General features: G+C 61.7%; 42 protein-coding genes and 1 pseudogene. 29 read left to right on the top strand and 14 right to left on the bottom strand.

All coding sequences use genetic code 11. The features are described from left to right. The 3 genes and pseudogenes from ACFOEV_RS09300 to hutI form a co-directional block, all read right to left on the bottom strand. A pseudogene (locus ACFOEV_RS09300) lies at positions 1-461 on the bottom strand (urocanate hydratase); the annotation flags it as partial. Positions 462-509: 48 nt separating this feature from the next. Beyond that, positions 510-1469 carry a formimidoylglutamase gene (hutG, locus tag ACFOEV_RS09295; RefSeq protein WP_386773160.1) on the bottom strand — a complete coding sequence of 320 codons (960 nt, stop codon included), beginning with the start codon at positions 1467-1469 and terminating at the stop codon, positions 510-512. Then, on the bottom strand, positions 1459-2685 hold the full coding sequence (hutI, locus tag ACFOEV_RS09290) for an imidazolonepropionase (RefSeq protein ID WP_386773158.1): 1227 nt from the start codon (positions 2683-2685) through the stop codon (positions 1459-1461). The genes hutG and hutI overlap by 11 nt, the downstream gene beginning before the upstream one ends. A 324-nt stretch (positions 2686-3009) precedes the next feature. On the opposite strand from hutI, the gene ACFOEV_RS09285 reads away from it, so the two are divergent. Then, positions 3010-4341 carry a YjiH family protein gene (locus ACFOEV_RS09285; RefSeq protein ID WP_386773156.1) on the top strand — a complete coding sequence of 444 codons (1332 nt, stop codon included), beginning with the start codon at positions 3010-3012 and terminating at the stop codon, positions 4339-4341. 73 nt (positions 4342-4414) lie between these two features. Here the strand turns inward: ACFOEV_RS09285 and hutC are convergent, their stop codons facing one another. The 4 genes from hutC to leuS all read right to left on the bottom strand — a co-directional run bounded on the left by hutC (position 4415) and on the right by leuS (position 9428). Further along, the gene (gene hutC / locus ACFOEV_RS09280; protein WP_386773154.1) at positions 4415-5131 is read right to left on the bottom strand and encodes a histidine utilization repressor; all 717 of its coding nucleotides are present in this window, start codon (positions 5129-5131) and stop codon (positions 4415-4417) included. A 132-nt stretch (positions 5132-5263) separates the two neighbouring features. Continuing rightward, positions 5264-6322: a DNA polymerase III subunit delta gene (gene holA, locus ACFOEV_RS09275; RefSeq protein WP_386773152.1), complete on the bottom strand. Its 1059-nt coding sequence runs from the start codon at positions 6320-6322 to the stop codon at positions 5264-5266. Between the two features lie 7 nt (positions 6323-6329). Next, positions 6330-6833: an LPS-assembly lipoprotein LptE gene (locus ACFOEV_RS09270; protein ID WP_386773150.1), complete on the bottom strand. Its 504-nt coding sequence runs from the start codon at positions 6831-6833 to the stop codon at positions 6330-6332. Between the two features lie 12 nt (positions 6834-6845). Next, complete coding sequence (gene leuS, locus ACFOEV_RS09265; RefSeq protein ID WP_386773148.1) at positions 6846-9428, bottom strand: leucine--tRNA ligase; 2583 nt, start codon at positions 9426-9428, stop codon at positions 6846-6848. 222 nt (positions 9429-9650) lie between these two features. On the opposite strand from leuS, the gene ACFOEV_RS09260 reads away from it, so the two are divergent. Further along, a complete protein-coding gene (locus ACFOEV_RS09260; protein ID WP_386773146.1) occupies positions 9651-10166 on the top strand; it encodes a zinc ribbon-containing protein in 516 nt (171 codons plus the stop codon). Between the two features lie 5 nt (positions 10167-10171). Here the strand turns inward: ACFOEV_RS09260 and ACFOEV_RS09255 are convergent, their stop codons facing one another. Both ACFOEV_RS09255 and ACFOEV_RS09250 read right to left on the bottom strand, forming a co-directional pair. Continuing rightward, positions 10172-11518, bottom strand: coding sequence for a hypothetical protein (locus ACFOEV_RS09255; protein WP_386773144.1), 1347 nt, complete (start codon positions 11516-11518; stop codon positions 10172-10174). Positions 11519-11593: 75 nt separating this feature from the next. Further along, positions 11594-12487 carry a LysR family transcriptional regulator gene (locus tag ACFOEV_RS09250; RefSeq protein ID WP_386773142.1) on the bottom strand — a complete coding sequence of 298 codons (894 nt, stop codon included), beginning with the start codon at positions 12485-12487 and terminating at the stop codon, positions 11594-11596. A 152-nt stretch (positions 12488-12639) separates the two neighbouring features. Between ACFOEV_RS09250 and leuC the strand changes: the two genes are divergently transcribed. The 18 genes from leuC to ACFOEV_RS09160 all read left to right on the top strand — a co-directional run bounded on the left by leuC (position 12640) and on the right by ACFOEV_RS09160 (position 31884). Next, positions 12640-14088 carry a 3-isopropylmalate dehydratase large subunit gene (gene leuC / locus ACFOEV_RS09245; RefSeq protein WP_386773140.1) on the top strand — a complete coding sequence of 483 codons (1449 nt, stop codon included), beginning with the start codon at positions 12640-12642 and terminating at the stop codon, positions 14086-14088. A gap of 3 nt (positions 14089-14091) precedes the next feature. Continuing rightward, on the top strand, positions 14092-14739 hold the full coding sequence (gene leuD, locus ACFOEV_RS09240) for a 3-isopropylmalate dehydratase small subunit (RefSeq protein ID WP_386773138.1): 648 nt from the start codon (positions 14092-14094) through the stop codon (positions 14737-14739). 141 nt (positions 14740-14880) lie between these two features. After that, a complete protein-coding gene (leuB, locus tag ACFOEV_RS09235; RefSeq protein WP_386773136.1) occupies positions 14881-15960 on the top strand; it encodes a 3-isopropylmalate dehydrogenase in 1080 nt (359 codons plus the stop codon). 33 nt (positions 15961-15993) lie between these two features. After that, complete coding sequence (gene asd, locus ACFOEV_RS09230; RefSeq protein ID WP_386773134.1) at positions 15994-17106, top strand: aspartate-semialdehyde dehydrogenase; 1113 nt, start codon at positions 15994-15996, stop codon at positions 17104-17106. A 228-nt stretch (positions 17107-17334) separates the two neighbouring features. Then, positions 17335-19617 carry a FimV/HubP family polar landmark protein gene (locus ACFOEV_RS09225; RefSeq protein ID WP_386773132.1) on the top strand — a complete coding sequence of 761 codons (2283 nt, stop codon included), beginning with the start codon at positions 17335-17337 and terminating at the stop codon, positions 19615-19617. 4 nt (positions 19618-19621) lie between these two features. After that, the gene (gene truA / locus ACFOEV_RS09220) at positions 19622-20596 is read left to right on the top strand and encodes a tRNA pseudouridine(38-40) synthase TruA (RefSeq protein WP_386773130.1); all 975 of its coding nucleotides are present in this window, start codon (positions 19622-19624) and stop codon (positions 20594-20596) included. Between the two features lie 5 nt (positions 20597-20601). After that, on the top strand, positions 20602-21237 hold the full coding sequence (locus ACFOEV_RS09215) for a phosphoribosylanthranilate isomerase (protein ID WP_386773128.1): 636 nt from the start codon (positions 20602-20604) through the stop codon (positions 21235-21237). Between the two features lie 28 nt (positions 21238-21265). After that, positions 21266-22480, top strand: a complete 1215-nt coding sequence (gene trpB, locus ACFOEV_RS09210) for a tryptophan synthase subunit beta (RefSeq protein WP_386773126.1) — start codon at positions 21266-21268, stop codon at positions 22478-22480. 23 nt (positions 22481-22503) lie between these two features. Continuing rightward, the gene (trpA, locus tag ACFOEV_RS09205) at positions 22504-23307 is read left to right on the top strand and encodes a tryptophan synthase subunit alpha (RefSeq protein WP_386773124.1); all 804 of its coding nucleotides are present in this window, start codon (positions 22504-22506) and stop codon (positions 23305-23307) included. 81 nt (positions 23308-23388) lie between these two features. Beyond that, the gene (gene accD, locus ACFOEV_RS09200; RefSeq protein WP_386773122.1) at positions 23389-24339 is read left to right on the top strand and encodes an acetyl-CoA carboxylase, carboxyltransferase subunit beta; all 951 of its coding nucleotides are present in this window, start codon (positions 23389-23391) and stop codon (positions 24337-24339) included. Then, on the top strand, positions 24317-25666 hold the full coding sequence (gene folC, locus ACFOEV_RS09195; protein ID WP_386773120.1) for a bifunctional tetrahydrofolate synthase/dihydrofolate synthase: 1350 nt from the start codon (positions 24317-24319) through the stop codon (positions 25664-25666). Before accD ends, folC begins: the two co-directional genes overlap by 23 nt. Continuing rightward, the gene (locus ACFOEV_RS09190) at positions 25647-26327 is read left to right on the top strand and encodes an SPOR domain-containing protein (RefSeq protein WP_386773118.1); all 681 of its coding nucleotides are present in this window, start codon (positions 25647-25649) and stop codon (positions 26325-26327) included. The genes folC and ACFOEV_RS09190 overlap by 20 nt, the downstream gene beginning before the upstream one ends. Next, complete coding sequence (locus tag ACFOEV_RS09185) at positions 26324-26878, top strand: CvpA family protein (RefSeq protein ID WP_386773116.1); 555 nt, start codon at positions 26324-26326, stop codon at positions 26876-26878. Before ACFOEV_RS09190 ends, ACFOEV_RS09185 begins: the two co-directional genes overlap by 4 nt. Before the next feature lie 60 nt (positions 26879-26938). Continuing rightward, positions 26939-28456, top strand: a complete 1518-nt coding sequence (gene purF, locus ACFOEV_RS09180; RefSeq protein WP_386773114.1) for an amidophosphoribosyltransferase — start codon at positions 26939-26941, stop codon at positions 28454-28456. Between the two features lie 12 nt (positions 28457-28468). After that, positions 28469-29689: an O-succinylhomoserine sulfhydrylase gene (locus tag ACFOEV_RS09175; protein WP_386773112.1), complete on the top strand. Its 1221-nt coding sequence runs from the start codon at positions 28469-28471 to the stop codon at positions 29687-29689. A gap of 144 nt (positions 29690-29833) precedes the next feature. Continuing rightward, complete coding sequence (locus ACFOEV_RS09170) at positions 29834-30526, top strand: type 1 glutamine amidotransferase domain-containing protein (RefSeq protein ID WP_386773110.1); 693 nt, start codon at positions 29834-29836, stop codon at positions 30524-30526. A gap of 159 nt (positions 30527-30685) precedes the next feature. Next, a complete protein-coding gene (locus ACFOEV_RS09165; protein ID WP_386773108.1) occupies positions 30686-31240 on the top strand; it encodes a cytochrome b in 555 nt (184 codons plus the stop codon). A gap of 62 nt (positions 31241-31302) precedes the next feature. After that, positions 31303-31884, top strand: coding sequence for a YceI family protein (locus tag ACFOEV_RS09160; RefSeq protein WP_386773106.1), 582 nt, complete (start codon positions 31303-31305; stop codon positions 31882-31884). Positions 31885-32007: 123 nt separating this feature from the next. Here ACFOEV_RS09160 and ACFOEV_RS09155 read toward each other — a convergent pair whose 3' ends face one another. Continuing rightward, the gene (locus ACFOEV_RS09155; RefSeq protein ID WP_386773104.1) at positions 32008-32802 is read right to left on the bottom strand and encodes a 2OG-Fe dioxygenase family protein; all 795 of its coding nucleotides are present in this window, start codon (positions 32800-32802) and stop codon (positions 32008-32010) included. A 393-nt stretch (positions 32803-33195) separates the two neighbouring features. Between ACFOEV_RS09155 and ACFOEV_RS09150 the strand changes: the two genes are divergently transcribed. Beyond that, complete coding sequence (locus tag ACFOEV_RS09150) at positions 33196-35130, top strand: putative bifunctional diguanylate cyclase/phosphodiesterase (RefSeq protein ID WP_386773102.1); 1935 nt, start codon at positions 33196-33198, stop codon at positions 35128-35130. Between the two features lie 241 nt (positions 35131-35371). Continuing rightward, complete coding sequence (locus ACFOEV_RS09145; protein WP_386773100.1) at positions 35372-36631, top strand: D-amino acid dehydrogenase; 1260 nt, start codon at positions 35372-35374, stop codon at positions 36629-36631. Between the two features lie 28 nt (positions 36632-36659). Here the strand turns inward: ACFOEV_RS09145 and ACFOEV_RS09140 are convergent, their stop codons facing one another. The 4 genes from ACFOEV_RS09140 to ACFOEV_RS09125 form a co-directional block, all read right to left on the bottom strand. Continuing rightward, the gene (locus ACFOEV_RS09140; protein ID WP_386773098.1) at positions 36660-38666 is read right to left on the bottom strand and encodes a YjbH domain-containing protein; all 2007 of its coding nucleotides are present in this window, start codon (positions 38664-38666) and stop codon (positions 36660-36662) included. Between the two features lie 112 nt (positions 38667-38778). Next, a complete protein-coding gene (locus ACFOEV_RS09135) occupies positions 38779-39570 on the bottom strand; it encodes a capsule biosynthesis GfcC family protein (RefSeq protein WP_386773166.1) in 792 nt (263 codons plus the stop codon). 34 nt (positions 39571-39604) lie between these two features. Next, complete coding sequence (locus ACFOEV_RS09130; protein WP_386773096.1) at positions 39605-40159, bottom strand: YjbF family lipoprotein; 555 nt, start codon at positions 40157-40159, stop codon at positions 39605-39607. A gap of 104 nt (positions 40160-40263) precedes the next feature. Further along, a complete protein-coding gene (locus tag ACFOEV_RS09125) occupies positions 40264-40503 on the bottom strand; it encodes a hypothetical protein (protein WP_386773094.1) in 240 nt (79 codons plus the stop codon). Positions 40504-41936: 1433 nt separating this feature from the next. On the opposite strand from ACFOEV_RS09125, the gene ACFOEV_RS09120 reads away from it, so the two are divergent. The 7 genes from ACFOEV_RS09120 to ACFOEV_RS09090 all read left to right on the top strand — a co-directional run. Further along, positions 41937-43061: a polysaccharide export protein gene (locus ACFOEV_RS09120; protein WP_386773092.1), complete on the top strand. Its 1125-nt coding sequence runs from the start codon at positions 41937-41939 to the stop codon at positions 43059-43061. A gap of 5 nt (positions 43062-43066) precedes the next feature. Further along, on the top strand, positions 43067-43513 hold the full coding sequence (locus ACFOEV_RS09115; RefSeq protein WP_386773090.1) for a low molecular weight protein-tyrosine-phosphatase: 447 nt from the start codon (positions 43067-43069) through the stop codon (positions 43511-43513). Positions 43514-43662: 149 nt separating this feature from the next. Next, positions 43663-45849 carry a polysaccharide biosynthesis tyrosine autokinase gene (locus ACFOEV_RS09110; protein ID WP_386773088.1) on the top strand — a complete coding sequence of 729 codons (2187 nt, stop codon included), beginning with the start codon at positions 43663-43665 and terminating at the stop codon, positions 45847-45849. A gap of 244 nt (positions 45850-46093) precedes the next feature. Next, a complete protein-coding gene (locus ACFOEV_RS09105) occupies positions 46094-47857 on the top strand; it encodes an SLC13 family permease (RefSeq protein ID WP_386773086.1) in 1764 nt (587 codons plus the stop codon). 79 nt (positions 47858-47936) lie between these two features. Next, positions 47937-49271, top strand: coding sequence for a lipopolysaccharide biosynthesis protein (locus tag ACFOEV_RS09100; protein WP_386773084.1), 1335 nt, complete (start codon positions 47937-47939; stop codon positions 49269-49271). Continuing rightward, a complete protein-coding gene (cysQ, locus tag ACFOEV_RS09095; protein WP_386773164.1) occupies positions 49271-50110 on the top strand; it encodes a 3'(2'),5'-bisphosphate nucleotidase CysQ in 840 nt (279 codons plus the stop codon). The genes ACFOEV_RS09100 and cysQ overlap by 1 nt, the downstream gene beginning before the upstream one ends. A 91-nt stretch (positions 50111-50201) precedes the next feature. Continuing rightward, positions 50202-50377: phosphoadenosine phosphosulfate reductase domain-containing protein (locus ACFOEV_RS09090; RefSeq protein WP_386773162.1), on the top strand; the 176-nt coding region annotated here is incomplete at its 3' end.

The following is a 50377-nucleotide window of genomic DNA, read 5'->3' as shown; positions in this document are numbered from 1 at the left end:
GTCTCGTAGGTGCCCTGGACGATGCCCTGGGAGCCGATATAGATCCACGAGCCGGCGGTCATCTGGCCGTACATCATCAGGCCCTTGCGGTCGAGCTCGTTGAAATGCTCCCAGTTGGCCCAGGCCGGTACCAGGTTGGAGTTGGCGATCAGGACTCGTGGGGCATCCTTGTGGGTCTCGAACACGCCCACCGGCTTGCCGGACTGGATCAGCAGCGACTGGGTGTCCTCGAGGCGCCGCAGGGTCTCGACGATCTTGTCGAAGCACTCCCAGTCGCGGGCGGCGCGGCCGATGCCGCCGTAGACCACCAGGTCCTCGGGACGCTCGGCGACGTCCGGGTGCAGGTTGTTCATCAGCATGCGCAGCGGCGCCTCGGTCAGCCAGCTCTTGCAGCTGCGCTCGCTGCCGGTGGGGGCGCCGATCCTGCGGCTGGGGTCGTGACGGGGGTCGCGTTGGGACATCTCGGGTTTCCTCATGGATGGTTGGGGTTGGTGGCCGATGGCGCCGAATCAGCCGTTCAGGGTCAGGTGATGGATAAGACGCGCCGCGATCCTGGCGGTGCGGTTGTCGATATCGAAGTCGGGGTTGAGCTCGGCGAGGTCGGCAAGCCTGAGCTTCCCGCTATCGCGCACGATGCCTATCAAGGGCTCGAGCAAAGCCAGTGGGACGCCCCGCGCGGCCGGTGCGCTGACGCCCGGCGCCTCGGCGGCGGGCAGCACGTCCAGGTCGAGGGTCAGGTAGACGGCATCGCAGTCGGTGATGAAGGCCTCGAGTTCGTGGCCGATGGTATCGAGAGTGCCGGCATGGATCTCGTGATCCTCGCGGACCAGCACGTCCAGCGCCTCGGCGCGGGCGAACAATGCCCGGGTATTGGCGGCACGGCTGATCCCCAGGCAGGCGTAGCGGAATGGCCAGCCACGCGCCTGGCACTGCTCGGCGATCTGCGCGAAGGGGGTGCCCGAAGAGGGGACATGGCTCGGGTCGCGCAGATCGAGGTGGGCATCGAAATTGATGATGCCGATCGTCGGCGCCTCGTTGGCCGGTTCCAGGGGCGGCTTCTCGAAGTGCCGTGCCAGGCCCAGCCAGCTGCCATAGGCCACTTCGTGGCCGCCGCCCAGCACGAGCGGGAAGTGCCCCGCAGCGAGCAACTGTTCGAGGCGTTCGCCGAGCTGTTCCTGGGCGGTCTCCAGCGCATTGCCGTGGCAGTGCACATCGCCGGCATCATAGGCCCGGCCATGGCGGTGCCAGGCAAGATTCGCCAATGCCTTGCGCATGGCCCGAGGCCCGGCGGCGGCGCCGATGCGGCCCTGATTGCGTGCCACGCCGGCATCCGAGGCAAAGCCGATCAGTGCCACCCCGGCGGGGGTGTCATCGGCAAGCGGATGGATGGCCTGGTGCCAGCGCAGGCTATCCGGCTCGGGATCCTCGCGCCCGGCCCAGGGCGACATATCGATGACTTCAATGCTCATGGGTAATCTCTCTCTGGAGCTGTCCATTGAAGATCCGCTGACGCAGGCGGCCGGGCTGGACGGCATAGGCCAGCGCCGCCGGGTTCTCGACGTCCCACAGGCACAGGTCGGCGGGAGCGCCTTCGCGGAGGCGGCCGAGGTCCTGCAGTCCCAATGCCCGGGCACCATGGGCGGTCATGCCGGCCAGCGCCTCGCGGGGCGTGAGACGGAACAGGGCGCAGGCAAGGTTCAGCATCAGGGTCGGGAAGAACAGCGGCGAACTGCCGGGATTGGCATCGGTGGCCAATGCGATGGGCACCCCCGCTTCACGCAGGGCGGCGATGGGCGGCAGTTGCGTCTCGCGCAGGGTATGGAAGGCCCCGGGCAGCAGCACCGCAGTGCTGCCGGCGTCACGCAAGGCGGCGACACCGGCATCGTCCAGGTATTCGATATGGTCTGCCGAGAGTGCCCCATAGCGGGCGGCCATGGCACTGCCCCCCAGGTTGGAGAGCTGCTCGGCATGGGCCTTGATCGGCAGGCCATGGACGCGGGCGGCCTGGAAGACCCGTTCGCACTGGGCCACCGAGAAGGCGATGGTCTCGCAGAACACGTCCACGGCATCGGCCAGGCCTTCGTCGGCCGCCGCCGGGATCATCTCGTTGCAGACCAGGTCGATATAGCCGTCGCTGTCACCCTCGAATTCGGGGGGCAGGGCATGGGCGCCGAGCAGGGTGGTGACCACGCGTACCGGAAAGGCCTCGCCGAGACGGCGTGCCACGCGCAACATCTTCAACTCGTCGGCGACCGTCAGGCCGTAGCCCGACTTGATCTCCAGCGTGGTCACGCCGTCATCGATCAGTGCTTTCAGGCGCGGTACCGCGGCTTCCAGCAGAGCATTCTCGCTGGCCTCACGGGTGGCGCGTACGGTACTGAGAATGCCACCTCCCCCCTGGGCGATTTCTTCGTAGCTGGCCCCTTCCAGGCGCCGTTCGAATTCGTCGGCCCGGCTTCCGCCGAACACCAGGTGGGTATGGCAATCCACCAGGCCGGGCGTCATGACGGCGCCTTGTGCCATCTCCTGGCAGCCTTCCGCCAAGGCGTCGTCGAATTCCCGCATCGGGACCAGGGTGGTGATGCGGCCCTCTGCGACGATGACCGCCATGGGCTCGGGCAGGGTGTCGAGTCCGTCGAAGACCGTGATATCGCGCCAGAGCAGGCGTGGTTCGGTGGTGGACATCGCTGGGCATCTCCCGCTGTCGGTGACTGGTTCGATACATATTGTATATACATTTAGGGCAAGCCCATCCTGGCGTCAACCCCCAGGGAGTGACGGGGCCGTCCTGACTACCGAAGCGGACTGACCCAAGCACACTTAATATTCAGTCAACATGTTGAATATAAGGGGTAATTTTATCCATTTCCAGAGGGAGTGAATGGGCTGTCGATTGTTACTTAGACCAAAGTATAGAAAGGAGGATCCCTCGTTGGCTGGTGACGTGGGAGAATGTATTGTATATACATATTCAGGCCCCACACGACAACCACAAGGGAGGAGCTTTCCATGGCGAGCCAGGAGCAGACGACGGGCGTCGCGCGACGTCCGTCACCGACCACCGTTCTCAAACTGTTCGTGCCCAGTGCGCTGGGCATTCTGATCTTCTTCGTGCCATTGACGATCGCCGGTCGCACCACCATTCCGCTGGATCACATGGTCACCGGCGCCAAGACGCTGCTGGGGGAGGCCAGCGGCTTCTATGCCCTGGCGCTGATCGTGGCGGGGGCCATCTACCCGCTCTACAAAGGCATCTGGCGGCGCAGTCTGACGGACGTCATCTTCACCGTGCTCAAGTTCGCTGGCATCCTGACCGCGGTACTGGCACTGACCGGCTGGGGGCCGGCCTTCCTGCACACCCCTGACATGCTGCCTTTCCTGTTCGAGAAGCTGGTGATACCGGTGGGCCTGATCGTGCCGATCGGCGCCATCTTCCTGGCGCTGCTGATCAGCTTCGGTCTGCTCGAGCTGATCGGCGTGCTGGTGCAGCCGATCATGCGTCCCATCTGGCGCACCCCGGGTCGCAGCGCCATCGATGCCGTGGCCTCCTTCGTGGGCAGCTACTCCATCGGGCTGCTGATCACCAATCGGGTCTATCAGGCCGGGGAGTACTCAGCCCGGGAGGCGGCGATCATCGCCACCGGCTTCTCCACCGTTTCGGCGACCTTCATGATCATCGTCGCCAAGACCCTGGACCTGATGAGCATGTGGAACGCCTATTTCTGGCTGACGCTGGTCATCACCTTCCTGGTCACCGCCATCACCGTGCGCATCCCCCCGCTGTCCGGCATGGATGACGCCAAGACCGACCCCGAGCCCGAAGCCGTGCCCGGCAAACGGCTTTCCACCGCCTGGCATACCGGCCTGGAGGTGGCCGCCAAGGCGCCGAGCCTGCCGGCCAGCGTGGTGCTGAACTTCCGCGAGGGGCTGGTGATGGCGATCAGCATCCTGCCATCGATCATGTCGGTGGGGCTGTTGGGATTGCTTGCCGCCAAGTACACACCGCTGTTCGAGTGGCTCGGCTGGCTGTTCTACCCGTTCGTGGCGATCTGGGGGCTGGAGGAGGCCGCCGTGCTGGCGCAGGCCTCGGCCGCGGGGTTGGCCGAGATGTTTCTGCCGGCGCTGCTGATGGGCGATGCCGGCTTCGTGGCCCGCTTCGCCGCCGGCGTGGTGTCGGTCTCTTCAGTGCTGTTCTTTTCGGCCTCGATTCCCTGCATCCTCTCCACCAGCATCCCCATCTCGGTGGGGCGGATCGTGGTGATCTGGTTCATCCGCCTGGCGCTGAGCCTGACCCTGGCCGTGCCGGCGGGATATCTGGTATTGGCGATAAGCGGAGGTTGAAAGCACGCAAGGTGCTTGCCCGCCACGTCATGAAGAAGGCCGGAGATACCCCGGCCTTCTTGGGTTCGGCTATTCAGTGCTGGTCACGATGGACAGATGAGCGCAGCTTGTAGCGATCGCCGGGGTGGATCAGGCGCGCATAGCTGATCAGGTGCTCGTCCGACCAGGTACGCCGGGTCATGCACAGGCAGGGTGTGGTGGTGTCGATCTCCAGCCAGGTGGCGGTGCGCTCGTCGACCAGCACGGCCTCGACCACGTGTTCGATGTCGGTGATGGGGCAGGCCGCCACCAGCACCTCGTTGGGGGTGTGCAGTGAGAAGTCGGTGTCCAGGTAGTCGGGGACCCAGCGCGGATTGACGAAGCGGTTCTCGAGCTGGATCGGCACGCCATTCTCGCGGTGCACGATCAAGGTATGGAAGACGCGTGTGCCCAGGCGCACGCCGAGGCGCAAGGCGACCTCGTCATCGGCCTCGATGGCCTCGCAGCGCAGCACGTCGTTGCGATAGTCATGCCCGCGTTCGCGTACCTCCTCGGCGATGTTATGCACATCGACAAGCGACGACTCCGCCTTGCGGTCGGTGACGAAGGTGCCGAGCCCCGGCTGGCGGGTCAGATAACCCTGCTGCACCAGGTCGCGGATCGCCTTGTTGGCGGTCATGCGGCTGACGCCGAAATCCCGCGCCAACTGCTCCTCCGGCGGAATCTGGTGATGCGCCGGCCAGTCGCCGCCTTGAATCTTCTCCAGCAGGTGCTGCTGGATCTGCAGGTAGAGCGGGGGAGAGCTGCCCATGGTCTGCCGTGAGTCCTTTCGGTAGTCGTCGAGTCGCGCCCAGTTTACCCGTCGCCGGCGTTGCCGGCATCCTGCCTGACAGTCTGACGAGAGCAGCGACTTTCGGTTTATGCCGGGTCGCTGACCGGGATATCAGCCGATCTTGTAGGAATGAGGCGATTCCGCCAGCAGCCCGCGCCCGCCGGCCAGCGTCAGCGCCAGGTCGTGCAGGCCATCCCACAGAGGGATGGCGCTGGCGCCCTTGATCGCCAGATCGAGGCGCTGGGCGAACAGCAGCAGCTTGTGCAGGCGTTTGACCGGCAGGCGGTTGAGGGCTTGCTGATAGGTGGGGCGACGCTTGTCGAAGATGGGTGGCTTCTGGGCCTTGCAGGCGTGCTCGAAGCTCTGCCCCTGGTCGAGGTGCTGATACAGCGACAGCAAGGTGCGCAGTTCGCGGGTCAGGGCCCACAGGATGATCGGCGCTTCGACGCCCTCGCCGCGCAGACCCCGGATGATGCGCGAGACGCGTTCGCGCTCACCACGCAGGCAGGCATCGGCCAGGGTGAAGACATCGAAGCGGGCGCTGTCCTCGACGCCGCCGGCAATGGTGGCGGCATCCAGCCGCGCCCCGCGGGGCAGCAGCAGGGCCAGCTTCTGCAGTTCCTGGTCGGCGGCCAGCAGGTTGCCCTCGGTACGCTCGCCGAGCAGGCGCGCGGCATCCATGTCCATGCTCAATCCATGCCGGGAAGCACGATCGCGCATCCAGAATCCCAAACGCTGGTGATCCACCGGCCACACCGGCACGAACAGGCCAGCCTTGTCCATTGCCTTGAACCACTTGCTCTGCTGCTGCTTGCGGTCGAGCTTGGCGGACGAGATCAGTAGCACGTTGTCGCTACCCTGGATCCGTTCGGCATAGGCATCCAGTGCCTTGCCGCCTTCCTGGCCGGGGGCCTGGCTGCCCAGACGCAGTTCGATCAGCTTGCGTGAGGCAAACAGCGACAGGCTGGCGGCGGACTCCAGCAGGCGTCCCCACGGGAAGCCGTTTTCCACATGCAGCACCTCGCGTTCCTCGATGCCCTGTTCGCGGGCCCTGGTGCGCACGACATCGCAGGCTTCCATATGGATCAGGGGTTCGTCGCCGGCAACGATCACCACCGGGGGCAGGCTCTTGGCCAGGGCGTCGGGGAGTTTGTCGGGAAAGACCTTCATCGCAGGCTCATTGTTCGGCCAGGGGACGCAGCCGCTCGAGCAGTTGTCGCGCGGCATCTCGACGCAACTGTTCACGAGCCTCGGCCCGGATGTCATCCTGGGCCAACAGGTCGTCACTGCTGACAGTGATGGTGGTAACGACATCGAGTTGCTGTTGATCGAGCAGATAGGCGTCACTCGCACGCCGCTGCACGGAGAATGGCGCGGTAAGCCGTAACTCGACGTCCTGGCTGCCGGCGTCGCCATGGGTCAGCGCCGCTTCGTGGAATTGCTCGTGGCCGAGGTTGAGCCGCAGCGGGGCCTGGTCATCGATACGCGTGCCGGCGCTCTCCAAGGCCTCGCGAACCACCGGGGTCAGGTCGCTGGCGGCGGCGTCCAGGGCCAGGGCGTCGAGAGCCAGCATCGGCGTGTCGAGGCCGCGCAGGCGAAAGCCACAGCCGCTCAGGCTCGATGCCACCGATCCGGCCACCAGAGTGGCCAGGCTGCGTGTCAGAAAGGTGCGACGTTGCATGGATGCTTTTCCTTAACCAACCACGATGTTGACCAGCTTGCCGGGCACCACGATCACTTTGCGCACTGCCTTGCCTTCGATATGCCGCTGGACGTTCTCGGCGGCCATGGCCTGCGCCTCGACGGCGGCCTTGTCGGCATCGGCCGGGACCTCGAGGCGAGCGCGCAGCTTGCCGTTGACCTGCACCACCAGCTCGACGCTGTCACGCGCCAGTGCCGCTTCATCGACACGCGGCCAGGCGGCGTCGATCGCCGGTGTCGAGTGGCCGAGCTTTTGCCACAGGGCATGACAGGCATGCGGGGTGATCGGGGACAGCAACAGCACACAGGCTTCCACGGCCTCGCGGGCGATGGCCAGGCCCTGAGGGCTGGTGTCGTCGAAGCGACCCAAGGCGTTGGTCAGCTCCATCACCGCAGCGATGGCGGTATTGAAGGTGGTGCGCCGGCCGATATCGTCGCTGGCCTTCTTGATGGTTTCGTGGGTCTTGCGACGCAACTCGCGCTGGGCACCGTCCAGGGCGGCGAGGTCAAGCGCTCCCGGCGTGCCGGCCTCGAGATGTTCGGCGACCAGACGCCACAATCGCTTGAGGAAACGGTTGGCGCCCTCGACGCCGGAGTCCGACCACTCCAGGGACTGTTCCGGCGGGGCGGCGAACATCATGAACAGGCGCACGGTGTCGGCACCGAAACGGTCGATCATCGCCTGCGGGTCGACGCCGTTGTTCTTGGACTTGGACATCTTCTCGATGCCGCCCATCTCCACCGGCTGGCCATCGCGGATCAGGGTGGCGCTGATCGGACGCCCCTTGTCGTCGCGCTTGACCTCGACGTCCACCGGGTTGAACCACTCCTTGCCGCCGTTTGGGGTAGGGCGGTAGAAGGTTTCGGCGATCACCATGCCCTGGGTCAACAGGCGCTGGAACGGCTCGTCGGAGTCGACCAGCCCGAAGTCGCGCATCAGTTTGTGGAAGAAGCGCGCATAGAGCAGGTGCAGGATGGCGTGCTCGATGCCACCGATGTACAGGTCCACCGGCAGCCAGTAGTTGGCACGCTCGTCGAGCATGGCCTCGACGTTGTCGGCGCAGCAGAAGCGCGCGTAGTACCAGGACGACTCCATGAAGGTGTCGAAGGTGTCGGTCTCACGCGTCCAGCCGTCGCCAAGGTCGTAGAAGGCGGGCATCTTCTTCAGCGGCGAGCCGGAAGCGTCGACGGTGACTTCCTGCGGCAGTGCCACCGGCAATTCGTCGTCGGTGAGCGGCACGGTCTGGCCTTCGGGGCCATACTTGACCGGGATCGGTGCGCCCCAGTAGCGCTGGCGGGCCACCCCCCAATCGCGCAGGCGGAAGTTGATCTTGACCTCGCCATGGCCCTGTCGCTCGAGTTCGGCGGCGATGGCGTCGAAGGCCGCCTCGAAGTCGAGCCCATCGAAGTTGCCGGAGTTGATCAGGGGGCCGTAGTCCACATGCGCGCCCTGCGAAAGGTCCGGGGCATTGCCGTCAGCGTCGGCGATCACCGCCTCGATGGGAATGCCGTACTTGGTGGCGAATTCCCAGTCGCGCTGGTCATGGCCGGGCACCGCCATCACTGCGCCGGTACCGTATTCCATCAGTACGAAGTTGGCGACATAGACCGGTACCTGGCGGCCAGTGATGGGATGCAAGGCCCGGTAGCCGGTGTCCATGCCCTTCTTTTCCATGGTCGCGAGCTCGGCCTCGGAGGTGCCGCCGCGGGCACACTCCTCGAGGAAGGCACCGAGTGCGGGATTGTCCTCGGCGGCTACGCGGGCCAGGGGGTGACTGGCGGCTACGGCGACGTAGGTCACGCCCAGCAGGGTGTCGGGCCGCGTGGTGTAGACGCGCAACGGTTCGAAGGCATCGCCATTGTGGTCGGCGATGTCGAAGGCCATCTCCACGCCCTTCGACTTGCCGATCCAGTTGCGCTGCATGGTCTTGACCTGCTCGGGCCAGTCGACCTTGTCGAGATCGGCCAGCAGTTCCTCGGCATAGTCGGTGATCTTGAGGAACCAAAGCGGGATTTCCTTGCGTTCCACCAAGGCACCGGAGCGCCAGCCGCGGCCGTCGATGACCTGTTCGTTGGCGAGTACGGTCTGGTCCACCGGGTCCCAGTTGACGGTGGACATCTTCTTGTAGACCAGCCCTTTCTCCACCAGCTTGGTGAAGAACCACTGCTCCCAACGGTAGTAATCCGTGTCGCAGGTGGCGAATTCTCGATCCCAGTCGTAGGCGAAGCCCAGCGCCTTCAACTGCGCGCGCATGTAGTCGATGTTCTCGTGGGTCCATTTGGCCGGTGGCACCCGGTTCTGGATGGCGGCATTCTCGGCCGGCATGCCGAAGGCGTCCCAGCCCATGGGCTGCAGCACGTTCCTGCCCTGCATGCGCTGGAAGCGGGTGACCACATCGCCGATGGTGTAGTTGCGCACATGCCCCATGTGCAGCTTGCCGCTGGGGTAGGGGAACATCGACAGGCAGTAGAATTTCTCGCGGTTGGCGTCTTCCACGGCCTTGAAGCATTGGTTCTTTTCCCAGAACTGCTGGGCGTCGCGTTCGGTTTCGTGGGGCTTGTACTGTGCGTCCATCGGTATCAATAGGCACCTTGCGTTGGAATGGCGACTGCCCTGGCGCGCTCTGAGTGCCGGCGGGCGACGCCAAGGGGCGATCGAGCGTGTCACTCTCGGCCGGGAATTCGTCGTTCGTGTACGGAATTCCTTGAAGGCACGAGGAGATAGCGTCTAAATGGTGATTAAGCATACCGCAGCAGGGCGCCAGCAGGTAGGGGCCCGGGGATCGAGGAGAGCGTCATGAGCGAAAACAGGGAGCAACATGAACATCGTCTGCGCAAAGGATACGAGCGCATGCTATCGCGTCTCAAGGAGGGCGCCGAGGAGCTGTCATGGGAAAACCTGCAGCGCGACCTCGATGAGGCCGTGGAGTTCGAGGCCGATCTCGAGGAGTTCACCAAGGACGAGTTGTCACTGTTGCGTGCCTGGGTCGAGCGCGACCTCAAGGACATGCGCCGCTATTTCGCCGCCGGCGGCAAGGGCGTAGCCAGCTGGCTGGGCATCGACCTGTCCGTGCTGTCACGCAAGGTGTCCGAGTCCCTGTTGTCGATCGCCGATCGCTCGGTTGTCGAGCGGGCCCAATTTGACGACGATCTGGAGGCCGCCCGTGCCGATTATTGCGAAGGTGAGATCGCCGCCCCCGGCCGCATGGCCTGCGTGCACTGCGGCGCGCATGTCGAGCTGAAAAGCGTGACCCGGATCGGGCCATGCCACCAGTGTGGTCATCGTTATTTCTCCCGAGCCTCGGATGCCTGAACGACCTACAGGGTGGCATCCAGGAGGGCAATGGCGCCGAACACCAGGCATGACATGGCCAGGGCGTAGGGGATGTTGAACTTCATGATGTGGTAGCTGTTGACGCCGTAGCGGCCTTGCAAGGACAGATTGATGCCCGACAGCGGGCCGATGGCGGCCCCCACCGCCCAGGCGGCGAGCGACACGAAGCCTAGCAGGGTGTGATTGGTGGTGTCGGGATCGAGCATCGAGGCCAGTGCCGAGACACCGATGATCGGGTGCAGCCCGGCGACGGCGCTGACAACGATTGCCACGTAGCTGACCGAGGCCTCCAGCACACCGAATTCATCGAACAGCACCCACTGGTTCCCCGTGGCCGCCTGGGTGAAGGTCGACAGCCCCAGCGTGAACAGCCCGGCAGACAGGAACAGCGTGACCTCGCCGCGCATGGCCGGCAGTCGGGTACGAGCGTGTTGCAGGGTACGCCGCACGGGCCAGGCAAGGCCGCGGGGCAGAGTGAACAGCAGCGCCACGCTGGGGATCAGGAAGGTAATGATGCTGACAATGGAAAGCGAGGGGGTGATGACGTAGTGGAACAGCATCACCAGCGCCGCCATCGCCACCGGCATCAGCAGGCTGGAGAGCGATAGCGAGAATCCCTGGATGTCGGCAAGCGCATAGCGGCGCGGCATCTCGAATCGCGTCAGCAGCCCGGACAGCAGGGCGAGTGGCAGGCCGAAGGCAAGAATCCCCCCATAGGCCATGCCCGGTGCCACGCTCATCGCCACCCCCATCGAGGCGAAGAACGGTGACCAGAAGGCGGCACTCGACAGCCCACGGTTGAGCGTCAAGATCTGGGCCATGCCCAACCCACCGCGGGCCTTGATGTGATCGCCGACCATGAACACCGACGACAGGTTGAGAATCGCACCGAGCAGATGGACGCTCAACCAGGTATTGACCACGCCTCGCGCGCCGGCGCTGCTCCGACCGCCGCCAGGCGTTTCCCGACCGCCGATCAGGCCGAGGAAACTCACCCCTACCAGCATGGCCACCACATAGGTGTTGCCATTCAGGATACCTGACCAGTCGATGTCGGCACGGTAATGGAAATGGCCGACCATCAGCAGCGTCAGGCCGACGGCGGACAGGCCTCCCGCCTGGAGGCGGGTGCGTGGATCGAGATCGCGCCACAACAGGATCGCGGCTAGCCAGAAGGCATAACCGATCAGGTCGGGGGGGAAAGGAGCGTCGGCAAAGCGTGCAATCTGCAACAGCAGCCCGGCCAGAATCGCCATGCCCGATACCGCGTGCCGCAACGACGGGTTGTCATCGGCAGGGGCGTCGGCGCTGAGCGTTTCCTTGATGGACATGGCGATAATTTTCCAAGCGAAAGGTTAGCATCCTAGGCAACCTTGCCATGCCCGACAAGCAGGCGACCGGGTCGATCACCGCCATGCTTTGGCTTCCGGCGTGCGCACCTCGTCGAGCATGGTCAGCATCGAGCGGGCGGCATTCGACAGCGTTCGACTCTTGTGCACCAGATAGCCCAACGGACGCTCGATGGGGCGGTGTTCGATGGGCAGCACCCTGACCTCGTCGTCGATCAGGGTTTCCGGCAGTACGCTCCAGCCGAGGCCAATGACGACCATCATCTTGAGTGTCTCGAGGTAGTTGGTGGACAGGGCGACGTTCACCTTGAGGCCGTCGCGGGCGAAGGTGTCGACGACGATGCCGCGGGTGAAGGTCAAATGGCCGGGTAGTACCGCGTCGAAGTTCGACAGCGTTGACAACGGCAAGGGGGAGAGCGAGGCCAACGGATGGTCGTGGCCGCAGACGAAGCGCAAACGGTCGATCCACAGCGGCACCACGGTGAGTTGCGGGTCGGGCACCGGGGCGAGCGTCACCACGGCAATTTCCAGTTCTCCATCGAGCACTCCCTGATAGGCCTGCTCGGAATCCAGAAAGCGCATGTCCATGCGTACCTCGGGGTGCCTCTGGGTATAAGCTTTGAGAATCGGAGGCAGACGGTGCAAGCCGATATGGTGGCTGGTGGCCATGGTCAGGCTGCCGGCGACATCGCCGGCCAGGTTTCTCAGGGCGCGGCGGCTATCGTCGACCATCACCAGGATCTCGCGGGCGCGGGGGAGCAGCAGATGCCCGGCTTCGGTCAGGGACACTCGGCGGCCGATACGGTCGAAGAGTCGAGTCCCGATCTGCTCCTCCAGAGTGGCGATGCGTTTGCTCACCGCGGGTTGCGTCAGATGCAGGTGCTCACCGGCCTGCGAAAAGGAGCCGCTATCGGCGACGGCGAGAAAGGCCTGGAGGCTTTGGGTATCCATGGCTCGACTCCGGGAAAGGGCTGACGATCGATATCATACTATTCCATTTAGGAATTCAAAGAATAAATAACATGAATTGCTTTTATGGGTGACAGGTTTTACGCTCGATTCACGATCAATGAGGGCCTCAAGAGCCCCGTGGGAGGAGACAAATGGCAGGCCAGACGCTTTATGACAAGCTGTGGTCGCAGCACCTGGTCAAGGAGCGCGACGACGGCACCGCCTTGATCTATATCGATCGGCAGTTGCTGCACGAAGTGACGTCACCCCAGGCCTTCGAGGGCCTGCGTCTGGCGGGGCGCAAGCCGTGGCGTCTGGATGCCAACCTGGCAACGCCCGATCATAACGTGCCGACCACGCTGACCGAGCGTGCCGAGGGCAATGCCGGTATCAAGGATCCGGTGTCGCTGATTCAGGTGCAGACCCTGGACGACAACTGCGAAGCTTTTGGCATCGAGGAATTTCGCATCAACGATGCGCGTCAGGGCATCGTGCATGTGGTGGGCCCCGAACAGGGCGCCACGCTGCCGGGCATGACCGTGGTATGCGGCGACTCGCATACCGCCACCCATGGCGCCTTTGCGGCGCTTGCCCATGGCATCGGCACCTCCGAGGTCGAGCATGTGCTGGCGACCCAGTGCCTGTTGGCGCAGAAGATGAAGAATATGCAGGTCAGGGTGGAAGGCAAGCTCGGTACCGGGGTTACCGCCAAGGACATCGTGCTGGCGGTGATCGGCCGCATCGGCACGGCCGGCGGTACCGGCTATGCCATCGAATTCGCCGGCAGCGCGATTCGCGACCTGTCCATGGAAGGCCGCATGACGGTGTGTAACATGGCCATCGAGGCCGGCGCGCGGGTAGGACTGATCGGCGTCGATGACACCACCATCGAGTATCTGCGCAACCGCCCGTTCGCCCCGACCACCGAACAGTGGGAGGCCGCTGTGGCCGACTGGCGCAGTCTGGTTTCCGACGACGATGCCGTTTTCGACAAGGTGGTGGAACTCGACGCCGCCGAGATCGAGCCGCAGGTCTCGTGGGGGACCAGCCCCGAGATGGTGGCCGGCATTTCCGGTGAAGTGCCCGACCCTGGCGCTTCCAAGGACGAGACCGTCAAGCGCAGCTACATCCGGGCGCTGGAGTACATGGGGCTGGCACCGAAGCAGAAGATCACCGATATCCGCCTCGACAAGATCTTCATCGGCTCGTGCACCAACTCGCGTATCGAGGACCTGCGCGAGGCGGCCAAGGTCGCCAAGGGCAAGAAGGTCGCCGAGTCGATTCAACTGGCCATGGTGGTGCCGGGCTCCGGGCTGGTGAAGCGCCAGGCCGAAGCCGAAGGGCTCGACAAGATCTTCATCGAGGCCGGTTTCGAATGGCGTGAGCCGGGCTGTTCCATGTGCCTGGCGATGAATGCCGACAAGCTGGGTGCCGGGGAGCACTGCGCCTCGACCTCGAACCGCAACTTCGAGGGGCGTCAGGGCTATGGTGGTCGCACCCACCTGGTCAGCCCGGCGATGGCGGCCGCCGCCGCCATCGCCGGCCACTTCGTCGATGTACGCCAGCTTGCCGGCGACGCCACTCAGACTCAGGAGGCCTGAAGCATGCAGAAATTCGAACGTCATCAGGGCCTCGTGGCGCCGCTCGATCGCGCCAACGTCGATACCGACCTGATCATCCCCAAGCAGTTTCTGAAGTCGATCAAACGCACCGGCTTCGGTGTCAATCTGTTCGACGTGTTGCGCTACCTCGACGAGGGTTACCCGGGCCAGGATGCCAGCCAGCGGCCGCTGAACCCCGATTTCGTGCTCAATCAGGAGCGCTATCAGGGTGCCAGCATCCTGCTCACGCGCCGCAACTTCGGCTGCGGCAGCTCCCGCGAGCACGCCCCTTGGGCGCTGGAGGACTTCGGCTTCCGCGTGGTCATCGCGCCGAGCTTCGCCGATATCTTCTATAACAATGCCTTCAAGAACGGCATTCTGCTGGTCACGCTTGACGAAGAGACGGTGGACCGGCTGTTCAAGGCGGTCGAGGCCAGCGAGGGTTATACGCTGGATGTCGACTTGGAACATCAGCGGGTGATCACCGCGGAAGGTGAGATCCTCGACTTCGAGATCGATGGGTTCCGCAAGCACTGCCTGCTCAACGGCCTCGACGATATCGGCCTGACGCTGCAGGACGAGCCGGCGATTCGCGCCTTCGAGCAGAAGCATCGCGAGGCGAGGCCCTGGCTGTTCCGCCAGGCACGTTGATGCGTCATAACCACAATGCTGGACACGAGAAGGGACGCCCCTCGGGGCAAGCGCAAGGATAGCGCCATATTCATCGAAGGCGGCCAGGTGGCTGCCTTCGCCGTAACGGAATAGCGAGTTGCTAGAAGAGAGCCACGACACATGAGCCGCAAGATTCTCGTTCTGCCGGGTGACGGTATCGGCCCGGAAATTACCCGTGAGGCCGTCAAGGTCCTCGAAGCCTGCCAGCAGCAGGGCCTGGATATCGTCATCGAGGAAGGCCTGGTCGGAGGCGCCGGTTACGATGCCCATGGCGAGCCGCTGCCGACCGCGACCCTGGAGCGGGCCAAGGCCTCCGATGCCATCCTGCTGGGGGCTGTGGGTGGTCCCAAGTGGGACAGGCTCGAGGATCTAACCAAGCGTCCGGAGAAGGGCCTGTTGGGGCTGCGCAAACACCTTGGGCTGTTCGGCAATCTGCGCCCGGCGATTCTCTATCCGCAACTGGCCGAGGCTTCCAGCCTCAAGCCCGAGGTGGTGTCGGGGCTCGACATCATGATCGTGCGCGAGCTGACTGGTGGCATCTATTTCGGCCAGCCGCGTGGCATCGAGGAGCGCGATGGCGAGCGCGTCGGTTTCAATACCTATGTCTATAGCGAGTCGGAGATCGAGCGTATCGGTCGTGTGGCTTTCGAGATGGCCCGGAAACGCGGCAAGAAGCTATGCAGCGTCGACAAGGCCAACGTGCTCGAGGTCACCATCCTGTGGCGCGAGGTCATGGAGCGGCTGGCCCTGGAATATCCGGACGTCGAGCTTTCGCACATGTACGTCGACAACGCCGCCATGCAACTTGTGCGCGCGCCCAAGCAGTTCGATGTGATCGTCACCGGCAACATGTTCGGCGATATCCTCTCCGATGCTGCGGCCATGCTGACCGGCTCCATCGGCATGCTGCCGTCGGCCTCGCTCAACGAGAGCGGACAGGGCATGTACGAGCCTTGCCATGGCAGTGCCCCGGATATCGCCGGCCAGAATCTCGCCAATCCTCTGGCGACGATCCTGTCGGTGGCGATGATGCTGCGTTATTCACTCGACCAGCCGGAGCTGGCCGCGCGCATCGAGGGCGCGGTGGGCAAGGTGCTCGACGATGGCCTGCGCACGGCGGATATCGCCTATCCGGGAACTCGCCGGGTCACCACGGCGGAGATGGGCGACGCCGTACTGACCGCCTTCCGTCGTGTATAATGACGGGTTAACCCAATTTCAGGAGGACTTCACATGTTGAAAGTCGGTTTCATCGGTTGGCGTGGGATGGTGGGCTCCGTGCTCATGCAGCGCATGCGTGAGGACAACGATTTCTCCGGTATCGAGCCGGTGTTCTTCACCACCTCCCAGGTCGGTCAGCCCGGCCCCGACATCGGTGTGGACGTGCCCCCGCTCAAGGATGCCTTCGACCTCGAGGCGCTCAAGGCGCTGGATGTGGTCGTGACCTGTCAGGGTGGCGACTACACCGAGAAGGTCTATCGGGAACTGCGTCAGTCCGGCTGGAAAGGCTACTGGATCGATGCCGCCAGCACTCTGCGCATGGCCGACGACGCGACCATCGTGCTCGACCCGGTCAATCGGCATGTCATCGAGGCGCAACTGGCGAAAGGTGGCAAGACCTTCGTCGGCGGCAACTGTACCGTGAGCCTGATGCTGTTGGGCCTGGGGGGGCTGTTCGAGGCCGATCTGGTCGAATGGATGACCTCGATGACCTATCAGGCCGCTTCCGGCTCGGGTGCCAAGCACATGCGCGAACTGCTCAGCCAGATGGGCTCGTTACGCGACTCCGTGCAACACGAACTGGACGACCCGGCGAGTGCCATCCTCGAGATCGATCGTAAGGTCTCCCAGGCGATGCGCGGCGGCGATTTCCCGGTCGAGAACTTTGGCGCGCCGTTGGCTGGCGGCTTGCTGCCATGGATCGACAAGGCCATGGACAATGGCCAGAGCAAGGAAGAGTGGAAGGGCAGCGTCGAGTCCAACAAGATTCTCGGTCGCGGCGACAACCCCGTGTCCATCGATGGCCTGTGTGTGCGCATCGGCGCCATGCGCTCGCATAGCCAGGCCTTCACCATCAAGCTCAAGCGCGATGTGCCGATCGACGAGATCGAGGACCGCATCGCCGGGCACAACGATTGGGTCAAGGTGATCCCCAACACCAAGGAAGCCACGCTCGCTGGACTGACGCCGGCCGCCGTGACCGGCACCATGGATATTCCGGTGGGGCGTCTGCGCAAGCTGGCCATGGGCGGCGAGTACCTGTCGGCCTTCACGGTGGGTGACCAACTGCTGTGGGGGGCCGCCGAGCCGCTCAAGCGCATGCTCAGGATCCTGCGCGAGCAGTGATCCGGCTCGCCATCAGCGTCAGACGTGCCGAATGCCTCCTGCGGGAGGCATTCGGCTTTTCGGGTCTCGTGATGGTGGCGATCGGCGGGTTGAAAGCATGAGCTCGCTAGGACATTCCGGTATGGTCTTCCCTTTGGCGAAGAGGCGGTGGAGTATGGTACATCTATCATAAAAGAGTATGACGCCGTGGCAGTATCGATTGCCCGTGCGGTGCTGCAAGGGAACACCATGAAACGCAAACTATCGTTGGCCATGCTGCTGACGCTGTCCGCCACCGCGAGCCCTGTGTCATTGGCGCTGGGGCTGGGTGATGCCCAGGTGCAGTCGAGCCTCAATGCCCCCTTGAGAGCGACAATTCCCTTGACCGACACCCAAGGTGTCGAGGCGCGCTTGTTGCGGGTGGAACTGGCCGACGATCGCGCCTTTGAACGTGCCGGCCTGTCGCGCAATCGGTTGGCCGACAGCATCGAGTTCTCGGTGGAGAAGGGGCGGCAGGGGTTGACGTTGACGCTGCGTTCCGAGCGCGCCGTGCGTGACCCCTATCTCGATCTGTTGCTGGCTCTGGAGTGGCCCGGGGGGCAGCAGCTACGCCATATCACACTGCTTTTCGATCCTGTCGATTACGCGGCGCTCCCCGCGCTGGTGGAAGACGCATCCCGGAATGCGAATGAGGGCCAGCCGGATAGGCGCCGGTCCGAACCCTTGGTCGGCGATGATGGCGGCGCGCACCAGGCCGAGATACGCAGTGGCGATACCCTGTGGGGGGTGGCCAGTCGCGTACGCCCGAATGATCACGTCAGCCTGCCTCAGGTAATGCTGGCGCTGGTCGAGGCCAACCCCGAGGCCTTCCCATCGGGTAACATCAATGAGATGCGCGCTGGGGCGGTGCTGACGGTGCCGACGCAAGCGGCCATCGAACGCCGCAGCCGCGAGGAGGCCGATCGCCTGGTTGAGGCGCATCATCATGCCTGGACCACGCGCGGTGAGGCGCCCACCGTCACCTCACATGTTCCTGTCACGCAAGTTGCCGAGTCCGCCGACATGGATGCCAATGCGGAGACCGTCGAGCAAGAGCCGAGCCAGCGCCTGACGCTGCTGAGCGATGCCGACCTGGCAGCGGAGCGCGACGCGACCGCGGATGATGCCGCGGCCGCCACTGCGCAAGCGACAGGCAGCGACGAAGCGCCGCCAATCGATGCCCGCCTGTTGCAACTGGAGGATCAGTTGCTGGCCAACCAGCAGGCGCTGCAGGCGGTGCGTGAAGAGCGCGACAGCCTGCGTGCGGCAATGGGCGAATTGCGCGGGGAACTGGTGGCCTTGCGCGACCAACTGGCGACGTCCACCACCGGCGGTGACACAGGGGCTCCCGCACTGGGCGACGGTGTCGATCCGGTGTCGGAGGCGCCAGTGGCAGAGCCCTGGTGGTCAGCGCTGTGGCAAGGCATGCGCCACAACACCCTGGCCCTGGGTGGAGTGGCCATTGCCTTGCTGCTGGCGCTATGGGCGCTGCGGCGTCGCCGTCATGAGCGAGACGACGATCCGACCTTCACCCAGCCCTACGACAGGGAGGCGCCGACAGTGGTCGGTCCGGGGTGGGAATCACGGGACAGCGCCCGAGGGCAGCGTGTGCCTGGCGGCCACCATGATGGCCAGGACGCACCGGTACGCGCCTCGATGCCACAGGCCGAAGCGATCAGCGAGGCCGACATCTTCATCGCCTATGGACGTTTCGATCAGGCGCGCGAGTTACTCGAAGCGAGCCTGGCCGCCGAGCCCGGGCGCGATGATCTGCGTCTCAAGCTGTTGATGGTGTATGCCGAGTGTGGTGACCGGGAGGCGGCCCTGCGCGAGGCCAGCCACCTTGAGCGCCACGGCGATTCCGAGTTGCAGGCGGAAGTCGAGCGCTTGCGGGCGCGGTATGGCGGCACTGACCGTGACCGGCCTGCTGACGAGCAGGACATGTCTTCCTCTGCGGGCGAGGCCGTCTTCACGACGCCGCAAGCCTTCCCTGAAGCGTCGGCGAGCCCTGAGGTGAGAACCCACGCTGCGGCGGCAGACATGCCTTCTTTTGAGTCGTCGCCGGTCGTGCCTCCGGCGTCGAAGTCGAACGTGATCGACTACCAACCGCCGCCCCTGGATCCCGAACCGGAAGTGCGTAGCGAAACGCCGATGCAGCCCAGCGTGGACTTTTCCAGCAGTTCAGAGCCGGAAGCCGGGGCGCAGGATGCTGCTGCAGATCCTGCCGGCAATGGGCATGAGGGGCGCGACGCGTTTCCCGACGCGCAGTGGGATGTCGAGGAGGTAGCATTCGAGCCGTTGCATCTGGATAATAAAGGCCCCGCCGCCGCTTCCCCGGAGGCAGCGCAGCGGCTCGTGGTACTGGCGCGTCAACTGCTCGACGAGGGTGAGTCGACCCAAGCGCACGAGTTGCTTCGCCAGGTCCTGGCCCATGGCGATGCGCCGCTCAAGGAGGAAGCGCGGGATCTTATTGCGCAGCATAACCTCGATTGAGCCCATGCCCCTGTTCGAGCCACTTGACGATACGCAACGCCTGACCGGCCGCCTGGCCCTGGGTGTGGAATACGATGGCAGCGCCTATTGCGGCTGGCAGCGCCTGAAACATGCTCCCTCGGTGCAGGCCGAGGTGGAAAAGGCGCTGGGCAAGGTGGCCGGCCAGCCGGTCCGGGTGCATTGCAGCGGGCGTACCGACAGCGGTGTGCACGCCACTCGCCAGGTGGTGCATTTCGATGCGCCGGTAGGGCGTTCCCAGAAGGCCTGGGTGTTCGGCACCAACGCCAACCTGCCGCGTGATATCGCCATCCGTTGGGTGGAACCGGTCGCCGACGACTTCCATGCCCGCTTCCTCGCTTTGGCCCGGCGTTATCGTTACGTGATCCTCAACCAGCCCAGCCGCCCGGTGCTGGAGCGGGCCAATGCCACCTGGTGCCGCGACCCGCTGGACGTACCCGCCATGCATCGCGCCGCCCAGGTGTTGGTGGGCGAGCACGACTTCTCCAGTTTTCGCGCGGCGGGGTGTCAGTCGAAAAGCGCCTGGCGGCACCTGCATTTCATCGAGGTGCACCGCCATGGCCCGCTGGTGGTGGTCGACGTGCAGGCCAACGCCTTCCTGCATCACATGATTCGCAACATCGTCGGTGCCTTGGTGGACGTGGGCCGCGGCGAGCGGGACAGCGACTATCTCGCCGATCTGCTGGCCGTGAAGGACCGTACCCTGGCCAGTGTCACGGCGCCCGGATGCGGGTTACACTTCGTCGACTCGATCTACGATGCGTGTTACCCATTGCCGCGTGAGCCCCTGGGGCCCAGTCTGTTGGCCTTTCTCGGCGAATGGACCGGCGAGCGTGAGTTGCCCGACTCGCCGTTGGTGCGCTTCCGGCGCGGACGCCCGGTGGCCGGGGATGCGCATCATCCATCCTTGCCGCCTGGTGCCGCCTTGCCAGCGACCCGAGAACCCTCCGATCAGGAATGAGCCCAATGCCGAGTCAATTCCGACGCACGCGAGTGAAGATATGCGGCTTGACCCGTGAGGTCGATATCGATGCCGCCGTGGCGGCCGGTGCCGATGCCTTGGGCTTCGTCCTGTGGCCCGGCAGCAAGCGAGCCCTGGATGAAAGGCGCCTGGCGGAGCTTTCTGCCCGGGTGCCGGCGTTCGTCACCCGGGTCGGCCTGTTCGTCGACCAGGATGCCGCCCTGATCGAACGGGTGAGCGTACATCTGGATCTGCTGCAGTTCCATGGCGAGGAGTCGCCGGATTTCTGCGCCGGCTTCGCTCGTCCCTGGATCAAGGCCCTGCGCATGCGCGACGGCCTCGACCTGCATGCCGCGGCGCGGGCCTATGAGGGCGCCGGGGCGCTGCTGCTGGATGCCTATCGCCCCGGGGTGCCTGGCGGTACCGGCGAGACTTTCGACTGGTCGCGAATCCCCGCAAGTCTTGCAAAACCTGTTATTCTCGCGGGAGGTTTGACCCCGGCCAATGTTGCCCAGGCGATCCATGCGGTGCGGCCTTTCGCGGTGGATGTCTCGGGTGGCGTCGAACGCTCGCCCGGCATCAAGGACGCGACCCGGATCGACGAGTTCCTGCGCCAGGTTTCCCTGACCCAATCGACTTAAGCTCAAGCGACCCTATGAGGTGTCTTTCGTGACCAAGTTCAGCGACCTGACCCGACTGCCCGATGCTCGAGGCCATTTCGGCCCCTATGGTGGCCGGTTCGTCTCGGAAACGTTGAGCTTCGCCCTGGAAGATCTCGAAAAGACCTATCTGAGTCTTCGCGACGATCCCGATTTTCAGGCGGAATTCGACCATGATCTGGCCCACTACGTGGGGCGTCCCTCTCCGCTGTACCATGCCGAGCGCTGGTCGCGGCAGCTGGGCGGGGCGCAGATCTGGCTCAAGCGCGAAGACCTCAACCACACCGGCGCCCACAAGGTGAACAACACCATCGGCCAGGCCCTGCTGGCCAAGAAGAGCGGCAAACCACGGGTCATCGCCGAGACCGGTGCCGGTCAACACGGCGTGGCCACCGCCACCGTGGCGGCGCGCCTGGGGCTTCAGTGCGAGGTCTACATGGGGGCCGAAGACGTCGAACGCCAGAAGCTCAACGTCTATCGCATGGAACTGCTGGGTGCCAAGGTGATCCCGGTCGAGTCCGGATCACGCACCCTCAAGGATGCCATGAACGAGGCGCTGCGTGACTGGGTCACCAACGTTGACAATACGTTCTACATCATCGGCACCGTGGCCGGTCCGCACCCTTACCCGATGCTGGTTCGCGATTTCAATGCCGTGACCGGGCGCGAGGCCCGTCAGCAGTCGTTGCAACAGATCGGTCGCCTGCCCGATGCGCTGATCGCCTGTGTCGGCGGTGGATCGAACGCCATGGGACTGTTCTATCCCTTCGTCGAGGACGACGATGTCGCCATGTACGGTGTCGAGGCCGGAGGCGATGGCGTCGAGACCGGCCGTCACGCGGCGCCGCTGAGCTCCAATGCGCCACGCGGGGTATTGCATGGCAACCGTACCTACCTGATGTCCGACGAGGGCGGGCAGATCGCCGACACCCACTCCATTTCGGCGGGACTCGATTATCCCGGCGTGGGGCCGGAGCATGCCCTGTGGAAGGATGTGGGGCGGGTCCATTACGTGGCCGCCAATGACAAGGAGGTGCTCGACGCCTTCCGGGAGTTGACCCGTACCGAGGGCATCATGCCGGCCCTGGAGTCCGCCCATGCCCTGGCCTATGCCAAGGTGCTGGCACCGACCCTGCGTCCCGATCAGCATCTCGTCGTCAACCTGTCCGGGCGCGGCGACAAGGACATCATGACCGTCGCCAAGCTCGACGGCATCGACATTTAATCGCCGGCTTTCAGGACAAAGACATGAATCGTATCGACCAACGTTTCGCCACGCTCAAGGAACAGGACCGTACGGCGCTAATCCCCTATATCACCGCCGGCGACCCAGCACCCGAGCATACCGTGAGCTTCATGCATGCTCTGGTCGAGGCCGGTGCCGATGTCATCGAACTCGGCGTGCCGTTTTCCGATCCCATGGCCGATGGTCCGGTGATCCAGAAGGCCTGCGAGCGGGCCTTGCAGCACGGCGTCCGACTGAGCCACCTGTTTGCCATGGTTCGCGAATTCCGCGAAACCGACCACGATACACCGGTGGTGCTGATGGGCTATCTCAACCCCATCGAGCGGATGGGCTACGAGGCCTTCGCCGAACAGGCCACCAGCGCCGGTATCGACGGCGTGCTGACCGTCGACATGCCGCCGGAAGAAGCCGACCAGTTCGGTCCCATCCTCAAGGCCCAGGGGCTGGCATCGATCTTCCTGGTGGCCCCTACCACCTCCGAGGCTCGGGCCGTTACAATAGCCGCCCAAGGCGAAGGCTATTTGTACTACGTTTCGCTCAAGGGTGTGACCGGTGCCGCGACGCTGGACGTCGATGAGGTCGATCGTCACCTGGCGCCGCTGCGCCGGATGACCGAACTGCCGCTCTGCGTGGGCTTCGGCATTCGTGATGGTGCCTCGGCGGCGGCGGTAGGCAAGGTGGCCGATGGCGTCATCGTGGGTAGCGCGCTGGTCAGCCGCATCGCGGCCGGTGTCGACGACCCGGCGTCCATCGTCCCGGCCCTGAAGGAGGTGCTTGGCGAGATGCGCCAGGCCCTCGATGCCTGAGCCGTGCCCCAGGCTTCGCTACCGACTCACCGATGGCCCGGGCATGCCGGGCCGATGACAGCATAACGGAACTCTTCTGACATGAGCTGGCTAGACAAGATCGTCCCGTCGATGGGGCGCATTCAGCGCAAGGATCGTCGCGCAAGCGTCCCGGACGGCCTGTGGCGCAAGTGCCCGAAATGCGAGGCGGTGCTTTATCTTCCCGAACTCGAGAAGCACCACAGCGTCTGCCCCAAGTGTGACCATCATCTGCGTCTGACGGCGCGCAAGCGTCTCGACTGGTTCCTCGATGCCGAGGGCCGGGAAGAACTCTCCGCCGACCTGGAGCCCGTGGATCGCCTCAAGTTCCGCGATTCCAAGAAATACAAGGATCGTCTCTCGGCGGCCCAGAAGGACACCAATGAGAATGACGCCCTGATCGCCATGCGCGGCACCCTCGATGGCATGCCGGTGGTGGCGGTGGCCTTCGAGTTCACTTTCATGGGGGGGTCCATGGGGGCCGTGGTTGGTGAGAAGTTCGTGCGTGCCGCTACCCTGGCGCTGGAGGAAGGCATTCCGCTGGTATGTTTCTCCGCTTCCGGTGGGGCGCGTATGCAGGAAGCGCTTTTCTCGCTGATGCAGATGGCCAAGACCTCGGCGGCACTCGAAAAGCTCAAGCAGGCCGGAGTACCCTATATTTCGGTCCTTACCGACCCGGTCTATGGTGGCGTCTCGGCGTCACTGGCGATGCTTGGCGATCTCAATGTCGCCGAGCCCAATGCGTTGATCGGTTTCGCCGGTCCGCGGGTCATCGAACAGACGGTGCGCGAACAGCTGCCGGAAGGCTTCCAGCGCAGCGAATTCCTGCTCGAACATGGCACCGTGGACATGATCGTGCATCGCAGCGAGATGCGCGATCGGCTGGGTGGGGTATTGCGCAAACTGATCCACTTCCCGGTATCCGGCGTGCCGGAAGAACGCGAACCCGACCTGGTCGACGCCGCCGAACAGCAAAGCGACGAGATCATCGATGACATCAGCCAAGAACGCTGATGACGAGTCGCCGATGTCGGAAACGTTGCCCCTGACCCTGGATGACTGGCTGACCCGTCTGGAACGCCAGCATCCGGTGAGCATCGATCTGGGACTCGAGCGTGTCGCCGAGGTCGGCGAGCGTCTGGGGTTGCTCGCGCAGCCACTGGCCGGTCGGGTGATCACCGTTGCCGGTACCAATGGCAAGGGATCGACAGTCGCCATGCTGGAGGCCCTGGCACGCGCCCATGGGCTGTCGACAGCTACCTATACCTCCCCACATCTGTTGCGTTACAACGAGCGCCTGCGACTGGATGGCCGCGAGGCCGGCGATGACATGTTGATCGAGGGCTTCGAGCGTGTCGAGGCGGCCCGCCTGGCCGGTGAGCCGATCAGCCTGACATATTTCGAGGCCGGCACGTTGGCGGCACTATGGAGCATTGCCCAGCGGCGACCGGATCTTGCGCTTCTCGAGGTGGGGCTCGGCGGACGCCTGGATGCGGTGAATATCCTCGATGCCGATGTGGGCGTGGTGACGACCGTCGCCCAGGACCATGCGGCCTTTCTGGGGTCCGAACTGGAAGGCATTGGCCGCGAGAAGGCAGGCATCCTGCGTGCCGGATGCCCGGCCGTGCTAGGGAGTCCGTCCTTGCCGGCCAGCGTGCGGGGCGTGGCCGACGAACTGGGTGCCCGAGTGCATGCGTTGGGTGAGCATTTCTCACGCCAAGGGGCAGCCGACGCCTGGGAATGGACGGGGCGAAATGACAGTGGACGCCGCATTCGGCTTACGGGGCTCCCCGACCCCGGTCTGCCGTTGGATAATGCAGCAACGGCGCTGCAGGCTTTAGCGTTGGCGGGAGTGGCCCTTGAAGGGACCCATTGCCGACAGGCACTGAAAGAGGTGCAATTGCCGGGACGCATGCAGTGGTTGGGCAACTGGTGCCTGGACGTAGGCCATAATCCTCATGCGGCGGCGTACCTGGCCACACGCTTGGCCGAGCGTCCTTGCCGTGGTCGACGTATCGGCTTGCTGGGCATGTTGGCCGACAAGGATGCCGAGGGAGTGATCGATGCGCTTTCCGAGGTCGTCGATGCCTGGGTGAGCGTGGGCCTCTCCGGTGAGCGTGCACGCAGTGCGGCGGCCTTGGCCGGAACGCTCGAAGCGGTGGGGCAGCCGGTCCTGCACCAGGCGGTCTCGCCCGCGGCCGGGGCGGCCTGGCTGGCAGCCGAGCTCGGCGATGACGATGAGGTCCTGGTGTGTGGGTCGTTCTTCACCGTGGCCGAGGTACTGGCCTGGTGGGAATCGCGGTCGGCGAGGAGGGAGCACAATGAAATACGGAATGCGTGAGCGGCTCAGTGGGGCGGTGATCATCATCGCGCTCGCGGTGATTTTCGTGCCGATGCTGTTCGATGAACCGGCGCCGCGAGAAGAGCGTCCCGAGCCGGTATTGACCATCGAGCAACCCATCGATGTCGAACGGGTGCCCGTCCCCGACCCCGAGCCGCCATCGACCTTGGGCAACATCCGCGAACCACAACCGCTGGGCGAACCCGAGGCCCGGGATGACATACGGAACAATAGGGCGAAGGAGGAACAGTCGGAAGAGGAGCCGGCACAGGTGGTGCAGGTGCCCCCCGTCGAACCGAAGCCGTCTTCCGACGCCAGCGCTCCCGCAGAGGTGAAGCCCAAGCCTGCCGACCCCATCGCCGAATTGGCGCGTGCCGCCGAGGAACGCAGCGATGCGGCCGAGTCGACGACCCCGGCGAGCCCCGCCGGGGAGTGGGCCGTCCAGGCCGGCAGCTTCGGTAAGCCGGGCAACGCCGAGCGGCTGGAAGCCCAGCTCAACGAGCAGGGTTTCAGCGCCTATCGACGCGAGCGTGAAGGCGGTCTCACCAGTGTCTATGTCGGCCCCTATGACAGTTCGGAAGCGGGGGAGCGTGCGCGCACCGAACTCAAGGAGCGAGCCAATATTCAGGGGCTGCTGGTGCGAGTGAGGGCGGCCGAATGAGTCTGACCTGGCTCGACTGGCTCTTCCTCGCGGTGCTGGCCATGTCGATGATGGCTGGCTTTACGCGTGGTCTGATACGTGAGGGGTTGGGGTTGGCGGCGTGGATCGTCGCCCTGTTGGCGGCGCGTATCTTCGCCGAGCCGGTGGCCGACATGTTCAGTGGCCTGATCGACAATCCCGACGGGCGGCTGGTGCTGGCGTTCGTGCTGGTCATCTTCGTGGTGATCATGTTGTGCGGTATCGTGATCCGTCTGGTGCATGCCGCCGTGGAGTGGGTCGGCATGGGCTTTTTCAATCGCGTGGCCGGGACCCTGTTCGGGGCCCTGCGTGGCGCGGCGATTCTGGTGCTGGCGACGATCCTGATCTCGCTGACCCCCTTGTCGCAGCTCCAGGCCTGGCAGGATGCCGAGTTGCGGCCGACGTTCGAGCAACTGCGCGATTGGGCGGTCAGCCAGGTGGAAACGTGGGAGCGACGCGATCCGGAACGCTCCAGTGAGTGGCGCGACATCCCGTTGCCGGATATCGGCGGAGAGGAAACGGACACTCCCTAATCGATTACGCTACCGGCCTGTGTCGGCAGCAAGATTTCATTGCAAGCGAGGTAAGGCGGAATGTGCGGTATCGTGGGCCTCATGGCCAACCAGGCGGTCAACCAGGCGCTGTATGACGCCCTGACAGTCCTCCAGCACCGAGGGCAGGATGCCGCCGGGATGATGACATGGCACGAGGGGCGCTTCCTGTTGCGCAAGAGCAACGGGCTGGTTCGCGACGTGTTCCACACCCGCCACATGGCACGACTGAAAGGCAAGGTGGGGATCGGCCACGTGCGCTATCCCACCGCGGGCTCGTCGAGCGAGGCCGAGTCGCAGCCGTTCTACGTCAACTCGCCGTACGGCATCTCGCTGGCCCATAACGGCAACCTGACCAATTCCGATCAGCTCAAGCAGGAGTTGTTCTCCACCGATCTGCGGCATATCAACACCAGCTCGGACTCCGAGGTGCTGCTCAATGTCTTCGCCCACGAGCTGGGCAAGCAGGGGCATCACCTGAATCCCGAGGATATCTTCGATGCCGTGCGCCGGGTGCATCGCCGCTGTCGCGGCGGCTATGCCGCCGTGGCGATCATCAACGGTTTCGGCATGGTGGCCTTCCGCGACCCCAACGGTATTCGTCCGGTGGTCTTCGGCTCTCGCAGTGAGGACGGCAAGCAGGATGTGATGATCGCCTCCGAATCGGTGGCCCTCGACGTCGGTGGCTTCGAACTGCACCGTGACCTGGCACCCGGCGAAGCGGTATTCGTCGACATGGACGGCAATATCCACACTCAACAGTGTGCCGACAAGCCGTTGCTCGCCCCCTGCATCTTCGAGCATGTCTACCTGGCGCGCCCGGACTCGATCCTCGATGGCGCCTATGTCTACGGTACCCGCATGCAGATGGGCCGCAAACTGGGCGATCGGATTCTCCACGAGTGGCCGGAGCACGATATCGACGTGGTGATCCCGATCCCCGATACCTCGCGCACCTCGGCCCTGGAGCTGGCCCAGCACCTGGGGGTGACCTATCGCGAAGGGTTCATGAAGAACCGCTATATCGGGCGGACCTTCATCATGCCCGGCCAGACCCAGCGCAAGAAGTCGGTGCGCCAGAAGCTCAACGCCATCGATATCGAGTTCCAGGGCAAGAACGTGCTGCTGGTCGACGACTCCATCGTGCGCGGTACCACCTGCAAGCAGATCATCCAGATGGCCCGCGAGGCCGGGGCCAACAAGGTCTATTTCGCCTCGGCGGCACCGCCGGTCCGCTATCCCAACGTCTACGGCATCGACATGCCGGCCGCCAACGAGCTGATCGCCCATGGCCGTAGCGAGACCGAGGTCGGCGAACTGATCGGCGCCGATCGCATCTTCTATCAGGACCTCGAAGACCTGAAGGCTGCCTGCCGTGCCGTCAATCCGACGCTCGAGCATTTCGACTGCTCGGTATTCGATGGCCGCTACATCACCGGCGACATCGACGATGCCTATCTGGCGGATCTCGAGGCGTCGCGCAATGACGCCGCCAAGCAGCAGAATGTGGGTGACCACGCGTTGGTCGGCATGCACAATCAGGATGATGATCTCGACTGAGCGGGGGCGACCATGCACGACGATTCCCATCAACATGAACACGACCGGGACGACCCGACCCGGGAGTGGGCCCTGGCGACCCAGTCCATTCGCGCCGGTCACGCACGTACCCACGAGCAGGAGCACGGCGAGCCGATCTTCCCGACCTCGAGTTTCGTCTACGGCAGTGCCGCGGAAGCGGCGCGCAAGTTCAGTGGCGAGGAACCGGGCAATATCTACTCGCGTTTCACCAATCCCACGGTGCGCAACTTCGAGCGTCGCCTGGCGGTGATGGAGGGCGGCGAGCGCTGCGTGGCCACCAGTTCCGGGATGGCGGCAATTCTCTCCACCGCCCTGGCGCTGCTCTCGGCCGGCGACGAGATCGTTGCCTCGCGCTCGTTGTTCGGCTCGACCGTGAGCCTGTTCGACAAGTATCTGGGCAAATTCGGCATTACCACCCGTTATGTCGAGCTTTCGAATCTCGAGGCCTGGGAGGCCGCGATCACGCCGCGGACCCGGCTGCTGTTCGCCGAAACGCCGTCCAACCCGCTTTCCGAGGTGGTGGATATCGCCGCGCTGGCCGAGATCGCCCACCGCCACGATGCCTGGCTGGCCATCGACAACTGCTTCCTGACGCCGGCACTGCAGCGCCCACTGGAACTGGGAGCCGACCTGGTGATCCATTCGGCGACCAAGTACCTGGACGGTCAGGGCCGCGCCATCGGCGGGGCCGTGGTCGGACCCGACAAGGAACTCGAGGAGCTGTTCGGCGTAATACGTACTTGCGGCCCATGCATGAGCCCCTTCAATGCCTGGATCTTTCTCAAGGGCCTGGAGACCCTGAGCCTGCGCATGAAGGCCCAATGTGCTAACGCCCAGGCCATGGCCGAGTGGCTACAGGCGCATCCGGCGGTAGCGCGCGTGCATTACTGCGGCCTGGAAAACCATCCGCAGCATGCCCTGGCTTCTCGCCAGCAAAAAGCCTACGGGGCGGTACTCGGGTTCGAGGTCGAAGGCGGTCGCGAAGCCGCCTGGTCGGTGATCGATGCCACCCGCATCATGTCGATCACCGGTAATCTGGGGGACGTGAAAACCACCATCACCCACCCGGGGACCACCACCCACGGGCGGCTGTCCGAAGAGCAGAAGGCTTCGGCGGGAATCGCCGAGGGCCTGGTCCGCGTGGCGGTGGGGCTCGAGGACCTCGATGACCTCAAGGAAGACCTGGCCCGCGGCCTCGATGCGCTGCGCTGAGTCTTCTCTCGCCATCGTTGCACGACGCCCCGCACCGCCGGGGCGTCGTGCGTTTCAGGATAGAATTCCTCAGTTCCCCTTGAACCTTCCCTGGGTGCCGTCATCTCAGAGTTGGCTGACATTTCTTTTGCAAGGAGCGTGACGATGAAGATCCTGATGGTCCTGACCTCGCATGACGCCATGGGCGATACGGGTCACAAGACGGGTTTCTGGCTCGAGGAGTTCGCCGCACCTTACTACGTGTTCCTGGATGCCGGAGCGGAGGTCATCCTGGCCTCGCCCCAGGGTGGTCAGCCGCCGGTGGACCCCAACTCCACCCAGCCGGATGCCATGACCGACGCTACCCACCGCTTCGAGGCCGATGAGGATGCCAAGGCACAGCTCGCCAACACCGTCAAACTCAGCGATATCGATGTCGATGCCGAAGGCTTCGATGCCGTCTTCTATCCCGGCGGGCATGGCCCCTTGTGGGATCTGACCGACAATGCCGATTCCGTGCGCCTGGTCGAGGCATTCATCGCGGCCGACAAACCGGTTGCTGCCGTCTGTCACGCTCCCACGGTATTGCTTAACGCCCGTGACGAGATGGGCGCCCCACTGGTCAAGGGACGCGAGGTCACCGGCTTTGCCAATAGTGAAGAAGCGGCCGTGGGCTTGACGGAGGTGGTGCCGCACCTGCTCGAGGACGCCCTGAAGGCGAAGGGCGCACACTATGTGCGCAGCCAGCAGGATTTCGCGCCGTTCCAGGTCCGCGACGGCCTGCTGATCACCGGTCAGAACCCGGCATCCAGTGCGCCGGTGGCCGAGTCGTTGCTCAAGTTGCTGAAGACGGCGTGATTCATTGACGGAGCTCGCTGATCAGCAATGCGAGGCATTGTTTCTTCAGCGTGAATGATGCTTTCACCATTTCCTGGCTGTATCGTCATCATGGAATGAGTATGCTCGACAACGATCGATACTCGATATGTATCGCGCATCTGGAAAGGATACCGAGCAATGTGGCGCAATACGCGACAAGGTTGGGGACTGGTCAGCATCCTACTTCACTGGATAAGCGCTTTCTCTATCGTCGGGCTGTTCGTGCTGGGCTGGTGGATGACCGGGCTCGGCTATTACGACAGCTGGTATAATCTTGCCCCTTGGTGGCATCGGTCGCTGGGCATGCTGCTGCTGGGGGGCACGCTGCTGCGCATGTCGTGGTATGTCTTCCAGCCCACGCCTCGGGTCCCCGGGCGTCGTGTGGAGCGCCTCGCCGCCCACCTCGGCCATGCCGGGCTTTACGTGCTCCTGCTGACAGCACTGCTCAGTGGTTATCTGATTTCCACGGCCGATGGCCGTGGTGTCAGCGTCTTCGGCTGGTTCGACGTGCCGGCACTGGTCCATGATCTTCCCAATCAAGCATCCTTGGCAGGCACGGTGCACTGGTACAGCGCCCTGGCCCTGATGATTCTCGCCGCCGGTCACGCCCTGGCGGCTCTCAAGCATCACCTGATCGATCGCCACGACACCCTGCTGCGCATGTTGTCACCCCGCTTCAGCCATCGCCGCTAGCGGCGATGGCGTCATGTCGGTTCAACCCACTCTATCGATTCAAACCGCAAAGAGACGCTCGTATGTTGAAGAAGACCTTGCTTGCTGCCCTGACCACTGCCGTGCTGGTCCCGATCACCCAGGCCCAGGCTGCCGACTACGTGATCGATACCGAGGGCCAGCATGCCTTCATCCAGTTCAAGATCAACCACCTGGGCTATTCCTACATTCTGGGGACCTTCCGGGACTTCAGTGGCGAGTTCAGCTACGACCCGGATGACCCCGAGGCATCCAGCGTCAATGTGGATATCGACGTGACCAGCCTCGACAGCAATCATGCCGAGCGTGACAAGCATATTCTCAGCGACGACTTCCTGGATGCGGGGCGGTATCCCGAAGCGACATTCCGTTCCACCGGGTTCACCAGCACCGGTGAGGGGGAAGGCCAGCTCGAAGGTGACCTGACGCTGCACGGTCAGACCCGCTCCATCACCATCGACGTCAATCACGTGGGGGGTGGTGACGATCCCTGGGGCAATTATCGTGAGGGCTTCGAAGGCACCACGACCTTGTCGCTGGCCGACTTTGACATCGACATGAGCGATTTTCCCCCGGTGATGAGAGAGGTCGAGATGGACCTGACGTTCGAAGGAATCCGCCAGTAGGATCGGCAATCGTCACCGGCCGCTCCCGGGACCGCCCCCGGGAGCGTTTTTGCATGAAAAAGCCGGTCAGCATCTCGCTGACCGGCTTGGTCGATCATCGCGCATCAAGTCTGGGCTGCCCTTTCAGAACACGTCGTTGAGTACGGCGTCGGGGAAGTGACGGCGTAGCATACGGTTCTGGAAACCATCCACGAAGCAACTGTTGATGATGATGATGAAACGCTCGACGGGGAGACTCGGATCTTCCTGTGCCATGGCGTCGGCCGAGTGGAAGAGGCGGTCATCGCGAATGTGCAGGATTTCGCCTGGATTCAGAACCCGTTCATCCAGGGGCTGAGTACCTGCCTTGTCGGCATACAGGCGGCTGGTGGCACCGCTGACGTTCTCGCGGTTGAGCACCAGGATGCTGAGATACTTGCAGCCGTCGGCATGAATGCCCTGACCTTGCAGCGGATCGAACTGCCCCTTGCCGCGGATACCGGTGATCTGCATCAGGATCGGTTCGCGCGGGCCGATTCCCCATAGCTTGGCCCAGGCGCGAACGAACGCCTTCACATCGCTGCGCTCGACGAAAGCCGGATCCAGGCCGGGATAATACCGTAGCTTGTCCGCCATGCTTTCGGCATCGTTGAACATCCCACCCTGTGCCATTGGGCATTCGCCCATTATCTGCACGTCATCACTGTCGGTGAGATTGAGCCACGACATGCGCTTCCAGCGCCGGCTGACATAGGGGTCGCGTGGCAGGTCGGCGAGAAAGCCCTGCCAGGCATTCAGGTCGATGCGATGACTGATGTCCGCCAGGCTCCACTCGTACTGCGCCAGCTCGTTATGCACACTGGCGGGCCAGTAGCCGTGGCTACTGTCGAAGGTCATGCTGGACAGGTCATAGCCGTGCTTGAGACTTTCATGTTTCATTGCGATTTCCTCTTAGATTCACCTTCAGCAGAACGACTGAAGATGTCGTTGCGGGAGCAACAGTAGAAAGAATGAAAAGCAATGAAAAGAAATGTCAATGAAAGGTATCTTTTTTTCATATTGAGTATGGAGTCATGAAAGGCGCTATGTTGTAGAAGCGGCTACAGAAAAAGCAGTAAGGTTATACGCAGTGGCTACGCATGGAGCTGGGAGCCGGAAAGGTGGTGTGGGTAAGGAGAGCGGGGAGGACGTCACGCCAGGGGAGACTGAAACGGCAGCCCACAGTCGTTGGCAGCGATGTCTAGGGTTGCGAGGCGCTTATGTGTAAGATTGCTTCACGAATGGATGGCCGGTTGGAAGCGGCGCAGACGAAGAAGCCAATGAGAGAGAGCCATGTCCAACGGGCGGTACGATAAGCACGCTGCTTGGCTGCTTGCCATGTCGGTCATGGTCGCCGCCCTGATGGTCGTGTTGCTGATCACCAGTCTGTCATCGTGGGGTGCAGTGCTGGCCAGTGGGGGTGTGATCGTTTCCGCGTCAACGGTGTGGCTGGCCTGGCGGCAATGTCGGAACGTCGTGAGAGCGCCGCTAGTCACCGATGAGTTACAGGCGGCGCAGCGTCGTCACAGCGAGAGTGAGCAACGCTTCCGAGCGCTTCTGGAAAGTCTGCCCAAAGTTGCCGTGCAGGGCTACGATCGCGAACGCCGCGTCATATACTGGAACGAGGCCAGTACGCGACTCTATGGTTATCTGCCGGAAGAAGTGCAGGGCTCTCTCCTGGAAGACCTGATCATCCCCGACGACATGCGCGATGGTGTGATTGCGGGTCATCGAGCCTGGGTGGAGCACGGGATCGAGATTCCCGCCAGCGAGCTTGAGCTCAAGCACAAGAGCGGAGCTCCCGTCTCGGTATTCTCGCATCACGTCATGTTGGGCGAGCACACCGAAGACCCTTTGATGTTCTGTGTCGACGTCGACCTCTCGGACCAGAAACAGGCACGGCGCGATCTGGATTTCGTGACTCGCTTCGATAGCCTGACCCATCTTCCCAATCGCCAGACTTTCGAAGCCGATGTCGAGGTGCTACTGGGGGAATGTCATGACCAAAACCGCTTCCTGGCAGTGGTTTTCGTCGATCTCGATCGTTTCGCCGAGATCAACGATGCCCAAGGCTATGAACAGGGCGATGCCTTGCTGTCCCTGGTTGCCAAGCGGCTACGCCGTTGCCAGCGTAGTTCCGACCTGCTGTCGCGTTTTGGCAGCGATGAGTTCGTCATGGCGTTTCCCCATCTCAAGGCCGACTATGATGTGATGCAGTTGATAGACAAGGTCATCGACACCTTTGGTCAACCCTTCGTACTGGGGCAACGGGAACTGCATGTCACGGCCAGTATCGGCGTGAGTCTGTATCCCGACAACGGTAGCACCGCCCGTGAGCTGATCCATAATGCCGACGTCGCCAAGAATCGAGCCAAACTCTCCGGTCCCAATCGTTACTGGTTCTTCAATCGGCAGATTCACGACGAACTGATTCATCAGCACCAATTGGCCGAACGCTTGCAGAATGCCTTGCGTGACGGTGAGCTGGCGCTTTATTACCAGCCCCAGGTGGCTGCCGGCAGCGGGCGCATCGAGAACCTCGAGGCATTGCTGCGCTGGTTTCCGAAAGAAGGGGGAGCGGTATCTCCGGGTGAGTTCATTGCCGTGGCCGAGCGTTCCAACCTGATTCACCGACTCGGTGACTGGGTGCTGTGTGAAGCTTGCCGACAGAAGGCGCAATGGAAGGCCATGGGGCTCGGCGACTACCGCATCGATATCAATTTCTCGGGTAAACAGGTCACTCAGGTCGAGACTTTCAAGCGGCTTGAGGCCTGTATGGAAGAGTATGAGCTCTCGCCGCGAGACATCGGGATCGAGCTGACCGAGAACGTGCTGATCGAGGCCGATGATCAGGTTCTCGATACGTTGCGACGGCTCTATCACCGAGGCATGAAGATCGCCATCGATGACTTCGGCACTGGCTATTCTTCATTGAGTTATCTGAAACAGTTCCCCGTTACGGCACTCAAGATCGATCGTAGCTTCGTTCGTGACGCCCCCTCCAATCCCAGCGACCAGGCCATCATGGCGGCGACGGTTTTCATCGGTCATCGCCTGGGGCTCGAGGTGGTCGCCGAGGGCGTGGAAAACGAGGAGCAACTCGAGCTGGTGCGTGAACTGGGCTGTGACCTGGTGCAGGGTTACTATCATTTCAAGCCGATGAGTGCGACCGATACCCAGAAGTTGTTGGGTGGCCTGGTGGCGGTGACCGACAAGTATTCAGGTTAAATTCGATAGCCCTTGGCGACGCCAATTGCGAGGTGAGAGTTTTGGGTAGTGGAAAACACCTAAAATATTTTATTAAACAATATAAAAAAACAATAAATGGTTAAAATTTAAAATAAAAGTTTATAATAGAGAGTTTATTTGGAATAATTTCCTGTCTATCTCCCTCTATACTTGCGACCGGTTTTCGGCTTCGACGCGAGTCGCGAATTCCCGCCAGCAAATCGACAAGAGGGGATGGGCAATGAAGGTTCTGGTTCTCGGCAGTGGTGTGGTAGGGGTCACCAGTGCGTATTATCTGGCCCGCCAGGGGCATGAGGTCACCGTCGTCGATCGGCAGTCGGGGCCGGCTCTGGAGACCAGCTACGGTAATGCCGGTCAGGTGTCCTTCGGCTTTTCCTCGCCCTGGGCGGCGCCGGGCATTCCTCAGAAGGCCGTCAAGTGGATGTTCCAGGAGCATGCACCGCTGAAGATCCAGCCCCGGATGGATCCCATCATGGCGCGCTTCATGATGCAGATGTTCGGCAACTGTACCGCCGAGCGTTATGCCATCAACAAGGAACGCATGGTGCGCGTGGCGGAATACAGCCGCGCCTGTATCAATGCCTTGCGTGAAGAAACCGGGATCCGCTATGAGGACCGCCAGCGTGGTTTGCTGCAACTGTTCCGCAACGAGGGCCAAGTAGCGGCGGTAGGCAAGGACATGAAAGTCCTCGAGCAGTGTGGTGTGCGCCACAAGCTCTTGAACGCCGATGAGATCAAGGACGTCGAACCGGCTTTAGCCCGTGTTCCCGGCAAGTTTGTCGGCGGTCTTCACCTCCCCGACGACCAGACCGGCGATTGCCACTTGTTCACCAATCGCCTGGCCGACTATTGTCGTGACCGCCTGGGCGTGAATTTCCGTTTCGACGTCGAAATCCAGCGTCTCCAGCGCAGCAGCGGCCGCATTGAATCCGTGATTACCAGTGAAGGTGAGTTCCATGCCGATGCCTTTGTGGTCTGCATGGGCAGCTTCTCCAAGTTCCTGGTCAAGGACCTGGGTATCCGTCTGCCGATCTACCCGGTCAAGGGCTACAGCTTGACCGTCCCGGTGATCGACGATGGCGGTGCGCCTCAGTCCACGGTGATGGATGAGACCTTCAAGGTGGCGATCTCTCGCTTCGATGATCGTATCCGCGTGGGGGGAACCGCGGAACTGGCGTCCTACGACTTGAGCTTGCTGGAAAAGCGCCGGGCGACCATCAGCATGGTGGTGCGCGATGTGTTTCCGGAAGGCGGCGATGTGGAACAGGCCGAGTTCTGGACCGGCCTGCGCCCGATGACGCCGGATTCCACACCGATCATCGGCGCGACCCGCTACGACAACCTGTGGCTCAATACCGGCCATGGCACCTTGGGCTGGACCATGAGCTGTGGCAGCGGCCACCTGCTGGCCGACCTGATGGCCGGCCGTCGCCCGGAAATCGATCCGCAGGGGCTGGATGTCGCTCGCTACGCCGTATGACCGTCATGCGTAAGCGTCCGCAGTATCTTCACTTCCAGGCATCGCCGGTCTTGTCCCAATAGTGGCCCATTTGCCGCTCTCCAGTGAGATCGTAGAGCTGGTAGCGGCGTTGCAATTTGGCGCCACCGTCGCGGGTCAAGGGTTGCCAGTTCAGTTGCATCCGATCCCGGCTCGAGGTGGTGAAGAAGGCGTCGACGGGCAGTGACAGATACACTCCTTTGTCGAAGCTGCCTTCACCGTAGTCGTCGCCGGCATCGGTGAAGGTGGCCCAGGCGCCCATCCGTACGCCGGAGTCGAACTCCCGCGAGAGGTCGATGGTGGTGCCGATATCCTTGGCCAGGTAGCGACCGACGCTGACTTTGGCCAGCACGTCCTGGAGACCGGTATCCAGGTAGGCAGTGAGGTGGCCGGTCCAGGTGCTGTAGTCGCGTAAGTCGAAACGCTGATCGAACTCGCGCTGCCGCACGTAGTTGAGGTCGGCTCCCAAGGCAACGGGGCTGTTGAAGGGACGGTAGAGCACTTCGACACCGACGCCGGCGTACATCATTTCCAGCAGGCCGCCGTAACCCATGGCATACCAGTCGTCGCCGAGCTTGGCGGTGCGAGTGTACTGCAGGTTGATCAGCCCCAGGTCGGCTTCGTTCAGGTAATCGCCGACGTGAGTCCGTACCCGCGGCAGGTCGGAAGAGGCGATATAGTTGTATCGGTCGAGATTGTCTTCAAAGGTCCAGGTCAAGGTGCTGGAGAGCCAGCCGTTGCGGTCGGTGTGGTACTCGGCATTGGCTTGCAGGAAGAGTCGATACAGATAGCCGTCCGGTCCGCCGAAGTTCTGGTCCAGCCCTGGCCCTATGCTGTAGCGAAAGCGATCCAGGGGTTCTTCGTATAACATCTCGCCATCGCGTTGGGTGTCCGCTTGGGAATAAAGGCTGTAACGGTAGTCGTTTCCGTCTTCCGCGGACTGAGCGGCGGTAACGAACTTTTCGCGCGGTTGTACGTCTTCGCGTAGCGACATACCCGCTGCCTGCCAGCGATAGCGGAACGTCTCGATGTCGTCATCGGTGTAATTGTGCAGGATACGGTTGGCGCGACCGGTGGTCTGGGGCATCGAACGGAAGCGCGTGGGCTCGCCTTCGACCAGTAGGGTATCGCCCCGCTCGATGATGCGTGACACGCGTACGCCAGCATTGGCTTGAAGTTCGCGACTGGCAGCTTGCCAGTCATCGGTATGCCCACTGGGGGCCGATTGGAGTTCCACGGGGGCCGGGTCGCGTTTGATCTGGCTTAGCCCCGCGAGATTGGTACTGAAGCTGATGCTGGCCATGGCGGTATTGCCGCGTTGCCACCCTAACCCGAGGGAGAAGCTATTGCTCAGTTGATAACGGGCGCCGAAATTGAAGGGTGAATCCTGCTCCTGCGGCGAATCGGCGGGCTCGTCAGCATAGTCGTTGCCTTCGTATTCGAACTGCAGGGTCAACGGTTCCCACGCGGTCTGATATTCGACCCCGCCGAACACGCCGACGGGACCGCGAAACAGTTGATTCAGTCCAAATTCCCCGGTTTCCTCTATGCCTCCTTGTCTGGGACGATTCTCGAATCTGTCAGCTACGAACGATAAGGGATTGTCGAAGTCTCCACGCGTCCCGAGATAGCCCCAGCCTAACCCCAGGCTGAAATCGAAGTCGCGCCAGCGCTTGCTGGCGACCAGGAACTCGCTGCCGAACAGTGAGGTACCACCGGCGTCGCGCAGTCCAAGGGCCACTTGTGGCAGGTAGCGGCTTTCCTTCCATAGGCGGAATTTGGCGTCCATGCCTTTATCGAGATAGTTATGGCCTGGTGCGGCTTTGCCGAAACGACGATCTTCGATCTGGATATAGCGAAAACCGGCTTCCAGCCAGTCGAAGGGCTGGAGGCTTACGTTATAGCGGCGATACGGGGCGGTACGACTATAGGAGAGCGAAAACTGCCCCGCGGGCGCCATGCGTGCCGTGGGGGTTTGCATCAGGCCCACCCCGCCGAAATCGCTTTGTTCTTGCATGAAACCATTTGCCTGGGCCTGTATGGGGGCCAGCAGTAAGCTGGTCAGCAACAAGCCGGGAAATGCCGCTGAACGTGGCGCTGGTGTTGGGAACAGTGCGAAGGGGCGACGCTTAGTGGACATCGTCATGCGCAATATTCTGATCCGGAGTGTAAAGAGTGCAGTCGTTGCCGGGCATTCGGGCTGCCAGGTAAGCGGGCAGGTGGTCGTTGATCCAGCGCATCGAGGGGTTGTCGGGGGAAAGCTCGATAATGATGCGACTGCCAGGTGTCAGCGGGATATCTTCTTCGTTCCAGGCGGCGATGCCTTGGGTGTGCGTAGTGCCACTGGGAGTGATGACCTTGGCGTCATCGGCACTGCGGTAGGCGTCACGTGGCATACGCTCGAGGGTTTCGATCAGGCGGCTGCCAGGTTGCCAGTCGAGTCGTGTCACTCCCCTGAAATTCCAGATCTCGAGCCAGTCGGGGATACGACAGGCGCCATAAGAATCCAGCGATGATAGCCGTGGCGCAAGTCGTGGATTGGCGGTCAGCAAGACCAGGTCGGCACGTACCGGCGTGCGCAGAGTGGCAGGCTCCACAAGTTGCCTTTGCCATTGGGCCAGACCTTCGGCGAGATCGGTTGCGCCAGCCTGAGTCTGGCGATCGATCTGGTCGGCCAGTTCCTTTTGCAAGCGGAGGGCTTGCCATTCCAAGACATCGATATCAGCGCTGCGCAGGTAGAAGGCCTGACCTTCGGGAAGCGTCTCCATCGATAGCCAGGCATCCAGCAGGGTAGGGACGTCTTGCTGGGGCGTGGACGTCTCGGCGACCAGTGGGCTGGAGAGCACCAGGGCGCACAAACAAGGCAACCACTTGGTGAATTTGGCACAAGGGATGGGGAAGAGCGTCCTGCTCGGTATCATTTCCACGAAGTCGTACTCTTGTCTGGGTTGCCATCTACCACCACGGTCGAGCGACTTGCCATTCGAGGCGGGAGGCCCCTGGCCAGGCTTCAACATCACCCGCCCACAGGCGTTGGTCATTTGGGGCGCGCCAGGTGATATTGCGGCTGTTGTCACCGTTGGACCATTCCACCCGCTCTTCACAGCGCTGCAGCTCGAGAGTCGCCAGGGGGAGCTCTTGCGGCCGAGCTGCTTCACAACGGCGGCTGACCTGGCCTGACAGATAGTGTTCGTTACCGTCGGCATCACGCCAATGGCTGCTGACGGGATGGCCGCTGTCGCTAGCTTCCCACTGCTCGCTCGATGGGTAGGTCAGGCTCAACAATTCGGCATTGAAGCCAGCCGTGCTATAGGGAAAACCTTGGCGCAGTTGCAAGGTGGCGCGGTCTTGTGCCTGCCACAGCGTGTCCGGGCCTACCTGGTAGGCCATGACCAGCAGTGCCTCATTGCCATTCATGCCTGCTGTCAATGAGGCATAAGGTAGGGCTTCGGCGTGAGCGCTGAGTTCTTCACCTTGGCCAGGTAACAGGGCGAATAGCTCGGGGGCCATAGGGGCGCTGCCAATGCCATGCGTGGAGCATCCGGCCAACGACCAGGTCAGGCACGACAAGACCGCCAATTGGCGGCCTTGTCGATTTGGTTTGCCAAACAGCATCAGTTGGCGGTAGTACCAGTGGTGCCAGTACCGGTACCAGTGCCGGTACCAGCCCCAACACCGATGCCGGCGGCGATCGCCCCGGCCAAGGCGGTACCGGTCAGTGGTCCTGTGGCAATAGTAGCCGCGGTACCGCCAGCAGCGCCGCCTGATGCTGCGACACCTGTCGCCGACTGGGCCATTGCCAGTGGTGACAGCAGCATCGAAGCAATTCCAACAGAAGCTAGAATCTTCTTCATTGGACTATCCCTCCCTCAGTGGATTTTCTAATTACACCAAATTTGCCGAACGCCAAGGAAAAAAGATACAAGACGCCAGCAACGATCATAATGGACATGATTGTTGGCGTGCCAAGACTAAAGCGTTATCTGATTGTTAATTTTTAGTGAGTATTGGTAGTCGTGTCGCTGCTATCAATTGTGCTGCTGAATACGCCAGAAATGGTTGAGATTGTTCTCGGTCACCAAGTAGGAATCGGTACATTTCATGGAATGAAAAGCCAGCGACGATATGAAAAAACATCTTTATTATCATGCCGTTATGATGGATCAGTTTGAGGCGGTCGCATCCATGGAATTCGAGTAAATGACCGGATGCCAGGCGGTGAGACTGCCAAATGCGTGAGGCAGTATCGTCGAGAATGTCGCAGTGCACAAGCAACGCTTGGCTGCTCCTCGATCCCGATTCCGTCCTCCCTTCGTCTCAAAGTGGCTTTCACCTCGTTCTTGAAGGCGTCAATGGTGTCTCTGCTGGTATCAATGGCGGTACCAGCGAGACGCCATGGCTGCCGATGCCTAGTCATCATCGTTGAAAAGATGCCAGTGATAGGGAAGATGCGGCCATTCCTGTTCTTCAATCTCCAGCGAATAATCTCTAGATTAGCTTTCCAGTGAAATCTGTATAAGATTATTAAGAAATGTAGTTATTCGTTATATTAGTTTTTCCATTTGTTTTTTATTGCATCGCAGCATGTGGGGTTTTTCGTACTGTGATATATACAAATGAGAGGGGATGGCGAGCTGGATGAACTGCATAATGGTCGGTTCGACGAGATGGGACTCAGGAATGTGGTATGAGAATTTCATGACCATTTAGAGAAGATGTGACTCAATTTCCATGTTGCCATATGGCAACAGTCGTAGTCGCGAAATATCGTGAATGGTACTTGAGTAGTGGGAAATTGGTCTGTGGTTTTCTTTGTCTTTTTCATTTCAATCTATTGATATATAAAATGTTTTTGTTTTTCATGTCGAGTGAGTGGCGTGAATTGCCTTCCAGAAGGTATGGATGTTTCTGTTTGGAGACACCGAAAATCGCGGCGTCATAATCATGTAACAGATGCTAGCAAAAGTGAGCATGTCATATCTTGATTGGTACAGGTTTCCGTGTAAGGTATGGCAAAACTAATCTGCCTCGCCTGAAGGAATTAATACAGAGGGCAATTGATTCGCTACTGGAAGGCGGAGAAGGAGTGCCCGTCCGTATCGGCAGGAAGGAGCCACGGACAGGCAGTTTGTTGTTTATCGTGCTTGCAGGTGGGGTTTTGGAAGCGATACCCCCACCCATTGGCTGAGATAAAGGCAAATAACAAATCGTTGATTGGGCCTCAGGGATTGAGCCGTAACACCCTGGGGCGGTAGCGTGCCCGGACTTTTTCAGCATGGATGTGCCAATGACCCTACGACTCCGTCGCCGCTGGTTGCCCGTTGCCATACTGGCTGCCAGCACGTTGACTGGTTGCGCCTTGGCGCCCGGTAGTCATATCGACTACAAGACCGATAGCGCTCCCATCGATGATCTGGTCGATATCGAGCCTATAACCCCAGGCCTGGTGGCCTCTTACCGTGAAATGCTAGAAAAGGATGATGCAGCTACGGGCATGCCGCCCGAGCTTCGGCAACAGATTGATGCATATGAGTATTTGGTCGGCCCCGGGGATGTGCTCACCATCACCGTTTATGACCATCCTGAATTGACCATTCCCGCCGGTGGCGAGCGTAGTGCCGAGGAGGCGGGCAATCGAGTGCGCAGCGATGGCAGCATCTTTTATCCCTACATCGGAAAGGTCGACGTTGCCGGCAAGACACTCGAAGAGATTCGCCATGATTTGACCCAGAGGCTAACGTCTGTGATTGCCAAACCGCAGGTCGATGTCGATGTGGCGGCCTTCTACTCCAAGAAGGTGTATGTGAATGGTGCCGTTGCCGAGCCTGGCTCCTTGCCGATCACCAACGTGCCCATGACCATCGCGGATGCGATAAGCCAAGCGGGGGGGGCCGAGGAGCATGCCAACTGGAATGACGTCATCTTGACCCGCGATGGTGTCGAAACGTCAGTGTCGCTGTATGCTTTGATGAGAGAAGGGGATCAAAGCCAGAACCGCTTGCTTCAGGACGGTGATGTGCTGCATGTGCCGACTGCGGAAGACCGGATCGTATCGGTCATGGGGCAGGTTCTCAGCCCGGGCAACATTACGCTGGGTAACGAGCCCGTCTCATTGACGGATGCCTTGGGTCGCGCCGGTGGGCTTCTGGAGGAGAGCGCCGAGCCCTCGGGAATCTTCGTGATTCGCGGTCAGAGCCCGGATAGCGGCAAGCTGGCTACCGTCTACCAATTGGACATCAGAAATGCCGCAGCCTTGACGCTGGGTAACGACTTCCTGCTGCAGCCCCAGGATGTGGTCTATGTCACCACGGCTCCGCTGGCACGCTGGAATCGCGTGATCAGCCTGCTGCTGCCGTCGGCTCGCTTGCCTGGTTACGCAACTGATGCGGCTAATGATTTGAATGGTCGGTAAGCACCATGTTTGATCACATCCTGGTGGTATGCACTGGCAATGTCTGTCGCAGCCCGGTTGGGGAGGCCTTGCTCAAACGGCTTTGTCCTGCCAAGCGAGTGGAGTCGGCTGGCCTTGGCGCCCTCGTTGGGCGGGGCGTCGATCCCCATGCTTCCCGCTTGGGTGAAGCCGATGGCCTAGAGCTTGGTGCTCACCGAGCACGGCAAGTCACTCCGGAAATGTTGCAAGATGCCGATCTGATCCTGGTGATGAGCGAAGGCCAGCGACGAGCCATTGGTGAGCTATCTCCAGCCGCCATGGGTAAGACCATGTTATACGGCCGTTGGCTGGAAGGAGAGCAGCGTCGAGGAATGGAAATCCCCGATCCCTACCGCAAGAGTCCCGAGGTCTTTGCCCACGTGCATCAATTGCTGACCCAAGCCGCCGTCGCGTGGGCGCAGAAACTGCGATAGGTCGGCAACGCCTAACCTAGTCATCGAGCCGCTAATCGAGAGTGTGACTCGAGTGTGCCGGCTGCTCGCTACACAAAAACGCATCGGGCCTGAATACATTTCCACGGAGTCGGATATCGACCTCTTTCCTATTTTCTTTAGGTACTCGTATGTCGCAAACGCCTGCCTCACAACCCGCTGAGGACCAAATCGATGTGGGCCGTCTGATCGGTCTGCTAATGGACCATAAGTGGTTGATCGTAATGATCACTGCGATATTTACCACCATAGGCGTGATTTATACGCTGCTGGCCACGCCGATCTATCACGCCGAGGCACTGGTGCAGGTCGAGGAGGAGTCACCTTCGGTGAATCCGCTCGAGGATGTGAGCACCCTGCTGGGGGGCGAACCACCGTCGCAGGCCGAAATCGAGATCATTCGCTCACGCATGGTGTTGGGCCAAACGGTGGACCTGCTCAACCTGGACATCGTAGTCGAGCCCCAACGGCTGCCACTGATCGGCGACTTCCTGGTGCGCAGTGGGGTCGAGCGCCCCGGCTTCGCGGCGGGATGGGCCAGTACCTGGGCCGGGGAGAGTCTCGAGGTCAGTGAGATGCCAGTCATTGATGACTACCGCGGAGAATCCTTCATCCTCGAGGCACTGGATGAACAGCGCTATGCTCTGTTCCTTGATGGGGAACGGCTGGGGGAAGGTCGTGTCGGCGAACTGGAGAGTTTCCTGGACGGCGCCGTGGCATTGCGCCTCGAGTCGCTGTCAGCGGCACCAGGTGCGCAATTCTCGGTCACCCGCAAGAACCGTATGCAGGCCTTTATCAAACTACGTCGAGCGCTAGCGATCAGTGAGCAGGGCTCGGAGACAGGCATCCTGAACTGGTCGTTGACTGGCCCCGACTCCCAAGCGCTCAAGGTCACCCTCAATACCATTGCCGATATCTATCTATCGCAGAATGTGCGCCGTCAGTCGGAGGAAGCGCGCAAAAGCTTGGAATTTCTTGATCAGCAGGTGCCCAAGGTCCGCGGCGAATTGCGGGCAGCGGAGGATCGCTTCAACCGCTATCGCACTAAGCAGGAAAGTGTCGATATGACGTTGGAAACCGAGTCAGTGCTGGAGCGGCTGGTCGATCTGGAAGGAAGGCTCAATGAGCTGGAATTCGCCGAATCGGATATTGCCCAGCGCTTTACACCGGGCCACCCGACTTATGCCGCGTTGCTGGAAAAGAAAGGGCAACTGGAACGCGAGCGCAATGAGCTCAATGAGCGCATCGGTTCTCTGCCGGAGACTCAGCAGGAGATTCTGCGGCTGAGACGTGATGTTGAGGTCAATCAGGAAATCTACGTCCAGTTGCTCAACAAAGTGCAGGAAATGGAGATTGCCCAGGCCAGTACCGTCGGTAACGTTCGTATCCTCGACGAGGCTGATATTCTCCCTGCCCCGGTCGCTCCCAATAACCCGCTGATCGTGTCGGTGGCAACGTTGCTGGGAGTGTTGCTGGCAGTGGGGGGGGTGTTGCTGCGTGCTGCCTTCAATCGCGGTGTGGAAAGCCCCGAGCAGCTTGAGGAACTTGGCATCCCGGTGTATGCCACGGTCCCGCTTTCCGAGGACCAGCAGAAACTGGTCAAGCGGGTCAAGCGTCGCCGTGATGTTTCGGCGCGGAGCGTCGCCAGTGGGGTGCTGGCGCATTTCAGTCCTTCCGATACCGCCATCGAGGCCCTGCGGGGCCTGCGTACCAGTCTGCACTTCGCGATGCTGGAAACCAGTGACAACCGTCTGATGATCACTGGTCCCAGCCCGGGCATCGGCAAAAGTTTCATCTCTGTCAATCTGGCGGCGGTGTGTGCCCAGGGGGGGCAGAAGGTGCTGGTGATCGACGCTGATATGCGCAAGGGCCATGTCCATACGGCCTTTGGTGGCAAGTCCGAGTATGGTCTTTCCGAGCTGTTGTCTGGCACGATCGATCGGGAAGGCGCCATTCGGACCAGTGAAATCGAGGGGCTGCACTATATGTCGCGTGGTATGGCCCCGCCCAACCCCTCGGAACTACTGATGCGGGAAAGTTTTACCCGCCTGCTGGATGAGGTCAGCCCGGACTACGACCTGATCATCGCCGATACTCCCCCGATTCTTGCGGTAACCGATGCCGCCATCGTTGGCAAACAGGTCGGAACCACCCTGATGATAGCCCGCTTCCAGCTCAATCCGCCCAAGGAAATCAGCGTTGCCCAGCGCCGCCTGGAAAATGCCGGCGTGGAAGTGAAAGGTTGCATACTCAATGCCATGGAGCACAAGGCCGCAACCAGTTATGGCTACGGCTATTACAGTTATTCGTATAAATAAATAGAAGGAAGATGAAAGAAGAAAGATAAAAAGAAAGAAGATGAAAGAAAGAGGATGGGAGAAAAAGCGCCTGGATCGGTACTTTTCTCTTCCAGCCCTGGTATAGGCGCCCTAGAGCGCTAGAGAATCGGGTTGGTCTGGCACGCCTGCCGAAAAGCATATCTTCGACTGTGACAAGACGATGCAGCGCGGGTGAGTAGCCGCGACTGCTCTATCCGATCTTCAATCAACCTATAGGCCCCCAATGGACTGGGATGCTTACTTCTCCATAACCGTCGTAGTGGCGGTACTCGCTGGTCTGGTGCTGACACGCATCGCGCCGGACGTGGTGTTGATGGCGGCGCTGACGGCTTTGGTCATCGCCGGTGTGCTGACCCCTGGAGAGGCCTTGCAGGGTTTTGCCAATCCCGGTGTGATGACCATCGCCACTCTCTACGTAGTCGCTGCCGGCCTCAAGGAGACCGGTGCAGTGCAGTGGATCGCCCACCGTCTGCTTGGCCAGCCACACAGCCTCCAGCGGGCCCAGTTGCGCATGTTGTTGCCGGCCGGCGGCCTTAGTGCTTTCATGAACAATACCACCGTAGTGGCGATGTTCATCCCCGCCGTTCAGGAGTGGGCCAACCGGCTCCGACTCCCTCCCTCCAAGTTACTGCTTCCTCTGAGTTACGCCGCCATTCTCGGCGGTACCTGTACCCTGATTGGTACCAGCACCAACCTGGTGGTCGATGGCCTTTTGCAAAGCCAGACGGGCATTGCTCTGGGCATGTTCGAACTGGCCCGGGTCGGGGTGCCGCTGCTGCTCGTGGGTGGTGCCTTTCTGTGGCTGTTCGCCGATCGTCTGCTGCCCAACCGCGATAGCGTGATCGAACAGTTCGACCAGGCACGGGAATATTGTGTCGAGGTGCTGGTCGAGTCGTCAGGACCGTTGGTGGGCAAGACGATTCAGGAGGCTGGACTTCGCCACCTGCGCCACGGTTACCTGACCGAAATTCAACGTGGCGAGCGGTTATTGACCGTGGTTGCCCCGGAAACCGAGCTTCAAGCCGGCGATATTCTGGTCTTCATCGGGGCCCCGGAGTGTGCGCGCGAGCTGCGCCGGATCCATGGCTTGAAACCGGCCAATGGCGACGTGCACAAGTTGGACATCGCGCATCACCGCCGTTGCCTGGTGGAGGCGGTGATAGGCCCTGACTTCGCCGGCCTGGGCCAGAGTATCCGTGAGTCGCGCTTTCGTTCGCGCTTCCAGGCAGTGATCCTGTCGATCTCTCGCGAGGGGCGGCGTTTGCCGGGCAAGGTCGGCGATATCAAGCTGCGTGTTGGCGACACCTTGTTGCTGGAAACCGCGCAGGATTTCGTCGATCAGTATCGCTACCGCAAGGACTTCCTGCTGGTTAGCGCACTCAACGATTCCACTCCGCCTAACTATAGTAAAGCTCCACTGGCACTGATGGTACTTGGTGCCATGGTATCGCTTAGTGCCTTCGGGGTGCTGAGCATTCTCAAAGCGGCCTTCCTGGCTGCCGGCGTCATGCTGATCACCCGCAGTATCACCGCCAGCAAGGCACGCCGCTATATCAACCTCCAAGTGTTGATCGTAATCGCGGCTTCCTTCGCACTGGGTGCAGCGATGACAAAGACGGGCGCTGCCGAGGCCATTGCTGGCTTGCTGGTGGGAGGAGTCGTCTCCCCTTGGCTGGGGCTGGCACTGGTTTATGCCTTGACGGTGATGTTCACCGAACTCATCACCAACAATGCCGCGGCGGTATTGATGTTCCCCGTTGCCATGGCGGTGGCGGAGCAGCTCGGTGTCAACTCCATGCCCTTTGCCATTGCGATCATGATGGCGGCGTCTGCCAGCTTCATCACTCCCTTGGGCTATCAGACCAATCTGATGGTCTATGGCCCCGGCGGTTATCGCATGGTCGACTATCTCCGTATTGGCCTGCCGCTTAGCCTGCTGGTGGGTAGTACCGCGGTGGCGTTGATTCCCATGGTCTGGCCATTCTGAGGGTAAGGTCTCGACAACCTCCCCTGGCAGTGCCATCCATTGAGCGGCGGTTATTCATGGCCCATTTCCGGAGCTATCGATGCAATTGGCCAAACGCCTGAAAGGCGAGCTGGTGATCTCCTTGGTGCGTACCTTCATTGCCCGCGGTATTGCCGCTTTGGGTGGGCTGTTGCTGGCAGTGGTTCTGGGCCGCCTGTATGGCCCGGCAGGGGTTGGCGTGTTCGCCTTGGCGCAGAGCCTTTACATGGGGGCGGGGATTCTGGCGCGCTATGGCATGAACAATGCCTTGATGCGCTATGTGGGGCAGGATCATCAGGCCCGGGTCATCACGATCTATCTGCGTTGGGCGCTATACAAGGCTGGTTTGTTCAGTCTAGTGGCGGGGGTGGCGATCTTCTTCCTGCGTGGCTATTTGGGGCGCTGGTTCGATGCCGAAGCGCTACCCGGAGTGCTGGTGGGTATTTCTCTCGTCATCCCGGCCTACACCTTGGCCTCCGTGCTGGGGGGCTTCATGAAAGGAGTTCGTCGGCCAGCCACGGCCTGCTTGCTGGAAAATGGCAGCATCTCGCTGGTCGCTTGCGCTTTGGTACTGGGGCTGAACGCATTATGGCCGTTGGTGGGGATTGCCAATGCCGGTTGGGCTTTTGCTCTGGCAGCGTGGCTGGTGTTGGTCCAGGGCGCCTGGCAGACCTGGTGCTGGCTTCAGTCTCAGAACCTTCACGGAACGGACGATTCGGTGACTCAACAGGAGTTTGCCACGAGTTCGCGGGCCTTCTTCGTGTTGAGCCTGGCGCAGTTGATGCAGCAGGTGGTGAGTGTATTGATTGCCGGTTGGTTACTTAGCAATGCCGATCTCGGCTTGTTCAAGGCTGCCGAGCGTACGGCACTGCTGATCAACTTTATCCTGTTGGTCATCAATGCGGTTCTGCCGCCACGTTTTGCCGCTCTTTATCGCCAGCAAAACATGATAAGACTGGACGCTCTTGCTCGCAGAGGGGTGTTACTGGGTTTGGCGCTTGCTGCCCCCATGTGGCTGCTGTGTCTGCTGGTTCCACAGCAGGTGCTGGGCCTGTTCGGGGCAGAGTTCATTGCGGCTGAAAACCTGCTAAGAATCATCGCCTCGGCTCAATTGATCAATGTCGCGACTGGTTCCGTGGGCTTTTTATTGAATATGACCGGCCACGAAAAGCTGATGCGCAATATCGTCCTGAGTTGCAACGCCCTGGGGCTGTCGATGTTCCTTGTTCTGATCCCGCCGTTTGGTGCCTTGGGGGCCGCTTGGGCATTAGCCTTGGTACTGGTGCTGCAGAATCTGACGGCTTTGTTGTTCGTGTGGCGCAAGCTGGGAATCTGGATGCTGCCGACGCCCAATTTACTCAAATGGATGAAAACCGATACGCAGGAGGCAACTTGATGCATCAATCCAACGCTTATCGTCCTGATCATACACAGTGCCAGGCGCTGTTGGCCGGCGTGGAAGCTGCTGGTTGGCAGGTACTTGAAGTCTATAAGCGAGATTTCGAGGTGGAAACCAAGGCCGACAAGAGCCCCCTGACCGAAGCCGATATGGTCTCGCATCATGCCTTGGTGGCACTGCTTGAGGAACTCACTCCGCGGATCCCGATCCTTTCCGAGGAATCCGGTGAGGTGCCATTCGAGACGCGTCAGGGTTGGGGGTGTTATTGGTTGCTCGATCCGCTGGATGGGACCAAGGAATTCATCAAGAAAAACGGTGAGTTCACCCTGAATGTGGCACTGATCGAAAAGGATATGCCGGTATTCGGTATCGTTCACGCACCAGCGCTGGGTATTACCTGGTGGGGCCAACAGGGCGAAGGTGCCTGGAAGGTTCAGGATGGCCAGGCTACGCCTATCAATGTGCGCGGTTTGCCCGATCCTGAACAAGCGGCTTGGAAAGTCGTAGGCAGTCGCTCCCATGGCTCAGCCGAATTTGAGGCCTTCTGCGCTCAGTTGCCTCGACATGAGCGTGTTTCCATGGGCAGTTCGCTCAAGCTTTGCCTGGTGGCCGAAGGCGCTGCCGACCTTTATCCGCGCCTGGCCCCCACGTCTGAATGGGATACCGCCGCCGCACAAGCTGTCGTCATGGCCGCCGGTGGAGAAGTCTTCAATGCCCAGACGCTCGAGCCACTGCGCTGCAACCAGCAGGATAGCGTACTCAACCCCTGGTTTATCGCCTGTGGCCAGCGGGATGAACGTTGGGAAAAAGCTCTTCGAGCCAGCCTTAAGCCGTAAGCTTCAAGCTGTAAGTAACCCTAAGGTTGCAGCCAGTGGTTTTTCTTCCAGCTTCAAGCTTCCCGCTAATCACTTTTTCAAGGAATGATCGATGACTGAGATTACCCCCGAACGCCAAACGCATTTGAAACAGCTCGAAGCGGAGTCGATTCACATCATCCGTGAAGTGGCCGCCGAGTTCCGTAACCCGGTCATGCTGTACTCGATCGGCAAGGACTCCTCGGTGATGCTGCACCTGGCGCGCAAGGCCTTCTATCCCGGCACGCC

This window comes from Litchfieldella rifensis (assembly GCF_042646605.1).
Lineage (GTDB): Bacteria > Pseudomonadota > Gammaproteobacteria > Pseudomonadales > Halomonadaceae > Litchfieldella > Litchfieldella rifensis.
The sequence above is the reverse complement of the archived record's forward strand: the minus strand, read 5'-3'. Positions and strand labels throughout refer to the sequence as shown.

Coding starts and splice junctions, on each gene's coding strand:
- ACFOEV_RS09125 (WP_386773094.1), bottom strand. CDS start 40,503: ATGAAGAAGATTCTAGCTTCTGTTGGAATTGCTTCGATGCTGCTGTCA.
- ACFOEV_RS09105 (WP_386773086.1), top strand. CDS start 46,094: ATGGACTGGGATGCTTACTTCTCCATAACCGTCGTAGTGGCGGTACTC.
- ACFOEV_RS09225 (WP_386773132.1), top strand. CDS start 17,335: ATGAAACGCAAACTATCGTTGGCCATGCTGCTGACGCTGTCCGCCACC.
- holA (WP_386773152.1), bottom strand. CDS start 6,322: ATGAAGGTCTTTCCCGACAAACTCCCCGACGCCCTGGCCAAGAGCCTG.
- leuS (WP_386773148.1), bottom strand. CDS start 9,428: ATGGACGCACAGTACAAGCCCCACGAAACCGAACGCGACGCCCAGCAG.
- ACFOEV_RS09150 (WP_386773102.1), top strand. CDS start 33,196: ATGTCCAACGGGCGGTACGATAAGCACGCTGCTTGGCTGCTTGCCATG.
- ACFOEV_RS09140 (WP_386773098.1), bottom strand. CDS start 38,666: ATGCAAGAACAAAGCGATTTCGGCGGGGTGGGCCTGATGCAAACCCCC.
- leuC (WP_386773140.1), top strand. CDS start 12,640: ATGGCAGGCCAGACGCTTTATGACAAGCTGTGGTCGCAGCACCTGGTC.
- trpA (WP_386773124.1), top strand. CDS start 22,504: ATGAATCGTATCGACCAACGTTTCGCCACGCTCAAGGAACAGGACCGT.
- ACFOEV_RS09175 (WP_386773112.1), top strand. CDS start 28,469: ATGCACGACGATTCCCATCAACATGAACACGACCGGGACGACCCGACC.
- hutC (WP_386773154.1), bottom strand. CDS start 5,131: ATGGGCAGCTCTCCCCCGCTCTACCTGCAGATCCAGCAGCACCTGCTG.
- ACFOEV_RS09185 (WP_386773116.1), top strand. CDS start 26,324: ATGAGTCTGACCTGGCTCGACTGGCTCTTCCTCGCGGTGCTGGCCATG.
- ACFOEV_RS09110 (WP_386773088.1), top strand. CDS start 43,663: ATGTCGCAAACGCCTGCCTCACAACCCGCTGAGGACCAAATCGATGTG.
- ACFOEV_RS09160 (WP_386773106.1), top strand. CDS start 31,303: ATGTTGAAGAAGACCTTGCTTGCTGCCCTGACCACTGCCGTGCTGGTC.
- ACFOEV_RS09115 (WP_386773090.1), top strand. CDS start 43,067: ATGTTTGATCACATCCTGGTGGTATGCACTGGCAATGTCTGTCGCAGC.
- ACFOEV_RS09260 (WP_386773146.1), top strand. CDS start 9,651: ATGAGCGAAAACAGGGAGCAACATGAACATCGTCTGCGCAAAGGATAC.
- ACFOEV_RS09270 (WP_386773150.1), bottom strand. CDS start 6,833: ATGCAACGTCGCACCTTTCTGACACGCAGCCTGGCCACTCTGGTGGCC.
- ACFOEV_RS09170 (WP_386773110.1), top strand. CDS start 29,834: ATGAAGATCCTGATGGTCCTGACCTCGCATGACGCCATGGGCGATACG.
- ACFOEV_RS09120 (WP_386773092.1), top strand. CDS start 41,937: ATGACCCTACGACTCCGTCGCCGCTGGTTGCCCGTTGCCATACTGGCT.
- folC (WP_386773120.1), top strand. CDS start 24,317: ATGACATCAGCCAAGAACGCTGATGACGAGTCGCCGATGTCGGAAACG.
- ACFOEV_RS09135 (WP_386773166.1), bottom strand. CDS start 39,570: ATGATACCGAGCAGGACGCTCTTCCCCATCCCTTGTGCCAAATTCACC.
- cysQ (WP_386773164.1), top strand. CDS start 49,271: ATGCATCAATCCAACGCTTATCGTCCTGATCATACACAGTGCCAGGCG.
- leuB (WP_386773136.1), top strand. CDS start 14,881: ATGAGCCGCAAGATTCTCGTTCTGCCGGGTGACGGTATCGGCCCGGAA.
- purF (WP_386773114.1), top strand. CDS start 26,939: ATGTGCGGTATCGTGGGCCTCATGGCCAACCAGGCGGTCAACCAGGCG.
- ACFOEV_RS09165 (WP_386773108.1), top strand. CDS start 30,686: ATGTGGCGCAATACGCGACAAGGTTGGGGACTGGTCAGCATCCTACTT.
- ACFOEV_RS09285 (WP_386773156.1), top strand. CDS start 3,010: ATGGCGAGCCAGGAGCAGACGACGGGCGTCGCGCGACGTCCGTCACCG.
- hutI (WP_386773158.1), bottom strand. CDS start 2,685: ATGTCCACCACCGAACCACGCCTGCTCTGGCGCGATATCACGGTCTTC.
- ACFOEV_RS09255 (WP_386773144.1), bottom strand. CDS start 11,518: ATGTCCATCAAGGAAACGCTCAGCGCCGACGCCCCTGCCGATGACAAC.
- leuD (WP_386773138.1), top strand. CDS start 14,092: ATGCAGAAATTCGAACGTCATCAGGGCCTCGTGGCGCCGCTCGATCGC.
- hutG (WP_386773160.1), bottom strand. CDS start 1,469: ATGAGCATTGAAGTCATCGATATGTCGCCCTGGGCCGGGCGCGAGGAT.
- ACFOEV_RS09145 (WP_386773100.1), top strand. CDS start 35,372: ATGAAGGTTCTGGTTCTCGGCAGTGGTGTGGTAGGGGTCACCAGTGCG.
- asd (WP_386773134.1), top strand. CDS start 15,994: ATGTTGAAAGTCGGTTTCATCGGTTGGCGTGGGATGGTGGGCTCCGTG.
- ACFOEV_RS09155 (WP_386773104.1), bottom strand. CDS start 32,802: ATGAAACATGAAAGTCTCAAGCACGGCTATGACCTGTCCAGCATGACC.
- truA (WP_386773130.1), top strand. CDS start 19,622: ATGCCCCTGTTCGAGCCACTTGACGATACGCAACGCCTGACCGGCCGC.
- ACFOEV_RS09215 (WP_386773128.1), top strand. CDS start 20,602: ATGCCGAGTCAATTCCGACGCACGCGAGTGAAGATATGCGGCTTGACC.
- ACFOEV_RS09250 (WP_386773142.1), bottom strand. CDS start 12,487: ATGGATACCCAAAGCCTCCAGGCCTTTCTCGCCGTCGCCGATAGCGGC.
- ACFOEV_RS09130 (WP_386773096.1), bottom strand. CDS start 40,159: ATGGCCCCCGAGCTATTCGCCCTGTTACCTGGCCAAGGTGAAGAACTC.
- ACFOEV_RS09100 (WP_386773084.1), top strand. CDS start 47,937: ATGCAATTGGCCAAACGCCTGAAAGGCGAGCTGGTGATCTCCTTGGTG.
- ACFOEV_RS09190 (WP_386773118.1), top strand. CDS start 25,647: ATGAAATACGGAATGCGTGAGCGGCTCAGTGGGGCGGTGATCATCATC.
- accD (WP_386773122.1), top strand. CDS start 23,389: ATGAGCTGGCTAGACAAGATCGTCCCGTCGATGGGGCGCATTCAGCGC.